Below are 56,616 nucleotides of genomic sequence, written 5' to 3'. Positions count from 1 at the left end.
CTGCCACGTCGGCCTGTGATGCGCGCGGCCTGCTGCACGGCACCCGCAATATCTACGTGGCCGATGCGTCGCTGCATCCGACCAACGGAGGATTCAACCCCGCGCTCACCGCGATGGCCTGCGCGCTCCGCGTCGCGGCGCTCATGGGATGAACGGCAAGGCGAGCCCCCGTGCGAGCATCGGATGACCGGCACGCCAGCGGAGGGCGATGGCGGGCTGAGGCGGCGCAGAGCCTCCGGGGGTAGGGCGACGATTAAGGACGTCGCGCTGCACGCCGGCGTATCGACAGCCGCCGTCTCGAAGGTCCTTCGTCACGCGCACGGGGTCAGCGAGTCGATGCGCCTTCGCGTCGAAGAATCCATGGCGGCTCTGGCGTACCGTCCGTTAACGTCCGCCCGTGGCATGCGCGGTAAAACCTTCACGATCGGGATGCTCGTCCCGGATTTCGCGAACCCCTTCGTCTCGCAGCTTATCGACGGCATCACTCGGAGGACCGAGGCAGCGGGCTACGACCTACTGGTGGGCCCACTGGGCAGCTCCAGGTCCTCGGAGGCCCACACGATCGACATGCTCCGCGACCGGCAGATGGACGGCCTCCTGCTCGACAGCCCGCTCGGGAGCGAGGAGTACCTCTCCGTAGTCGGGCGCTTGGTTCCCACCGTCGTGGTGGGGCGTCATGGACCGGCAGCGCACTACGACACGGTCGCGAGCGATGACATCGCCGGCTCGCGGCTGATCATCGAGCACCTCGTCGGACTGGGGCACTCCCGGATCGCGTACCTCTGCCATTCCGAGAGTTTGACCACTGATCCTCGGCTCCCGCAGAACGTCCGGACCGAGGGCTACCGGAAGGCCATGCGTGCGCTCGGGCTCGGCGATGCCCTCGACATCATCCCGACCGCCTGGAACCACGAGGGCGGCCGAGCAGGAGCGAGACAGCTCCTCACCCGCGCGGTCATGCCGACAGCTCTGCACGCCGGCGCGGATGTCGCCGCGTTCGGCGCCCTGAGCGAGCTCTGGCTCGCCAATCGCCGAGTTCCGGCAGACCTCTCGGTGGTCGGCTACGACAACACCGAGACGGCTTCGATGGAGCCGATCGGGCTGACCAGCGTCGATCAGTTCGGCGAGCGGATTGGTGCCTTCGCGGCGGAGCTTCTCCTCGAGCGCATCGGCGGCCGGCACCATCCCCGCCATGTCCTGATCGAGCCGGAGCTGATTGCTCGTCGGACCTCGGCCCCACCCACGGTTTGAGAGCGGCCGACGCGGCGTGCGGCCGACCGGAGGGAGCCCCCTCCGGTCGGCCGTCAGCGCGTCACTTGCCAGAGTCGAACGCCTGCTGCATCTTGTCCGCGACGGACTGCGGAGTGTCGTTGCCAAGGAGCATCGACTGCACGGCTTCGTTGAGCACGACCTGCACCTGGTTCGGGCCGAGGTTGGCCAGCTTCGCGTAGTTCCCTGCGGCGACCAGCTCCGCGAAGCCGGCGAGGTCGGCCGGTGCCTCGTACGCGTCGTTGGGGATGATCGGCACCGACGAGAACCCGTCGGCGTAGATCGCCGACTGCTCGGGCTCGGCGAGGAATGCGACAAACGCCGTGGCCGCCGTCGGATTGTCGGTCGCAGCGTTGACGGAGACCGTGTTCCCGGGCAGTGCGGTGACGAAGTTCTGGCCGTCGTCGGTTGCTGGGATGGCCGTGACGGTGAAGGCAGTGTCAGGAGCGACCGTTTGCATGGCGCCCTTCTGTGCTCCGACGTCGACCTGGGCGAGAGCCTGGCCGCCGGCGACGGCCTCCGCGCCCTGTTGGCGGGTGCGTCCGAGCGCCCCCTCTCCGAAGCAGCCGGCGTCGGACATGGTCTGGTAGGCCTCGAACTGGTCGACCCACTTCGAGTCCGAGAATGTCGCCTTCCCGTCTTGGAGGTCCTGGCTGAACTCCGGGTCGGGGCCGTAGATCAGCGAGGCAGTTTGACCGAACGACAGCATCTGCGGGCCGGCGGACACCTCGCCGAGCCCCTGGGCGTAGGCGTAGACACCGGCGGTCTGCGCATCTGCGCAGAGCCGGAGGACCTCGGTGAAGGTCTCGGGCGCCGTCAGGCCGAGTTCGTCGAGCAAATCCTGGTTGTAGATCGCGCCGAGGGGCTGGACGGCGCCAGGGAAGGCGTACACCTTGCCCTCGTAGGCGACGGTCCCCTCCTTCCATGCCTCCGGGATCTCGGAGGTCCACTCCGAGTCGGTCAGGTCGAGAAGGTACCCCTGAGCCGCGTTGGGAAGCACGGAGAGGCCACCCGTCGTCTCGGGGTCGCCCGCCGGGAACGTGAGGATCACATCAGAGGCGGTGCCCGCCTGCAACTGGGTGACGATCAGCTTGTCGATGTCGGCACCGCCCTGGTAGTCGGCCTTAACCGTCACCTCCGGGTACTCGGCCTCGAAATTCGCGATGATCTCATCGAGAGTCGCCTTGTAGGTGCTGTCGAACGTGATCGACAGCTCTCCGCTCACCGTTCCGTCGTCCGCTTGCTGTGGTGTGCTGGCGCATCCGGCGAGCGTCGCTCCGACGAGGAGTGCGAGCGCACCACCGATTCCGGCTGTGATCTTCATTGATCTTCCTTTCGATCTGTGACTGCAGTGTTCTCGAGCCCTCCGACCTGGTCGATCGGAAGGGGTGTGCGTCGGCGCACGGGCGCCGTTCCTCTGCTGCTGCTCTCAGCCCTTGAGGCCACCCGCGAAGCCCTGGATGACATACCGCTGGAAGAGGAGATAGATACCGAGGATCGGGATCATCGAGATGATGAGAGAGGCGAAGATCAGCGGCCAGTTGCTCGAATACTGCCCGACGTACTCGTAGAGGGCGACGGGGATCGTCTTCTGGCTGCCGCCCGCGAGATAAAGAAGCGGGGTGAAGAAGTCGTTCCAGATGCCCACTCCGATGAGGATGACGGCCGTGCCCAGCACCGGGCGGAGCAGTGGGACAACGATGGAGAGGAATACGCGCGAGTTGCTGCAGCCGTCGATCCTCCCGGCCTCCTCGTACTCGAGAGGGACGGAGGTGCGCAGGAATGTCGTGATCAGGAAGATCGTGAACGGCATCTGAGTCCCGCCGTAGAAGATGACGAGTGACCAGATGCTGCCGAGGAGATGCAGGTCGCGCATCTGCGCGTACAGCGGAAGGAGCGCGAGCTGGAACGGGAGGAGCAGCCCGGTCAGGAAGACATAGAAGGTCGCTGTTGACAAGCGCGACATCGACCGGGCGAGAGGATAGGCCGCCATGGTGGCGATGACGAGTACCGCCACGGTCGAGAGCGCGGTCACGACGACGCTCGTGACGATGGCTCCGGGCAATGCGGAGCCGGTCCAGGCCGCGACGAAGTTCCCAAGCGTCGGGCGGCTGCTCGGGATGATCGCTGGCGTGAGGTCGCCGGGCGGCCGGATCGCGAGGTTGATCAGGATGTAGACCGGGATCAAGAAGATAAGCGTACTGACGTAGGAAGCGCTCGTGGCTGCTACGCCGGCGCGACGTGCATCGCTCATGAGTTCTGCTCCTGCCTGCGGAGGACCGCGAACTGGATGAAGGAGAGGACGCCGACGGCGACCGCGAGGACCACCGCTAGAGCCAAGGCTCCGCCATAGTCGCTGAACTGCGAGAACGACTGGTAGATCAGGGTCGAGATCGTCTGCGTCTGGCCCCCGGGACCTCCGCCCGTGATCGCGAAAATCTGATCGAACAGCTTGAGTCCGCCGATGAGTCCGAGCATGAGATTGACGGTGATCGCGGGAGCCAGCAGAGGCCGGGTGACGAACCAGAAGGTTTTCCAGAAGCCGGCACCGTCGAGCGACGCCGCCTCGTTCAGCTCCGCCGGGACGGCCTGCAGCCCGGCGAGGAAGATGACCATCGACGAGCCGGTGAACTGCCAGATCACGGCCACGATGATGATCCAGAGCGCGGTGGTCGGGTTGCCGAGGAAATCGACCTGCGGCTGCCCGAGGGCCGCGAGAACCGAGTTGATCCCGCCGCTGCCCGGAGGGCCGAAGATGTACTTGAAGAGGTATCCGACGACCAGAGCCGAGACGACCATTGGCGCGAAGATGATGGTGCGCAGGACGTTCCGCCCGAAGACACGTCCATTCAGCAGGAGCGCGAGGCCGAGGCCGAGCCCGTTCTGAACGATGACAATGACCACAGCGATGAACAGCGTGCGGATTGCGGCCGGCCCCGCCTGTCCCTTGAAGACGTCCGTGTAGTTCTCGATCCCGATGTACTTCTTGGGACGCGGTCCTGGTACCCAGTCGGTGAACGAGAAGACGACGCCCTGCCCCGAGGGGACGAGGACGACGTAGATATACACGAGCGCCGCGGGGATCACGAACCACCACAGACTGCGTCCGGTCGAGCGGACACCCCGCGGCCGGCCTGTTCTCTGCGCTGGACCCGTGCTGATGAGCTCCGCCATTGTGCTCCTTTGCATCATGGGCTGACGCGGACCCGAGGTCGCTCCGCTATCGATGTAGAACGTTATACCGCTCAGTGAGGTGAGACAAGAGTCGGGCCTGTTTGCCATACCCAGCCCTGGATCGGACATAGGGCAGACCGAGCACACTCCGCCGAGGCGCAGCCCGAGTCAGCTGGCGGAGACAACTCCCTTGGTGATCAGGAAGCATGCGAAGGCGCTCGTCTCACCGGTGAGCACGACAGCAAACGCGCTCCTTGCGCGCTCGTAGAACGGAGTCCGTGCGAGAGGTGCAACGACGACATCTCGTCCCTCCGCCCTCGAGAGCGTGCGGGAGATACTGCGATGAGAAGGGAAGACCAGGTCGACGTCGTCATCCGGAACCATCGCCAGGACGGCGGGTTCGATCGCCGTGTCCACCGGAAAGAGGCTCGTGATCGCCGTCACCGCCGAAGCCATGTCGGCACCGGCGAGCGGGAGCACTCGAGAGTGAAGGGCATACGCGGGATAATTCGCATCTACCACAGCCAGCGTGTCGCCGTGGCCCATCGCAGCCAGCGCCCAGAGCAGGTCGGGTGTGAGGATCGGATCGACGGTCTTGAGCATCAGCGCTTGCCTTTCGAGGGATCAGGGGGGAGATGGTGGCGCGGCGGCCGTGCACCAGGCCACGACACAGACACGGTCGCTGCGGCAACCGCCGCACGGGCTGCGTCCTCAAGGCCGGCGCCGTGAGCGAGATGAGCGACGAGGGTGCCGGCGAAGGCATCTCCGGCCCCCGTCGTGTCGATGACCGATGCGGCGGCCTGGGAACGGATTAGCAGCGGCCCCGCCGCCGTCAGCACCACGGCGCCAGCGCCTCCCCCCGTGACGACGACCGAACGCGCTCCGGTCTCTTCCTGGGTCGCCCGCGCGAGAGAGAGCAGCTCGAGTGGTCCGCGCCTTCGGCAGAGCTCTTGCGCCTCGTGCTCATTGACGATCAGAGGATCAGCCGCGTGCAGGGTCGCGGCTCCGAGCGGGATCACGGGTCCATCGTTCAGCACGACCCTGATGCCGTTCTTGGTGCTCCACGCGACCGCCGCATCGATGGCCTCCGCCGAGACCTCCGTCTGCACGACCACGGCCGCAGGCCGTGATGACTCGTCGCTCAGGAGATCGTCGAGGGCAGCGACGACCAGCGATCCGCTCAGGAGACCATTAGCGCCGGGAACCACGACGATTGAGTTCTCCCCCTCTGGCGTGACGGAGATCAGTGCCGTTCCCGTCGCGACTCCGGAGAGGCGATGCACCGACCGGGTGTCGACTCCTTCGTGCTCGAGCTGCTCGATTTGTTCAGCGCCGATTGGGTCGTCGCCTACTGCTCCCACGAACACGGTTCTCGCACCTGCTCGTGCGGACGCCGCGGCCTGGTTCGCTCCCTTGCCGCCTGCGCGTCGCTCGAAGTCGTGCGCGAGGACCGTCTCGCCGCCCGCCGGTCGACGAGGCACGCTCGCGACCAGATCGGCGTTGGCCGACCCGATCACGACCACCGCGCCCTGCGCGCGCTCGTAGGTGTCGCTCATTCCGAACGGGAATGGGTCGTCACGGGCCGGTTGCGGTACCGGCTGACAAGCTCCGGGGCAGCGCTCTGCAGTCGCACGGGTGGCAGTCCGGCCTTCATCAGCTCGAGATCGTCGCAGACCATGTCTCCGATCGAGAAGAACGCCTCAGGGATTCCGCCGGCCCTATGGCCCGACAGGACCACGTCCTCTTGACGCAGGAAGGGGCTGTCGACGGGGATCGGCTCCTCGGGCCACACGTCGATGCCCGCATAGAGGCGCCCGGCGGCCACCCGCTCGAGCAACGCGTCGTAGTCGAGGACGTTCGCGCGGCTGACGGCGATTAGTCGCGCGCCGTCGGGAAGTAGATCGAGCATCCGCGCGTTCAGAAAGCCCTGGTTCTCGGCCGTGGCCGTCGCGAAGACGAAGACGAATTTGCTCTCGGAGAGCGTCTCGTCGAGCGTGGAGGGCACGAGCCCCGCGTCCTCGAGGACCGCGGTCGGCAGCCACGGGTCGTAGGCGCGGATCGTGTTTTCGAACGGCGCGAGCAGTCGCAGCACCGCGCGCCCCAGATTGCCGAACCCGACAAAGCCCACCGGGGCCTTGCGGAGGAGGATCGCGTCGGCGTTGCCTTCGGCGACGTAGCGGCCCTCTCCTCTGCGTAGCGCACGGTCTTCGCGGCTGATGCCGCGGGCGAGGTCGAGCGCCAGCCCGAGCGAGTACTCGGCGACGGCCTCGCTGTAGGCGGTTCCGCAAGCGAGGACGCGGATGCCGTTGCGGAACGCTGCCGGGTAGTCGATATTCGGCAGGAAATTGCCTTCGACATTCACGATCACACGTAGCTTCGATGCGATATGGAGCATCTCGGCGGGAAGATCGGGCTGGCCGATGACCGCGAAAGCGCGGGGCAGCGCCTCAGCCAGGGCGCCCTCCCTCGGGTCTTGTTCGAGGTCGAGGACCTCGAACGACGCGTGGAGTCGTTCGAGGGCGGCGGGAGTGAAGATTCGGTCGCGCAGCTGCGGAGCGGGATCGAGGATGACGAGGGGTTTGTCCATGTGTGGTTCCTTCGAAGCAGTGAGTGACAGAGGCTAGGCGTTCGCTGGTGTAGCGAGCGCGTCGAGCAGTGCAGCTTCGAAGCCGGGCACCTGGACGGGGAGCCTGGCGATCACGGCGGACAGTGACATCGCGCCCATGTGCGGCAAAGCGGAGGCGAGAGGCACTTCGGGAAGGTGCTCCGCGAAGACCGCTTCGATTTCCGGCCAGACCGCCCGGTCCGCGGCGAGAGTGTCGAGTGAGGAGTCGAGGGTGTACCTAGTCGCCTCGCCGTACCCGTTTGGCGCCGGGTAGCTCCAGGTGTGCTGTCCTGGTCCTACGTCGAGGACCAGAGCGTCGGGGTGCAGCGGAAGTTCGACCGTGCAGGTGGTGCTCTCCGGCACCGTCGCGTTCAAAGTCATTACGCCCTCGTTGACATGCCACTCGACAGCCGCGCGACCATGGACGGTGTCGTGAGCGGTACGCGCCCACATCAGACGGCCGCCGGGGCGGGGTGCGATGCGGAATCTCTTCCACCCGGGATCGATGCGTTCAAGTCCTCCGATGACACGGTGGAGCCAGTCCGAAATGGTGCCCGGGGCGTAGTGGTTGAGCGAGGTCATCCCGGTCGCGTTGACGGTGCCGTCGGGGCGGACGGAATCCCACCGCTCCCAGATCGTGGTAGCACCCATTGTCACGGGGTAGAGGAACGACGGCTCCTCCTTCTCCAGGAGAAGCCGGTACGCGGTGTCGAGGTGTCCAGTGCTGCTCAGAGCGTGGGTGACCAGCGGTGTACCCGAGAAGCCCGTGGAGATGCGGAAGTCGGCCGCCGTGACGATCTCGGCGAGCCGGTCGCCGGCCCGCTGCTTCTGCACGTCGTCGAGGATGTCGAAGACGATCGCCACAGAGTAGGCGGTCGCAGCGTCGTCGTCGACCAGGCGTCCGGAGCCGGTCACGTACTCGTGAAGGAACGCCGCCTTCACTCGGTCGTGAACTGCTCGGAAGTGCGCTGCGTCCGCGTCGTGGCCGAGGAGGGCGGCGGTGTCTGCAATTTCACGGCTCGTCTTGCAGAGGTAGGCGGAGGCGAGAAGGTAACGGTCGGTTTTGCCGCCGGACGGGTTGGAGGCTGGAGCGTCGGGATCGAGCCAGTCGCCCCACTGGAAACCGGTGGTCCACAGTCCGTTCTCATCCAGCGCCGCCTCGATTTCGCGGAAGAGTGAGGTCATCGAGTCGTAGCTGACGCGGAGGATCTCGAGATCTCCGTACTCGGAGTAGAGGGTCCACGGGAGGCTGATCGCGACGTCGCTCCACAGCGCGGTCGCGGACGGGGTCGTCCACTGCGCGGCGACGTTGGGGACCACCCAGGGGACGGTGCCCAGCACGCGCTGCTCGGCGCGGAGATCTGCGAGCCAGGAGGAGAGCATCTCCTTCACGTCGTACAGGAAGACGGCCGTGGGCGAGAAGGCGTTCAGGTCCCCCGTCCAGCCGAGACGTTCGTCGCGCTGCGGGCAGTCGGTGGGGACGCCGACGAAGTTTCCGCGCATGGACCACACCGTGTTCTCGTGCAGCTTCGAGACCAGTGGATCGGATGTCTCGAACCAGCCGGCGCGCTGCATCTCGGTGTGCACGACGACGGCGCAGAGGGCGTCCGGGGCGAGCTCGCCAGGCCAGCCGTCGATCTCGACGTACCGGAAGCCGTGGAACGTGGTGCGTGGTTCCCACGTTTCCTCGTCGCCGCCGCGGAGGATGTACCGATCGGTTGCTTTCGCTCCGCGGTTCGTCTCGCGCTCGAGTTCTCCGGCCGGGGTGAGGATCTCCGCGAACCGGAGGACGATTTCGTCTCCCGCTTGTCCTGTGGTGGTGAGACGTACCCAGCCCGAGAGAATCTGGCCGAAATCGATGATGGTGCGGCCTGAGGGGCTCGTCGTGATGGCGACCGGTGGGAGCTCCTCGATGCGGCGGATCGGCGGGGAGAGAGGGCCCTGCGCGGTCGTCAGGTCCCAGTCGAACGGTGTCGCCGCAGCCCATCCGTTGTCGTCGAAGCCGGGACGGTTCCAACCGGCCGGCTCGAGGCGGGCGTCGAAGGTCTCTCCGTCGTAGATGCCGTTTGCGCGGACGCCGCCGGTCGACACGCGGACTTCCGAGTCGGTGCCGATTACTACCATCCGGTCGGCGTACTCGAGCTCGAGCTGCAGGAGGACTGCGGGGCGGTCGGCATAGTTGTGGCGCTTGCGTTCCCAGCTCAGCGGGCCGACCGCCCACCCTTCTCCGACGACGGCGCCGAGGACGTTGCCGCCCTCGGCGACAAGGTCGGTGACGTCGTAGCTGCTCACGTGCATACGGTGCGTGTATGACGTCCAACCGGGCGCGAGAACCTCCTCACCAACCCGTTCTCCATTGAGGAAGGCATCGACGATGCCCAGTGCTGTGACGTGCAGCGTCGCATGCAGGGGCCGCTCGTTGATGTCGATCTTGCGGCGGAAGTAGACGGCGGGGTCACCGTCAGCGCTGGGCTGCGCGGCGCTGACGAAGTGGGCGGTCCATTCGACCATCGGACGATCCGTTCTTGGGGTGGTGTGGTGGTTAGCGGAGGTCATCGAGACGCCATTCGTCGTGCCACTGGATGACGGGATAGGGCCCGTCGAAGCGGATCGGGAGCCAGACGTAGTCGGCGATCGCCGTGTTTTCACCGCGGCCGGCGGCCATAACGGCACGCATCCGCTCGCCGTCCTCGGGAGCGGTGCTTCGAGGCGCCGATGGCGCTACTGCAGCGCCGCCGCCCGAAGTCATCGCAGCCACGGAGTCATAGACGTTGGGCATGTCTTCGGGCAGCTGCGGAAGCCAGCGATCGGCGAGGGCGATGTACAGATCGTCAATCGTCGGGTGTTTGAAGACGGAGGTGATCTGGGAGCGGAACGACGTGCGCGACGCGTCGGTCGGGTGGGTGTCTCCGAGGACGGTCCACGGCCCATGGAAGTCGGGCGCGCTGGCCGTCTCGGAGAAGTTGGGGAAGTACCCCGTGGTGCCGGACGTGATCAGGTAGTGCAGTCCATTGCGCTCGAAATGCGCGGGCGCCTCCCGAGTGAAGGGTGGGCCGGGGTGAGGGAAGTGGCTGGAGAACTCGCCGGTGACGTCTGTGTAGTCATCGGTGAGCTCGGCGCAGATGAGCTCCGTGTGCACTTTCTCGAAGTAGTAGTAGGCCTTCTGCGTCTCGGGGTCGACGACGAGGTCGAAGTCACCAGCGTCCATTCCAAGCGGCCGGAGTCCGGCCCGGACGATCTCGTAGGGGCCGAGGAAAGCGTCGGCGGTGAGGACCACCGAGGACTGGGTCTTTGCCTCCTCATCCATGACCTTGATCCAGCAGACGTACTTGCCCGTCGTCTCGTTGTAGAGGATGTGGGGCCGATCGGCGCCCTTCGCGGGGTGTAACGGAAACGCAGGGTCGTCGAGGACCGGCGGGACGATCAGCCCGCGGTCCTCCCAGTTGTAAAGATCGGTCGAGGAGTAGGCACGCATGCCCCAGTGCCAGATACCGCTACCGGGGACAGTCCATTCCTTGTTTTCGCCGTACCAGTAGTAGACGCCGTCCGCGTAAAGGATCGAGCCACCGTGCGCCTGGATCCGCTCGCCCTTCGTGTCGAACCAGACCCGACCAGGGCGAAAGGAGTCGTAGGGCTGCGTCATCGTGATGTCGTCCTTTGGATCGGTGGTCATCGTGCGGCGTCGAGGACCGCGAGCAGGTCACGCTCCATCGCCTCGCCGTTCTGCGGCAGCCGCGAGGCGAGCATCCCGAGCGGAAGTTCGCCCATGTGGCTGCCGGCGGCCTCGACCGGAACGCCGGGGAAATAGGTGCGCATCACGTCGAGCACTGCCTGCCAGAGGGCGTCGTGCTTCATCACGTCCTTGATCGGTGTCTCGAGCGAGAGCACCGTCTCCTCGCCGAAGCCCGCGGGCAGCGGATAGCGCCACGAATGGGCGCCCGGACCGACCTCGATGCTGAGCCGGTCCGGGTGCAGCGGCGGAGCAACGGTCGCGGTGGCGCCGTCGGGGACGACGACGTCGAACAGCATTTCCCCGCCCTCGGCTCGCCAGTGCGCTTCGGCTCGGCCAAGGACGGTGTCGTGCACAGCGCGGGCAGAGGTCAGGTCGCCGCCGGGCTGCGGGGCGATTGTCAGGGTCCGCCAGCCCGCGGAGGTGCGGGTAAGGCCGCCGATGACACGGTGCATCCAGTCGGCAACGGCTCCGAGGGCGTAGTGGTTAAGGGAGGTCATGCCGGTGGCGTTGATCGTGCCGTCGGGGAGGACGGAATCCCAGCGCTCCCAGATCGTCGTCGCGCCCATTGTCACCGGGTAGAGGAAGGAGGGGCTCTTGGTCTGCAGCAGCAGCTCGTACGCCTCCTTCAGGTGTCCGGTGCTGCTGAGCGCATCGGTGATTAGCGGGGTGCCGGCGAACCCAGTCGAGATGGTGAAGCCGGACTGCGCGACGATTTCGGCGAGCTTCGCGCCGGCCTTGCGCTTCTGGGACGCGTCGAGCAGGTCGAACATGATCGGCAGCGCATAGCCGGTGGCCGACTCGCTGACCACGCGACCGGTCTCGGTCACGAACTCGCGCCGGAACGCCGCGCGGACGCGGCGGGCGAGCGAGACGAAGTGCTCGGCGTCAGCACCCTCGCCGAGGAGGCGGGCAGTTTCGGCCATCTCGCGAGTGGTCTTGCAGAGGTAGGCGCAGGCGACGAGGTAGCGATCGGTCTTCCCACCGGCGGGGTTGTCGGCAGGCGCGTCCGGGTCGAGCCAGTCGCCGAACTGGAAGCCGCTCCCCCACAGGTCGTTTTCGTCGAGCGCAGCCTCGGTCTCGCGAATGAACGCGGTCATCGAGGGGTAGGCGGCGCGGAGGATCGCGAGGTCCCCGTATTCCTGGTACAGCTCAAAGGGCAGGCTTACCGCGACGTCGCTCCACAACGCGGTCGCGGATGACCCAGTCGGCAGCACGTCCGGCACGGTCCACGGGACGGTGCCGGTGTCGTTCTGCTCAACTGCGAGGTCCTGCAGCCAGGAGCCGAGTACCCCGCGGACGTCGTAGAGGAACGTTGCGGTCGGTGCGAAGGCGTTCAGGTCGCCCGTCCAGCCCAGGCGCTCGTCGCGTTGCGGGCAGTCGGTCGGGACGCCGACGAAGTTGTCGCGCATCGACCAAACGGTGTTGTCGTGCAGCTTCGTCACCAGTGGGTTCGAGGTCTCGAACCAGCCGGTGCGCTGCATGTCGGTGTGCAGGACGACCGCGCGCAGCGCCTCCGGGAGGAGCTCCCCCGGCCAGCCGTCGACCTCGGCGTAGCGGAAGCCGTGAAAGGTGAAGCGCGGCTCCCAGGTCTCCGGGCCGCCGCCGCGGAGGGTGTACCTGTCGGTCGCCGCGGCGCTACGGAGGGTCTCGACCTCGAGCTCGCCCTCTGGGGTCAGCAGCTCGGCGTGTCGGAGGGTGACGGTCGTGCCGGCTTCACCGGAGACCTCAATGCGGACTCTGCCCGAGATGTTCTGGCCGAAGTCGACGATCGTGCGGCCCGAGGGGCTCGTCGTGATCGCGATCGGAGCGAGCTCCTCGATCCGGCGGATCGGCGGGGTGTCGTCGACGACGACGGTCGCGACGTCCCACGGCACCTCGACGGCGGGCTCCCACGACGAGTCGTCAAAGTCCGGCTCGGACCAGCCGAGAGGTTCCGCTCGGGCGTCGTGCGTCTCGCCGGCGTAGATCCCGGAGGAGAGCACGGCGCCGGTACCGACCCGCACAGAGCCGTCGGTGCCGATGACCTCGGTGCGGTCGTCGTAGTGCAGCTCGAGGCGGGCGTAGAGGGCGGGCCGGTCGGCGTAGTTGTGCCGATTGTTCTCCCAGGTCAGCGCGCCGACGGCCCAGCCCTCGCCAACGATGGCGCTGAGAACGTTCTCCCCCGTGACCAGCAGCTCCGTGACGTCGTGCCGGCGCGCCACCACTCGGTGCCGGTAGGACGTCCATCCCGGAGCGAGCACCTCGTCGCCGAGGCGCGTGCCGTTGACGGAGGCCTCGACGACGCCCAGAGCGGTGACGACGAGCTCGGCACGGCGGAGCCCGTTACCGACGGTGAAGGTGCGGCGGAAGCACGTGGCGGGGTCGCCCTCAGCGGAGGGACGGCCGGCGCCGACGAAGAGAGCGGTCTCGGACGGTGTCATGAGCGGTGATCCTTCCGGCCGGTGACGGCCGATTCTGGGGTGAGGAGTGGTGGTGGCCGGGTTCAGTAGACGGACTCGCCGCCGTCGGAGGGCAGGATCGCTCCGTTGATGTTGACGCTGTCATCGCTGAGCAGGAACGTGATCGACGCCGCCAGAGCCTCCGGTACGGAGATGGGCACGTCGGCCCGCTGGCTGTCGATCCGCTGCTGGCCGAAGGCGCTCGTGTTCACCGGGCGCATCCCGGTGAGGGTTCCGCCCGGAGCGACGCTGTTGGAGCGGATGCCGTGCGGCTCGTACATGAAGGCCGTGCTCTTCGTGATGCCGACGACGGCGTTCTTTGACGCGGTGTAGACGAGCCCGGACGAGGAGCCGCGCAGTGCCGCCTCGGAGGCGATGTTGACGATGGAGCCGCGGCCGGCCGCGATCATTAGAGGCAGTACCGCGCGGGTGAGTCGGATGACTCCGAACACGTTGACGGCGAAGACCCGCTCGAGCACTGCATCGCTGACCTCGTGCAGCGGGGCGAAGTCGTCGCTCAGCCCGGCGACGTTGGCGAGCGCGTCCACGCGCCCCTCGGCGGCAGCGACGATCGCGGCGACGCCCTCCTCTGAGGTGATGTCGCCGGCGACGGCGACGACGTCGTGACCGGTGAGCTCATCGGCAAGCCCGGCGAGCCTGTCGGCCGAGATGTCGACGGCGATCACGCGTCCGCCCTCACGTGCTACTCGCGAGGCGACGGCGCGGCCGATGCCGGAGGCGGCGCCGGTCACGATGACAGTCGAGCCGTCGAAGCGTCCCGGCGTAATCCTTTCGACCCAGGCGAGCCCTGTCGCCTCGTCGTCCGAAGGCACGCGTCCGCCGTTGGCCTGTGCGACAAGGGAGTCGGCGAGGCCCGCCGGTGCGTTTGCCGACATGCCGATCAGCCGGCCGAGGGTCACCTTACGGAGCACGGAGAGCGCGTGCTCGTCCATGCCCGCCTGCTCCGCGATGCCGCGGACGATTGCCGCGCCTGCGGGGTGCTCGAGCCATGCGCCGATCGTGCTGTTGGCGGTCAGGGCGGTCTTATCGTCAGTCATGCTGTGCTCTTCCAGTGTCAAGGTCGGACGGTGTCGGACTCGCGGAGGCTCATGAACGGAGCGAGGCGGCGGTCCGACCGAGCCAGGCCAGGCTCGGCTTGGGGTGGCGCTCAAAGGTGTCGCGGTCGACCGCAATCAGGCCGAAGGTCGGCTCCCAGTGGCCCCACTCGAAGTTGTCGAGCAGGCTCCAGTGCAGGTAGCCGCGCACGTCGATCTCATCGGCGACGGCCTCATGGAGATATCGGAGCGCCTCCTCCGTGTAGGCGATGCGCCGCGCGTCGTCGGGCGTAGCGATGCCGTTCTCGGTGACCAGCAGCGGGACACCACCGCTGACTTCCCAGGCGTGCCGCAAAGCGATGCCGAGGGTGTCAGGGCGGTACGGAGTGCCGACCATCGTGTTCTCAGGGCTCGGCGGATTCGGCACGAGACCGTTCGCGTCAATGCCCTGCGTCGAGTAGGCCTGCACGCCGAGGAAATCGTCGCCGCGTGCCGCCTCGAGGAACACGTCCTCACGGACGTGCTGCTCCTCGGCGTGCCTCGACTCTCCTCCGGGCAGCGGATACAGGGCCAAGTTAGCGACGGTCCAACCGACCTTCGCGTCCGTCAGCTCCCGGACGATCGCCCGCGCGGCGTGGTGCGCCTCAATCAACCGTGCCGTCGTCTCGGGCGATGGCGAGGGCAGCGTGAAGCCGCCCTCTGGCTGAATCGTGGGAGTCTCCATCGGCGGGACAGCCTCTGAGTTGATCATCCGGCTCATCAGGATCATGAACGAGAACATGTTGGGCTCGTTGATGGTGCACACCCACTCGACTCCGTCGAGGATCCGGCAGACCTCGCGCACGTACGCGCTGAAGCGGCTGAGCGCGGTCTCCCCCAGCCAGCCGCCCTCCTCGACGAACCAGCGCGGGCTCGTGAAGTGGTGCAGCGTGACGACCGGAGTAAGCCCGAGAGCGAGAGCGGTGTCGATCATTCGCCGGTAGTGAGCGAGCTCGGCACGCGAGAACTGCCCGGGCAGCGGCTCGATCCGAGACCACTCCACACCGAAGCGGTAGGCGGTGAGCCCGGCCTCGGCGAGCAGGCGCATGTCGTCCTCGTAGCGGTGGTATGAGTCCACTCCGTCACCGCTCGCCGCGAAATGCGGTGCCCGCTGCTCGTACACCCACCAGTCGCTGTTCACGTTGCCGCCCTCGGTCTGGTGAGGGGCCGTGGAGGCCCCCCAGAGGAAGTCGGGCCGCAGGCGCGTCATGCTGGCTGTTTTCTCGGCAAGGGTGAGCGGCCGGTCAGCGGACCGAGCGAACGCGGAGGACGACGATGCCACCCGCGAGCGTGAACACCGCGGCGAGGATGTAGAGCAGGGAGTAGTCACGCGCACCATCCGACGACGCACCGAGCGCCAGAATGACCGACGCCAGCAGGGGCGCGAGCGCCTGAGGAATCGTCGTCGCGAACTGAGTGAGATTGACGAAGCGCCCCGCCTCTGTGGCCCGCTCGGGCAGCACATCGAGGAACAGTGCCTGGTCGACGGCCGAGAAGACGCCGATAGCGAGGTTGCCCATGAAGGCGCCGACGATGAGAAGCGGCAGATCCTGAGCGACCACCATGACGAGCGAGCCCGCCGCGAAGACGACTCCCGAGCCGAGCACGAAGGCTTTGCGGCGACGCAGCTTGTCGCTGAGGAACCCACCGGCGAAGACTCCGATGATCGTGCCGACGATGCCGAGCAGACCGACGGTGGCGACCGTGCCGCCGATCTCGTCGACCGGGACGTCGAGTTTCGAGGAGAAGAAGAAGGCCGTGTAGGAGGTGTTCAGCGTGAGGCCGAAGAAGAAGAGGAAGCGGCCGAGCCAGTTCCAGGAGAAGTCGGGGTACTTGCGCGGGTTGAAGACGTACTTCGAGAGCACGATCCCGGCGGTGAGCGTCTGCTCGGTCGGCGCATTGCGGCTGTCGTCCTCCTTCATGAAGGTGACGAAGACCAGGACCAGCAGCAGGGCGACGGCGCCGGGGACGAGGAAGAGGAGGAACGGCTGGCCGGCGAGGGTGCCTCCGATAACGGCGCCGAAGACGGGCGCCACCATCGTTGCGAAACCGGTGATAGCTCCGACCTTGCCGCGCTGGCTCTCGGGAAGCTTGTCGGCCTGCAGGGTGGTGAAGTTGTTGACCGTCTGGCTCCAGCCGATCTGCGCAATGACCCAGCCGATGCCGAGGACGAGGATGCTCGGCGCGGCCGCCATCACCGTAAGACCGACGAGGCCAATGAGTGTTCCGATCAGGATCCACGGTCGCCGGCGGCCGAGACGGGTGCGCGTGCGGTCGCTGAGTTGGCCGCCGAGGGGGCCGACGAGCAATGCCGCGAGCGAACCGACACCAAGCAGGACACCGAGGTACTCCTCACCGCCGGGAGCGAGTGCCTGAACCTGGATCGCGAGCGAGATCGCGATCGGCGTGACGAAGGCAAGGTAGGCGCCAAAGAGACCGAGCGCAAGGAGGGTGATCCAGCCTGCGCTGACCTTCGGCGGCTCGGGGGTGGTGCCGAGGTCGGCGGCGGCCTTTTGCTGAACGGCATCCTCTGAGGCGAGCGTTCCCGGAATGGGGAAGGCTCCTCCGCTAGGAATGGGGGGCTGAGCGTCCTGGTCTCTCATGATGACTCCTTCGTCGAAGTTGTGAAGTGCGGTTGGGTCAGGGAAGGAAGGGGCGGAGCATGCCGACCCACTCGCGGTAAGCCGTACCTGTCAGGTGCAGGCCGTCGAGTGTCGCGTCAGCGCGAAGCTCGTCGCCCGCAGCGAGTGCAGGCCAGAGATCGAGGAAATCGCTCCCCGAGGTCTTCGCGATCGTTCGATAGTGGAGATTGAGGGCGCGGATTCGGTCGGCGAACTTGGCGCGGCGCGGGAGGACACTTTGAAGAACCAGGCGTGCATCGGGAGCGTCCTGTCGGAGTTGCTGGATAATCGCACGGGTTCCAGCGGCCGTCTCATCGACGGATCTGCCGAGACCCAGGTCGTTGGTTCCGATGAGAAGGAAGATCGTCTCCGGCTCGCACGCCGTCACCGGAGAGAGTCGTTGTAGGACGCCGGCAGTCGTATCGCCGCCGATGCCGCGGTTGACGACGTGATGCTCCGGGAACCACTCGTGCCACGCGCCGCCCTCGGTGATGCTGTCGCCGAGAAAGACGTGTGCTCCCGGGGCCGGAGTCAGTTCCGTGAACTGGGTTGCCTTCATACGTCGCCCGGGTTCCATGACCCGCTTCTCGATGACTCCGTTGAGGAGATGAAGCGGCGAGGGCAGCCGCCTCATGCGACGGCCCCGGCGTCGAGAGTGATGACCACGGCCGAACACCCTTCGGAGGACACTGTGACAGTGATCTCACCGGCGCCGATCGGACGGATGATAGCGAGCGCGCGGCCGTCGCTTGTCGTGCAGTGGTCGGCCGTGAAGGGCTCGGCAGTCGACGTCGCTCCGGTGCCCAGGCCCTGCAGCACGGCGGGGCCGTCGAGGGTCACGGTCACGGTGCGCGTCACCGCGTTGTGCACGTTTCCGAGGGTGTCCGTGAGTGAGATAAGAAGGTGCGCGAGGTCGGAGCCGTCGGCTCGCAGGGCGGCGCGGTCGAGGTCGACGCGCAGCTGCAGGTCCTGCGCAGCCGTGCGGATGGCGGATCGGCCGCTCTCGACTCCGGCGATTGAGGCTACGGCAGAGAGCTCGCCGGGTGTGTACTCGGTCTCGAAGACGGCGCGGAACGGCAGCTCCGCCCCGACGACGGCGACTCCGAGTGAGACTCCGTCGAGCAGCAGCTCGACCTGCTCCGCGTCGCTGTAGACCTCGACGCGAATCGGCTGGCCCTCGAAACCGGGCCACGACCAGCTACCAAGAGCGTCCGTCCACGCCCATGGGGTCGCGACGGCGAGGTCCTGCCCGTGCCGCTCGGGACGGCTGACGGCAATGTACGGCTCGGAGCGGCGCCCGAAGACGATCTCGCGGAAGTACGACACGGGCAGCCGCTGCCCAGTGATGTCGATGTCACCACAGCCGGCGGTGAGAGCGGGAAACGCTCCGCTGAAGCCGCTGACCGCTTCTGCCTCGGGCTCGACGTAGCGGTTGACACCGATCCCGACTTCGCCGAGGTAGTCCCAGCCGGTCCAGGTGAAGTCACCGATTACGCGGGCATCGGCCTCGACGAGCGCCCAGTTGCCGACGATGGAGGAGGGCCACGTTTCGGTGCCGATGATGATGCGGTCGGGAAAGAGCTCGCGGTCGAGTTCGTAGCGGGCGTCGGCGTAGTTCATGCCGGCGACGTCGAGGACGGCGAACGACTCCTCAGTGCGCTGGGTGGCCTGATCGGAGGCCTGGATGCGCCCCATCATGGCGCCGAAGCCGGCCATCATCGTGTTCACTCCGCCGCTCGGCTGCTCGGCCGCGGCGGAGCGCTGAGCCTTCATCTGCGGGACGATCGTGTCGATCATCGAGACGAAGGGGTTCACGCCGTTGGTGACGTAGCGGGTCGGGTCGAGGGAGCGGACCTTCTCGGCGAGGCGGCGTCCCCAGATCGAGCCGATCGCGGTGCCGGTCTCCGGGATCTCGTTGCCGATGGAGTAGAAGACGACGCTCGGGTGGTGACGGTCCTTTGCGACCATCGCCTCGACGTCCCGCTCCCACCAGGTCGGGAAGTCGAAGGCGTAGTCGTTGTCGGACTTCGCTTGCGTCCACATGTCGAAGGTCTCGTCCATGACGAGCATCCCGAGGCGGTCGCAGGCGTCGAGCAGTGCCGTGCTCATCGGGGCGTGCGAGCTGCGGACGGCGTTGAAGCCCGCTTCCTTGAGGATCGCCACTTTCCGCTCCTCCGCCGGTCGCATCGACACGACGCCGAGCGGCCCGTTGTCGAGATGGATGCACGCGCCGCGCAGTTTCACACTCTCGCCGTTGATGCGGAGGCCGTGTTCGGGGTCGAGCTGAAGGGAGCGGATCCCGAACGTCACATGCTCGGTGTCGACGACCTCGTCCCCGTCGTGAAGCACGACGCGGGCGTGGTGAAGAGCCGGGCTCTCGACGCTCCACAGCGCCGGGTTCTCAAGGTAGATACGGCGGCGGACAGTGCCGCTGGTGCCGGGTAGCAGGGTGATCGGCGAGCCGCTGCTGCCGACCGGGACGCCGTCGTCATCTCGGATCGACACCTCGAGGCGGTAGGTGCGAGTGAGGGGGCCGGCGTTCTCGACGACGGCCTCGACCTCGATGAGCGCCTCCGCCGCGGTGACCTCGGGAGTCGTAATACGCACGCCGTCCTGGACGATGCGGCCAGGTCGCTTCACGATGAGGTGCACGTCGCGGTAGATCCCGGCGCCCGCGTACCAGCGGCTGTCGAGTGCGGTGCGGCATTCGACGCGGATCTCATTGTCGGTGCCGAACTGCAGGAACGGATCGATGCGGACGATGAAGCGGGAGTAGCCGTAGGCGTGGGTACCGGCGAGATTGCCATTCACGAACACCGCGGCGTCGCGGTACACACCGTCGAACTCGAGCAGGACGAGGGACCCGGCGTCCTGCTCCGGTGCGGTGTATGTCTTCCGGTACTCAAATGCGCCACCGGGGAAGAAGCCGTTCGTCTCACCGCGAGCAACATCAGCCCTACGCGTCTGACCGATTAGGGCGTCATGCGGAAGGTGCACCTCAGCCCACTCGGCACCATCCGACCCGCCGAGCTCAGCGAAGGCCGTCACCTTGGTACGGAACGACCAATTTTGAGTGAAGAGCGTTCGACTTGCTCGAGACGTAGCTGCATGGGGAGCGGACTCGGAGTCGCCCCTCAGGACGTCTGCATCGGTCAGGCTCGTCATCGAGATCTCCACTTCATTGCGGGTACAGCGCAGGTATCGCGCGTTACTGAGCTAAACACAGCGGGTGTCACGTGTCAACAACTGTTCTACGATCATGAGAAACGGCCGGAGCTCGGTACCGGGAGGAAATCGCATGGTCGCGAAAAGCGAGGACGTCGCACGTCTTGCCGGGGTGTCTCGTGGCACAGTGAGCCAGATCCTCAACGGGCGGGGTGAACGCTTCTCCGCATCGACTATCGAGCGGGTCAGGTCGGCGGCAGTCGAGCTCGACTACCAGCCGTCGGCGGCCGGTCGGGCTCTTGCGATGGGCTCGAGCGACTTCGTGATTGCGCTCATCCCGAACACCACCTTCGGCGGCAACCTCCAAGACATCTTCGGCGCTGCGACGGAGCAGCTCGCAGATCAAGGGCTCACGCTTGTGCTTCGGCTCGCCACCACCACAACAGAGGCCCTGGGTCGACTGCTGACTGGGATGGCGCCGCGCGCAGTTCTCTCGCTCATGCCGTTCTCACGCGAGGAGCGAGAGCTCCTACAACGCCGCGGAGTGCGCGCTTTCGAGCCGCACCCTGGATCTGAGGACCAGTTCGACCGGGAGATTGGTCGACTCCAGGCACGGCATCTGATTGAGCGCGGCAGCACCAGCCTGGCGGTAGCGCGACTCCAGGACGAGCGCCAGGACCCCTTCGGCCAGGGCCGTGAGGAGGGGGTTCGGGAAGAGTGCCGAAGGGCCGGCCTCCCTGAGCCCGACGTCGTACGCCTCGGCATCAACCTCGATGAGGCCCTTACTGCGCTCGACGGCTTGGCTACTCCCGGAGTCGGCATCGCCTGCTACAACGATGACCTTGCAACCTGTTTGCTGTCGGCAGCGAAGATTCGCTCGTTCGACGTCCCCGCCCAGATCGCAATCATCGGAATGGACCACACGCCGCTCTCCCAGGTCACGGTGCCTCGGCTCACCACGATCTCGTACGACGTCACCGCGCCGGCGAAGAACATGATCGCTAGCTTCCTCTCGGTCCTCGGCGAGACCTCCGCGCTAGAAGACCCAGTCAACGCCCTCGAGCTTGAGTTGGTGGTCGGCGGGACGACCTGACCGGGCGGCTCCGGTACGCGACGCTCAGTGCCCGACCACGAGCTTGAATCCCGCGGTCGCGACTCCAGCTGCCGCCAGTGCTACTCCCGTGCCTACCGTGCGCCACGAACTCTGAGTGCCGCGGAGGCGACCGATTGTGAATCCGAGGAGCAGGAACCGCACTATGACCGAGAGCGCGGCGAGGGAGAAGGCTGCGCTACTGCCGAGAAGCCCGGCGACTGCTGCGATCAGAAGGACCACGGGTATCGCGCCCGAGCTGAGCACGGGTAGGCCGTCGCGCAGCGAGTGCCGGAGTGCTACCCGATCGGGTCGATGGTTCGTCCGGATGCGTGTCGCGTAGGACTCCGCGACGACGTGAGCGACAAACGTCGAAACCACTGTGCCGATCAGCAGGGATAGGTTCTCGGCGGTGCCTGCTTCAGTGGGACCGATGACCGCAAGGGTGCCCAGGACGACGATATTGCCGTAGATGTAGGCCTGGGCACGGGCGGCAGCGGTGTCGACATCGATGGAGCGGCCTCGCACGGTCTGCATCTCTTCATCGCCGCGCGCGGGGTTCTGATCCATAGACTCTCTCCTTCGGGCGGTGGTACAGGGAATCAGCGGCACCGCTCCGTCACAGTCGACGCTGACGATCAGTCGAAGAGGGCCGACACGCTGGCGTCGACGGGCTCAACGACCACCCGACTGGCCGAGAGCGAGCGGAGGACGTCCGTCGCCTGGGTAACGGCGTCGCTCGAGATCTCGAACACGACGGCGGACTCGCCGAGCTGAAGCGTCTCACCGAGATCCTGCAGCTGCGAATTCTTGAAGCCGACGTCGCGGAGACGGGTAGCCAGGATCCCGACTCCGCTTCCCGCCAGGACGCCGAGCGGCCCGCCGATGAGGCCGATGGCGCCGCCGACGAGGGCCCCGCGCCCCGCACCCCAGTCCTTGGTCTCGGTGAACGTGGGCGTACCGTCGGCCTTGACGTGAAGGACGGCGGTGTTGGCGATCTTCTCGGGGGCCGCGCCGACGACAGCCGCGGCAGCTCGCGCTGCGCCGTCCGATGTGGTGAAGGTCGCGGCGAGGATGGTTCGGGTGGGGGCTGTGGCGCTCATCGAGTGCTCCTTAGTCAGGCCGTGCGCTTGTCGCCGGCGATGTAAGCCCACTCTCCCGGCCAGCTCTTGCGCAGACGTCGTGCCGCGGGAGCGGTCTGAGTCGTTCATCTGCAGTAGGGGCAGCGATCAGGCAGACGGTAATGGTTAGTGCGAAGCTAACAGAAGGGAGCGGGCGTACCGCTCCACTGACGAAAGGTGAGCACCATGACCGAGCCGTTGTACACCGCCGAGGCACTTTCGACCGGAGGCGGCCGGAACGGCCATGTCCGCACCTCTGATGGGATCCTCGATCTCGATCTGGAGTTCCCTGTTGCGTTGGGCGGTTTGGGGCGAGGCGCCAATCCCGAGTTGTTGTTCGCTGCCGGTTACGCCGCCTGCTTCCATTCGGCGCTGCACCTGGTCGCGCGCCAGCACAAAGTGCACCTGGTCGACTCCACCGTCGGCAGCCGCGTCGACCTGCTACCGAATGCTGCGGGCGGTTTCGAGTTGGCCGTGCATCTCGAGGTCGTCCTCCCGGATATCGACCCCTCGATGGCACATCTCCTCGCTGACGCCGCACACCGTGCATGCCCCTACTCGAACGCCGTCATGGGCAATATTCGAGTAGAGGTCTCCGTCTCCGACGACTGAGCGATTACTTCTCCTGACGCCCCATCAGCGTGCGGGCGCGCTGTACGGCATCGTCGTAGTACAGCTGGAGATCGCTGGAATCGTCCCGTGCCCAGGAACGCCACGCCACATCGAGGCAGGCGAAGGCGATTGCAGCATAGACCTGAGCGTCTGCAGGGCTCGCTGACGAGCCGGACAGCGCAGCAGCGAACTCCGCCTGTCGAGCCCCCCGTCGTCCGGCGAGGCGTGCTCCGAGAGCGGGATTCGCGGTGATCATTAGGACGCGAGCCCGTAGGCGTTTGGTCTGCTCGCCGACCGGCGGCAACGTTTCCCCCAGGATGCGGAACACGGCGTCTGTCTGATCGTCGACCGGAACCTCTGCGGCGGCTACGACGGCGGCGATATCACGCTCGTCCGGAGCGGCCGTCATCAGCACGACGTCTTCCTTCGCATCGAAATAGCGGAAAAACGTTGCCCTCGAGGTGCCGATCGCTCGGACGAGCTCCTCGACGGTGACGGCGTTGTAACCGCGTTCGGCGAGGACCTCGAACGCGGCATCCGCGAGCTCGCGCCGCATCATCGAGCGCGCTCGGCTCCGAGTGTCGGGTTGCATCACCGCAGCGTATCGGCCGATACTGATCGCGATGATGAGACGGCGTCTCAAACATAAGAGCTGGTTTCAGTAGGCACCGGATTCACAGCGATCAAGGGAGAAGCATGACGCGCCAAACCACCCCGGCCGAGGGGTCGACCGGTCGGATAATCTTCGTGCTCGCGTTGGCGGGCGTGACTGGCGCGTTCATGCAGACGATTCTGGTTCCGATCCAGGCGCAACTTCCGTCCCTCCTCGGCGCTACACGCGACCAGACCGCCTGGGCGATCACCGCAACGCTGCTGGTCGCTGCCGTCTGCACACCGATCGCAGGGCGGTTAGGTGACATGTTCGGGAAGCGCCGTATCGCGCTGACGCTCATCGGGTTCCTCGTCGCTGGGAGCATCGTGTCGGCCCTTTCGACATCGGTGGTGCCGCTCATTGTCGGCCGGGGGCTGCAGGGCGCCGGCATGGGTGTCATTCCGTTGGGCATCGGCATCCTCCGCGATCTGGTACCTCGTGAGCGGTTGACCTCCGCTACGGCGCTCGTCAGCTCGACGCTCGGCATCGGAGGAGCGCTCGGGCTCCCGGTCAGCGCGATCGTGACGCAACACCTTGATTGGCACTTCCTCTTCTGGGGAGCCGCGGTACTCGGGGCCGTCACATTCGCACTCGTGCTGGTCGTCATACCGGCTAGCACCACGCCTACTGGCGGTCGCTTCGACTGGATCGGTGCCATCGGTTTGAGTGGCGGCCTGGTCTGCCTCCTCCTCGCGATATCGCAGGGCAACACCTGGGGATGGGGCTCGCCTGCGATCGTCTCGCTTTTCGCCGGCTCGGTCGCCGTCCTCGGGCTCTGGGGTTGGTTTGAGTGGCGCACGAGCGCACCGCTCGTCGACCTTCGTTCGAGCGCTCGCGCACCGGTGCTGCTGACCAACATCGCGTCCATCGCGATGGGCTTCGCGCTCTTCTCGAATTCGATTGTCTTCCCACAGCTTCTTCAGCTGCCGACGGCCGCGGGTGGCATGGGACTGGATCTGGTCGCGTCGAGTCTGATGCTCATTCCTGCCGGTATCGCGATGCTGATCACCTCGCCCCTCGCCGGACGGCTCGGCAAACGGATCGGCGCGAAGGCCCTGCTCGTTCTCGGAGCGCTTGTCGTCTCCTCGGCCTATTTCCTGGCATCGATCCTCGATCTGCAGGCGTGGCACGTTCTGATCATCAACCCGATGATCGGCGTCGGCGTGGGGCTCGGCTACGCAGCCATGCCGACGCTGATCATGAGCGCGGTGCCTATTACGCAGACGGGCGCGGCGATCGGCCTCAATACGCTCATGCGTTCTCTCGGCACGAGCGTTGCCTCGGCGCTGATCGCGGGGGTTCTCAGCAGCCAGGTGGTGCGCGTCGGATCCGCACGGTATCCCGATACCGCAGGGTTCGACACCGCTCTACTGCTCGGCCTGACGGCAGGCGTCATCTGCGCCGCAATTGCCGTCTTCATCCCGAAATCTCGAGCACCTCTGGGCGAAACATCGCCGGGAAGTGCGGCGGCTTCCGCGTCCGACCTCGCCGTGGCCCCCGCCCGTTGATTTCGGTGTCAGCCCTTCGTCGTCAGCGCGGATCCGGCCCCACTCTCTGCAAGTTGGAACCCGAGGGCCAACTGGGCGCGGAACGCAGCGAAGTCCTGCTCGGGGTCCCACCAGCGGAAGGCCTCCCGGACGACCGCCAAGGCGATCCCGGAGGCGAGGTGAGCGCGGAAATCGTCGACATGATGCTCAGTGAGCCAGTTCAGGAGAGAGCGCTCGAACTCCGCATTCGCGACGTTGTGCAACGACTCCAGCTCGGGGTCTGCGGCGAGGATGCGGCGCCGGAGAGTCACCACGGAGCGTTGCGAGTCGAGGTACGTGGTCAATGCTTCGGTCAGGGTCACCCAGAGTTCCGCAGCCTCAGGCTGCTGAGTGAGAAGCGCGACCAGCCTCGTCGCCTCCTCAGGGTCGGGATCGAACAGAACGGCGCTCTTCGTTGCGAAGTAATTGAAGTAAGTGCGGCGCGAAACACCAGCCGCCGCGGCGATGTCGTCGACGGAAACTTCGGCATAGCCCTTTGCGGCGAAGAGGCTCACGGCCGCGTCACGCAGGTGGCGCCAGCGGCGAAGCCGGCTCGGCGAGGAGGCGACGCTCTCGCTACCGATGTCCATGAGCACGTCCTGACAGTACCCGGAGGCTCTAGTGTGAGAAGAGTTGCACTCAGTGCAATACTCATTCGAACAACGGAGTTGAATCGTGGATGAAGGACCCTTCGACTACATCGTCGTCGGCGCAGGATCAGCTGGCTGCGTGCTGGCCAGTCGGCTCTCGGAGGACCCGGGCACGCGCGTGCTCGTGCTGGAAGCGGGTGGGAAGGACTCCTTCCCGATGATCGCGATTCCCAAAGGGATCGCCTTCACGCTGAAGAACCCGAAGTACGCCTGGTACTACCCGACCGAGCCGTTCGGCCCGAAGGGTCAACGCGAGGTCTGGATCCGCGGGAAGGTGCTCGGCGGATCGAGCTCGGTGAACGGCATGGTCTACAACCGCGGTGCACGCGCCGACTACGACCATCTCGAGGACCTCGGCAACGCCGGCTGGGGCTGGGACGAGATGCTGCGCGTCTACCGCCAGATGGAGGACCACTCCCTCGGAGGCTCTGAGCTCCGGGGTGAGGGCGGACCGCTTCAGGTCGGCGTCCGCACCGACACCGAGCCGGTGGACGAAGCGCTGATGGATGCCGCCACCAGGCTCGGTGTCACGCGGATGCAGGACGTGAACGCCTCTGACGAAGAGCGAATCGGCTACGCACCAGCAACGATCCGCAACGGCTTGCGGGTCAGCGCGGCGAAGGCGTTCCTCCACCCTGCGCTCAAGCGCCCCAACGTCACGCTGCGAACCGGCACCCGGGCAACGAAGCTGCTCTTCGAGGGCGACACCGTGGTCGGAGTCGCCGCACTCGTCGATGGCACGCCAACCGAGTTCCGCACCCACGGCGAGGTGATCCTCTCAGCCGGATCCATCGCCTCTCCGCAACTGCTCGAGCTCTCGGGGATCGGCTCTCCGGAGGTGCTCGCTGCCGCGGGCGTCGACGTCCGGGTGGTCAGTCCGCGCGTGGGCGAAGGAGTCCGGGAGCATCGCTGCATTCCGCTTCAGGTTCGCCTGAACAAGGACGTCGGCTACAACCGCCTTCTGTCCTCCCCGCTGCGGCAGGGCCTCAGCGGCGCGCGCTGGATGGCGACACGGCGGGGCCCGATCGGAACGCCCGCATACGACATGCTCGCGTTCCTCAAGACCCGCGAGGACCTCAACCGACCCGACGGGCAGGTGCTCCTCACGCCCTACACGATGGGCATCGGCTCTGGCAGCATCGGGGTCGAGAACCGTCCGGGTCTCTCGCTCCTCGGCTTCACGTCGCGTCCGACCAGTGAGGGCTCGGTCCACATCACTTCTGCCGACATCGCCGCACCACCGCGGATCGTCCCGAACTACCTGGCGACCGAGCACGACCGCGCGAGCACCGTCGGCTTGTTCAAGCGGATGCGTGACATCATCCGCCAGTCACCGATCGCAGAACTTGCCGCAGCCGAGATCCAGCCGGGAGCGGCGATCGATGATGACGACGCGATCCTCTCTTCGGCTTTCCTCTACGGCGGAACGGGCTACCACGCCTGCGGTGCTGTCGCGATGGGGCCGGAAGAGTCCGCTCCGGTCGATTCGCGTCTGCGCGTTCGTGGGGTCGAGAACCTGCGCGTCGTCGACGTGTCGGTGATGCCGGCGATGATCTCGGGCAACCTCAACGCCCCGGCGATGGCGATGGCGTGGCGCGCGGCCGAGCTGATCGCCGAGGAGCGGTGACGTGAGCGCGGGCGACGACCGCTGGGTCGACGGGACCGCACGGATGGACGCCGTCTACGGGCTCGGGTTCTCCGACCGCCTCCCGACTGCCGGAAAGAGCCCTTGGCTCGTCGACACCGTTGAGCACCTCTTCACCGACATCTAGTCACGGCCGGGTCTCTCCATTCGCGACCGCCGGCTGCTGACCATCGGCGCGACCGCCTCCCTCGGACGCTCGGACCTCATCCAAATCCAGGCCCTCGGCGCGCTCCTCAACGAGGAACTCGACGCAGAACAGCTTCGCGAGGTGATCCTGCATCTTGCCTACTACGTCGGCTGGGGCAACGCCTCAGCTGTCAGCGACGGCGTCGAAGAGGCATTAGCCGAGTTCGCGGAGCACAACCACGTGGGCGAGGACCCGCACCACGACCACATGATGAAGGAGACTCCATGACCACGACCACAACGACATCCCCCGCAGCGACCGGCTCCGGACCCCTGGCCGGAGAGGGTCGGCTGCTGATCGACGGCGCCCTCGTCGACGCCTCCGACGGCGGTACTTTTGACAACATTGACCCGAGTTCGGGACTCGTCGTCGGAGTCGCAGCAAGCGCTACCGCGGACGACATGGAGCGTGCGATCGCGGCCGCGCGCCGCGCCTTTGAGGAAAGCGACTGGGCGACCGACCCCGAGTTTCGCAGTCGCTGCCTCCTGCAGTTGCACGAGGCGATCGTCGACGAGCAGGAGCACCTGCGCCGCGTGATCGTCACTGAGTCGGGCAGCCCGATCTCACTGACTTACGCGGTGCAGCTGAAGCAGCCGATGGACGAGACCCGCTACTGGGCCGAGATGGCTCGCGACTTCGCCTACGAGCAGGAGCTGGAACCCCACGAGAACCGAGGCCGCGTTTCACGCCGTGTGCTGCGCTACGAGGCCACCGGCGTAGTGGCCGCAATCACACCGTGGAACTACCCGTTCTACCTTGACGTCGCTGAGTCCGTTCCCGCTCTCGCAGCAGGCAACGCCGTCATTCTCAAGCCCGCGCAGATCACCCCCTGGAGCGGCCTCGAGCTCGGACGCCTGGTGGCCGAACGAACCGATATCCCGGCCGGTATCTTCCAAGTCGTGACGACGTCGGACCACGACGTCACCGAGATGCTGACCACGGACCCGCGGATCGACATGGTCACGTTGACCGGGTCGACTGCGACGGGACGTCGTGTCCTCGCGGCCGGCGCTGAGACGGTCAAGAAGATCTTCCTCGAGCTGGGCGGGAAGTCGGCGCACGTCGTCCTCGAGGACGCCGACTTCGCCACTGTCATTCCCGGCGCAGCGGTCGTCTGCTCCCACGCGGGTCAGGGCTGCACCCTCTCAACGCGCCTGCTGGTCCCCCGCTCCCGGTACGAGGAGGCGCAGGCGATCCTAAAGGCGACTTTCGAGCGGGTCCCGGTCGGTGATGTCTGGGAGATGGGCACGCTGCAGGGGCCGCAGGTGAGCGCGAAGCAGCGTGACAGCATCCTCAGCGCGATCGAAGCCGGCGTCGCCGAAGGCGCCAAAATCCTGATCGGAGGTAAGGCGCTCGAGGGGCGCGATGGCTTCTTCGTCGAACCGACAGTGCTGGTCGACGTAGACCCGGATTCGTCGGTCGCGCAGGAGGAGATCTTCGGACCCGTCCTCTGCGTGATCCCCTACGACGACGTCGATGAGGCCGTAGCGATCGCCAACTCGACAATCTACGGTCTGGCGGGCGAGGTCAGCGGCGGGTCGGAGGAGTCGGCCTTGGCGGTCGCGCGTCGCCTCCGCGCCGGCAATATCTCGGTCAACGGCGGCATGTACTTCAGTGTCTCGACCCCACTCGGAGGCTACAAGCAGAGCGGTCTCGGCCGCCGGAACGGCGAAGAGGGCTTCCGCGAGTACATGGAGCTTAAGGCGATCGGAGTCCCCGCGCGCTGAGCGGATTCTCGGAACCCCTGAACTGTCTAGACAGTCGACACGAGCGGAATGCTTCGACGGTTCAGGGGTTCTTCAGCATCAGGGTGAAGGTGGCGCGCCGAACGATGTCGCGAGGAGCCGCTGAATGTCCATTAAGTTCTGGCCCGTCAGCCGACGGATCGCATCCTCGACGGCCGCGCCGAGATCGAAGGAAGGATCTGACACCCAGAGCTGCGAAAGCCCGTCCCATACCGCGATGACTTGGCGGGCCGTCACCCTCGGATCTGCTGCCGGGTGGGCGAGGCCGACGCGCTGACTGTGCTCGACAAGTCGAGTGAACACGTCCACCATGCGAGCGTTCCGCTCGGCGAAGTAGCCGTTCGCCGGATGATCGGGAGACGCCGCCAGGCCCTTCATCGCGGTCAGGAGCCGGAACCGCGGATCTCTCGCGTCGGGTGATGCGAGGTGGCGAAACGCGCGCGCGTCGAGCACGGTCTCATCAAGATCGACGTGCCCTTCCGCCGCTTCCTGCTCCTCGATCGAACCGAGGGCAGCAACGAGCAAGTGGTCCTTCGAAGGGAAGTGGTAGAGCACCGTGGTCTCACTGACGCCAGAGCGCTGCGACACCAGGGCCGTCGTCACGCCCTCGTGTCCGAGCTCATCGACGAGTACGACCACGGCGGCGATGATCGTCGCGCGCCGTTTCTGCGTTGAAGCATACGGTCCACGTCTCGCTGGTGCTGTCGTCGTCACGCGTTCAGCCTATGCGCAGTGGAATCAGAGCGAATAAGTAATTTGAGCCTGGCACTCGAGCACTTTGCCGCTTGTATTCGGGCTGAAAAATGTGATTCACTCTGGTTTCAGATCAGGTGTCGTGAGACGTCTTCCCTCTGATCCCCGATGCCTCCTCTGAAGGAACACGATGACGACGACGTCACGCCCAACCAGTGCACGCGCGGCCCGTAAGGTCGAACGGCGCAATGACCCCGACCGCCTCTCCGCCGCCGCCGGGCTCGCCTGGACGACGACCGGCTTGTCCGGAGCGGTCAACTACCTCTTCCTCGCGATGTGGGTGTTCTATGGCACCGACGTCCTCGGGCTCGACCCCGCAGTCCTGGGGACGCTCGCCCTCGTCAGCAAGCTGCTCGAGGCGGCAGTCGTCGTCGTCGCGGGCTGGATGGTCGACCGCACGCCCGAAACCCGATGGGGCAAGGCGCGACCCTACGAGCTCGCGATCGTCGGGGTCTGGATTGCGACCTGGGCCCTGTTCTCCACTCCGGATCTCTCCGACGCCGGGAAGACGATGTGGCTCTTCGTCTGGCTCGTGATGGCGAACGTCGTCTTCACCTCACTCCTCGGCGCGAACGACTACCTTTACCTCGCTCGCGCCTTCAACTCGCGCGTCCTCGTCGCGAAGGTCGCCACCCGGACCGGCTTCTTCACCACGGTCGGCGTCGTCGCCTTCAACGTGGCCCTGCCGCTCTTCATCGCCCAAGCGGGGACGAGCGCGTCAGCGTGGTCGCAGCTCGCTCTCTACCTAGCGATCCCCCTCGCCCTGATCGGGTTGGGGCGCTTCCTCTTCTTCAAGGAGAAGTACCAGACAGAAGCCGCTGACGCCCCGAAAATCACCTTCCGCGACATCCGCGAGGTCCTCACCACGAACCGCTACATCTGGATCGTCGCTGGCATCAGTTTCGTCGGCGCCCTCGCCGGCGGCACCGGCATCGCGATCTACTACTTCAAGTACGTCGTCGGCGACATCTCGCTGATGAGCCTCACCGGCTTGGTGCCGGTCCTCATCCTGCCGGCCATGCTGTTCTTCCCCCGCCTCATGAAGCGATTCAAGGTCAGCACGATCATCACCGCGGGTGCGATCAGCGGCGTCCTCGCCGGCGTCCTCATGATCGTCGCGAACGGTAGCCTCCCCCTGATCCTGGCCTCGACCGCTCTCAGCGGCCTCGGCATCCTCCCGATCACCTTCCTCACCCAGCTCCTCGTGATCGACAACGCCGCCTACAACCAGTGGAGCGGCCGACGCCGCCTCGAGAGCACCATGGGCGCGATCACCGCGTTCTCTGTGCGGCTCGGCGGCGGCCTCGGCGGCGCGGCGACCGGCTGGGTGCTCGGGATCGTCGGCTACGACGGCACCGCCGCTACACAATCCCCCGCGGCTCTGACCGGCATCGTCCTGCTCGCCGGCGCGTTCCCCGCGCTCCTCTGGATCGGTGTTGCACTTGCCATGCGCCCCTACCGGAAGTTCGAGCAGATGCTTCCGACGATCACCCAGGGACTCGCGGTCATCACCGCCGCAGATACGAAGGTCACCACAGTGAAGGCCGAGTCCGTGCCCGGCTCTACGCGCACCCCGCCCGAGAACTGACCGCCTCTCGCTACCCGCAAGGACACTCGATGACCCCTTTCACCCCGCCCACCACCGACTCGCTCGTCGGCGCACCCCTCGACCCCGATCCCGTCGACGCCGCCTTCACGCAGCCCTACGTTGACATCGATGAGTGGCGCGAGGAGCCTGTCCGGCACCGCTATCTGCACGGCGGTTTCTCCGACGGCGACACCCGCTTCTCCCTTTACCTCCCGGAGACCGAGCACTTCGAGGGCAGGTTCTTCCAGCACGTCACTCCGGTGCCGCAGAGCGAGAACCTCGCCCAGGAGCGGTTCGATGACGAGAACCCGATCTCGTTCACCCTGGCGAGCGGCGGGTACTACGTCGAGACCAACGGAGGCGGACCCTCTGCCTCCGGTGGTCCGATGTCGGGGGTCGACCCGACGATCGGCGCGTACCGCGCCAACGCCGCGGTTGCCCGGGTCTCGCGCCGTCTCGCCGCGACCGTCTTCGGCGAGCGGCGGATCTTCGGTTATCTGTACGGCGGCAGCGGCGGCGGGTACCGCACCATCGGCGCCTCAGAGAACACCACCGACGTCTGGGACGGTTTCGTGCCCTACGTCATCGGCAGCCCTATGGCGATTCCGAACGTCTTCGCGGTGCGCATGCACGCTCAGCGGGTACTCCGCGACGCGCTCCCTCGAATCGTCGACGCCCTCGATGCCGGTGGCGACCCAGCTGCGCTCAATCTCACCTCCGAAGAGCGTGCCGCGCTCGAGGAGGTCACCCGCATGGGGTTCCCCCTGCGCTCCTGGTTCGGCTGGGAGACCATGGGAATGCACGCTTTCAGCGTCCTGTACCCCGGCATCATGGCAGCCGATCCCAGCTATGCAGCCGATTTTTGGACCGAGGAGGGTTACCTCGGCAGCGACCCGGACGCCTCAGTGCATCGCGACCGCGTGCAGCTCGACACGACCGTCGTAGAGCTGCTCACGGCAGGCGGCGAGGCGGAGGTCACGGGAGGCGTCGACGAGTCGTATAAGGCGACAGTGACCCAGAACGCGATGGTCATCGGCGTCCGCGTCGCGGACATCCCCGATGGCTGGACGCTGGGCGCAGAGCTCGTGATCCGCTCCGGCGCGTCGGTCGACAGTGTGTTGCGTGTCGCCGGGGTCGACGGCGACGAGGTTCTCCTCGAGCCTGGACAGGGGGACGTCGTCATCGCCCCCGGTGACGAGGTGACCCTCGACAATTCGAATTTCCTGGCCGCGCAGACCTACCACCGTCATCAGGTCCCCTCCGTCGACTATCGCGTCTGGAACCAGTTCCGGGATGCGGAGGGCGAGCCGGCCCTCCCTCAGCGTCCGATGCTGCTCGGGCCGCTCTTCGCGCAAGGCGCCTCGGGCACCGTTCCGACCGGGCGCATCAGCGGCCGGATGATCGTGGTCGCCTCCCTCCTTGACCGGGAGGCGTTCCCCTGGCAGGCCGACTGGTACCGCGCGCGCGTCGGGGAGTTCCTCGGCGCCGATGTCGACGACCGCTTCCGTCTTTGGTACACCGACAACGCGCTGCACGGCGACGAGAGCGGAGTTCAGGAGCACGAGACCCGTACGGTCAGCTATGTCGGTGCGCTGCAGACCGCTTTGCGTCAGCTGAGCGCGTGGGTGGAGGAGGAGATCATGCCGTCGCCCTCGACCGCGTACGAGGTCGTTGACGGCCAGGTCCTCGTCGCCGACGACGACCCGTCACGAGGAGGCGTCCAGCCGATAGTGACGCTCACCGTCAACGGCACCGACCGCGTCGAAGTCCGCGTCGGCGAGGAAGTCGACGTTCGCCTCACCGCTCACGCGACCACCACTGACGGTATGGTCGTCGCCATCGCGACGGATCTGACCGGGTCGGGGCGCCTCTCGGTGCCTGAGGCGGTCATTCCGGCGGCAGAGATCACTCAGTCTCGTCGATGCACCTTCCCCGCCGCCGGCACCTACCTGCTCGCGGTCCGCGCCACGGCACAGACCGGCAGCCATGCGGAGGATCGTTTCGCTCGTGTGGACAACGTCGCCCGCGCCCGCGTGGTCGTGCACGCCGACTAGACGCAACGGACGCGCAACGCCCGCGGCTGCACACGGAAGCGAACCTTCCGGGCTTCACCGACTACGTCCCCGTCGACCTCGACCGGCAGCGGCTCACCGCTCTCGACGTCGATCTCCCGGCCCTGCAAGTGAGGCATGTGCCGGCTGCCACGAACGTCCTTGCTGACCAGGCGCCACAGTGCACGCAGCCAGTCCCAAGCACTTCGCTGCAGCAGGACGACGCTGTCGAGTCGTCCGTCGTCACATGCAGCTTCCGGCAGCAGCTCGAGACCCATGGTCAGCGACCCGTGGTTGCCGACGATGATGCCGCGGGACTGCTCGGCCCTGCGTGCGACTCCATCAACGGACGTAGTCGCCTCAACCATCCGGCTCTGACTGGCGAGAAGCCCCGAGAGGAGATAAGCGGCGGAGCCAAGGCGCCGCTTGAGCGCCTTGGACGCACCCGCCATCGTGGCCGCATCGAATCCGGCACCGGCCATCACCAGGAACGCATGGTCCTCGACCACTCGCCCGTCGCCGTTCCGATCCACTTCGACCCAGCCGACGTCCATCGCCCGATCCCGACCGTGCACGGCGACATGCACGGCAGCATCGATGTCCCGCCGCGGGATATCGAGATTGCGGGCCAATAAATTGCCGGTCCCGATCGGCAGCAGAGCCAGAGCTGTCCCCGTTCCTGCAAGCTCCTGGCCTACAGTGCGGGTCGTGCCGTCGCCGCCCGCGACGAGTACGAGATCAACGCCACCGCGGAGAGCTTCCCGCGCTTGCTCCGCGCCTGTTGACTCCGCCGACGTCGGCAGCCACAGCGGAGCAAGCCATCCCCGCGTCGTGAAGGCCTCGTCCACCGAGGCGCGGAAGCGGTCGAGACTCGCTCCCGGCAGCTTCGCCGCGTTCACAACGAGCGCCGCGTGACCGACATGCGGCTCCCCGGCGACCGCAAGAAGCTGCTGCGCTGATCCGGAGATAAGAGTGCTGTTCGACATGCCTCCAGCCTTGCCGCGCAACGGTGCGTCGACGTCGTGCGTACGGCGTGATCGGCCTACTGCAAACGGAGCAGACTCGCGGAGAGTGTTGCCCCATGGTTCGAGAGAATCGCGCGCAAGAAAGGGGTCGTCGCCTTGCGGCGACGACCCCTTTCACCTCGCCGATCAGGCGTTCTCGAGCACGCGCACCGGCGCGACCGTCGACTCTTCGTCGAGCGCGTGACCCTCGGTGTCGATCCTCGGAACGATGCGGTCGAGCCACTTCGGCATCCACCAGGCGGAGGAGCCGAGCAGGCTCAGCAAGGCCGGCATCAGCACGAGGCGGACGATGAACGCATCCGCCATCACGCCGACCATCAGCCCGAAGGCGATTGAGGCGCCGATGGCGAACTCGCCGGTAGCGAACCCGCCGAAGACCACCGTCATGATCGCCGCGGCAGCGACAAGGACCGGTCCGGATCGCGCGAAGCCCTCCCGGATCGCGTCCTTCGGGGACATGCCCTTATCGTGCATTTCCTTGATTCTTGAGACCAGGAACACCTGATAGTCCATCGCCAGGCCGAAGAGCACGCCGACCAGGAGCAGCGGCAGCAAGCTGAGCATCGGGTCACCCTGGGGCGCGGCGATCAGCGCATCGAGCCACCCCCACTGGAACACGGCAGTGCTCGCACCAAAGGAGGCGCCGACTGACAACAGGTAACCGAGGGTGGCGATGAGGGGGATGAGGAGCGAGCGGAACATCACGATTAGCAAGACCAGCGAGATGGCCACGATGACGATGATGTACTTCACCAGCGCGCTCATGAGTGCCGCGTCCTGGTCGATCCCGATCGCGGTTTCCCCTGTCACCTCGAGGTGAACGCCGGAGAGGGCATCGGCGTCCTCGCGCAGGGTGTGCACGATGTCCTTGGTTTCCTGATCAATCGGGCTGCCCTCGGGAATGACGATGATCCGCGCCATCGTGCCATCCGTCGAGATCTCGGCGGGCACGACCTGCTTCACGCCGTCGAGCTGAGCAATCCGGGACTGGACGCTTCCGGTGTGCGAGGTGACGTCTTGGCCCTCGGCGAGCACGATCAAGGGGCTCTGGATCCCGCCGAACTCATCGACGATGAGGTTGTAGGCGGTGCGCTCCGTCGAGTCCGGGTTAGCGCCTCCGGGGATGTTGAAGGCGGTCTTCATGCTGAACATCGGGAGCGCGACGATCACCAGAAGGGTGATACCGGCGAGAGCGGAGATGATCGGTCGGTTGACGACGAAGCTGCCCCAACCGCGCATGACGCCGCGCTTCTGCTTCCCGCCTTCGACTGCGTAGTGGCCCGCGAGAACCTCTGCACGCTGCTTCTTGGACAGAGCATGAAGTCCGAGAGTCTTGAGGAGCGCGGGCAGGAGAGTCAGTGACATCAGCACCGCGACCAGGACAGCTGCAGCGGCGGCGATGCCCATTTCGGTGACAAAGCTCAAATTCGCCACAAGGAGCGCCACGAGAGCGACGATCACGGTTAGCCCAGCGAAGACGACTGCGGTGCCCGCAGTGCCGGTTGCCCGCGCCACGGCGTCCTCGACGCTTTTGCCCGATCTCACCTCGATCCTGAACCTCGAAAGGATGAACAGGGTGTAGTCGATACCGACCGCAAGTCCCAGCATCGAAGCGAGGATGATGGCGTTCTCGCCGAGCGGGAAGAGCGATCCGTACGCGAGCACTCCGACGAGGCCGACACCCACCCCGAAGACTGCGATGAGCAGATTGACGCCAGCCGCGAGGAGTGATCCGAAGGTGAGAATCAGGACGAGGAACGCGATGACGACTCCTACGCCTTCGCCGATGCCGGGTGCCGGCGCTCCGATGGGGACGAGATTGCCGCCGAGCTCGACTCCCAGATCGGCCGGTGCGTTCCCTTGCAGTTCGAGAGCAGCGGCGTAGTCCGCCTTTTGGTCGGCCATCGAGAGTTCGCCGTATCCGAGCGTCGCGACGGCGAGGCTCGAGTCCTGGGAGACGTTCGGCCGGGCGGCATCGAACGGGTCGCTGACCGATTCGACTCCGGGCAACGCAGTTGCGTCGGCGAGCACCGCGGCGATCTGCGCCGACACCGCGGGATCGGTGACCGAGCCACCGACAGGCTCAAAGACCAGCTGAAGCGTCGTCGCGGAGGTGTCGGAGGCGCTCGGGAATTCCTCGTTCATGCGGTCGAGCGCCTCGGACGCTGCGGAGTTCGGCACGGACGTCTCGGCGGCCTTCACGCCTCCGATGTTCGTGCCGACGATCAGGGTTGCGATCAGACCGGCGAACACGATCAGCCAAGCACCGATCACCACCAATCGGTGGCGGGCGCTGTACCGCCCTAGACGGGCGAGAAATGTGGACACGGTGGCTCCTCAAAGCGAAGGGGAAGACTGAATACGTCGAGAGTCGTCCATCCGCTGCCCGGGGCGAATCGTCCGGCAAGACGGCTCGGCCTACTGCTTCGGCAGTACGTTCCGCGGACGAGCGACGAGAAGAATGAGGACATGCCCTCCGTCGCACCACCCTCGACTGTTGCCGAAATAGACAGCGACGCAGGGGTGTGGTCGCGGCGCATCCGCTTCCTCGATCTCGCGAGTCTCGTCGTCTCTCTCCTCGCCGCGGCCACCGAGTCCTACCTGCTGATTCAGGACGGCGGAGCTGCCGGTGACTACGTCGCCCTTGCGCTGACTCTCGTTGGGATTGGCATCGTCCGCATCCCCCTCCGAGTGGGGCCGCGCGCCCCCCAGACTCGGTTGTGGCTCGGGACCGCGATCCTCGCCCTCGGCCCACTTTCGGCGACCGCGTTCGGTGGCGACCCTCTCGTCACCTGGACCATCGTGGTCTTCACGGCCTTGACGATCACTCTCCGCGGGCTCCCTGGCGCCCTCATCGGAGGTGTCCTCGGCGCAGCCGTCTACCTCGCTGTGATCGGGTCTGACGGGCTCGGCGCCGTCGACCCCACCGCCTTCGTCGCCCTGACCTGCTCCTTCACCGCGGCGGCAACCGGCAGCGCGTTGCGCAGCCACATCCGCTATCGGACGGAACTCGCAGAGCGGACCCGGCAGACCCTCGCGAGCAGGGACGCCGAGACGCACCAGCGCGTCGCCGAAGAGCGCCTCAGAATCGCCCGCGACCTGCACGACATCGTCGGCCACGAGATCGCGGTCCTCAACATTCATCTGAGCGTCGCGCAGGTCAACCTGCCCGAAGGAGCGGAGGCATCGAGGACGTCACTGAATTCAGCGAGGACGAGTGTCCAGTCAGTCCTCGGCGAGACGCAGCGAATTCTGCATGTCCTGCGCACGGAGGACAACGAGGAGGGGCTCGGCGGACCAGCTGCCGAATTCGTTCGCATCCCCACGCTGATCGCGGGGTTCCAGCACGTGGGAGCAGACGTCACGTCCGACTTGTGCGAACCTCCCGCCCAGCTCGACCCAGAGGTGAGCACCGCGGCTTATCGCGTGGTCGAGGAGGCCCTCACCAACTCGCAGAAGCATGGGACTGGGCCGGTCGAGGTGACGACCTCGGCCCGCGGGCGCACTCTTGAGATCACCGTCTCGAATGCGAAGCGGCCCGATGCCGTCCAGCCGGAGCGACGCGGGTACGGTCTGGTGGGAATGCGGGAACGTGTCGCCTCCGCGGGTGGGCGACTGGTCATCCGCGACGAAGAAGACAGATTCGCTGTAGAGGCGACTTTGCGGATCGACGGGAGCGCACACGCATGATCCGGGTCATGATCGTCGACGACCAAGCAATGATCCGCGAGGGTCTACGCGCGATCCTCGCTCCCCCAGCTGACATCGATGTGGTCTCCCTCGCCGGTGACGGGCTCGAGGCACTCGCGCTACTCAATGATTTCGATGTCGACGTCGTACTCATGGACATCCGCATGCCAGGGATCGACGGCGTCGAGACCACGAGGCGCATCCGGGAGCGAATCCCCGCCGATCGGCTGCGAATCGTCGTGCTCACCACTTTCGACACGGATGAGAACGTGCTCGCCGCGCTCAGGGCTGGAGCGAACGGGTTCCTGAGCAAGGGGGTCGGCCCGGACGCACTCGCAGACGGTATCCGCGAGGTGGCAGCCGGAGGCGGCGCGCTCTCGTCCGCCGCGAGCGCGGTACTGATCGGCCAAGTGTCAAGAACCCCGACCCCCATGGTCGATCCCGCGATCCTTGACCGCTTCGCGGCACTGACGCCCCGAGAGCGGGACGTTGTGATCGCGATCGCCACGGGAGCCGACAACACACAGATCGCGGCACAGATGTTCGTTTCGCCCTTCACGGTGAAGACCCACGCCAACCGGGCAATGGCCAAGCTCGGAGCTCGCGACCGCGCCCAACTCGTCGCCCTGACCTACCGCGCCGGCCTAGCCGGCTGAGGCCGAGAGCGCCCGACTCAGCAGCGAACTACTGCATCCGGAGCAGCCGGTCGGTTCTCAGGGATGACGACCCAGCGCTCGTCCGGCGGAATCGTAGATCTCATCGCAGCGCACCCCGCGCCGCCCTCAAGGAGGTCCTCATGTCCGCCGTCACGCCCATCGTTCAGCGCTCGCGCAGCCTCACCACCCGGGCACTCCGCGGAACGCTGCATGCAGGCTACGTCGCCTCCGTGATCGTGAGCAGCGTTCTCGCCAGTGTCGGCTTCCTCCTCGAAATCGGCCTGGACCGGGTCTCGGCGGCTCGCTCATGACCGCAAACGATCCGCTGATGCTCGCGCTCGACCCCTCGCCGGTCCTGACGTCGATCGCGCTCGGCGACAGCATCGACCTCTACCTCGCGATGATCCGCCGCAACTCGGAGCACCCTTCGGACTGACCCTCGCCACAGCGAGGCGGACCGTACCTGATGTGTTCGGTTCAACGACTACTGCAGAAGGACGAGGCCCGTCGATCCGCACGGACGACGGCCACAGAACCAGGGTCCGCGAGTCTCGAAGGACCGGAGCACACCCGCTCCCGTCCCGCCGCAGAGCGTGGACCGAACAGACAGGAATTCGCCATGTCCCGCTCCGCTCCCCTCCCCCTCACCGTCCTCGCCGCTGCCGGCGCTCTTCTCCTTAGTGGATGCGCGACGACCACTGAGCCCGAGTCTCAGGGACCCGCCGCAGCCGACCCGCACTGGTCGTACGAGGGCGCCTCCGGCCCGATCGGCTGGGGCGCTCTGGACCCCGGCTTCACCTCCTGCGCGACCGGCACTCGGCAGTCCCCCATCGATCTGCCCACCTCGATCACGGCAACCGGAGCACCGATTGAGGTCGCAGCTCAGGCTTCGGAGGGCGAGCTCGAGGACACCGGTCACACCGTTCAGCTTGCCGACGAGGGCGACGGGTCATCCGTCTCGTACGACGGCGCAAGCTACGAGCTCGCGCAGATGCACGTGCACACTCCCTCCGAGCACACCGTCGATGGCGTCACCGCCGAGGCCGAGTTCCACTTCGTCCACCAGAACGAGGCCGGTGACCGGCTCGTCATCGGCGTCCTGGCAGAACAGGGTGCAGCATCGGCCGCATACGACCCCTTCACCACCGGAGCGGCCGAGGCTGCTGAGGCGGGGGCAGAGGCTGACCTCGACCTCGACGTGGCAGCCCTGCTCCCCGCATCCTTGGATCACTTCGCCTACGAGGGCAGTCTCACCACGCCCCCCTGCACGGAGAACGTGCAGTGGATCGTGTTGACCGCTCCGGTCCAGCTCTCCGCGGAGCAGCTCGCCGACCTCGACTCAGCTCACCCCGGCAACACTCGCCCGACCCAGCTCCTGGGAAACCGCGTCATCACCCGAGGAACCGGGACTCTCAAGAGCGACTGACTCCCGCCGCTCAACCTCCGTTGGACTGCGGGATCCCCTCAGCGAGGGCGGTGAAGCGGTAGACGAAGCCACCCTCGGCGCCGCTGATCGTCGCGTAGGCGTCCGTGGTGCCCGGCGCTATGGCGACGTTGGTCGCGGAACTGAGGCCCGATGCCTCCTCCGTCGGCACCGCCACCGTGGTCACAAGGGCGCCCTCGACGTCGTAGATCAGGATCACCGGACGGTTATGCACTCCAACGTAGAGGTTGCCGTCCGCGTCCACCGCGATCGAATCGACTTGGCCAACGCCCGCCGAGGCGTAAATCGCGGGGTGAGCGGTCGCAACCTCCGAACCGTCAGGGGAGAGCGTAAGCCTGTCGATGCGGTTGCCAGTGTTCAGACCTACCCAGAGTGCGTCGTACTCGGGCGAGAAGCCGATCCCGTTCGGTGAGGGCAGCCCGGAGGCGAGCACGGTCGCCTCCGCGGTCGACGGATCGATGCGGACGATGCGACCGCTCGCTTCCCAGTAGGGTGCAGTCGCTCCCGCCGCGTCGGTGACGTAGAGCGCACCGTCACGACCGAACGCGATGTCGTCGGGCTGCATCGGCACCCCGTCGACGGGGCCCGCGAAGACTTCGCGGACATCGGTGCCATCAGTCGTCATACTGCGCACCGCACCGCCGACGAAGTCGGTCACGTAGAGCCGCCCGTCCGCCGGCCCGAACTGCGCCGAGGTCAGCACGCTCGCGTCGTCGGTGTAGACGGTCTCAGCGCTTTCGTCCTCGACGTCCACGCGGAGAACCTTGCCCTCCCCCGACGGAGCCACCACGTCAACGACATAGAGGCCCCCGTCGGGGCCGAACGTCGGACCCTCTAAAAGGGTCATTCCAGTCGCCTCATGGACATCCGACACCTGAACGACACGTTCAGCAGTCTGCTCCGCTGCCGTCGGCGCGGCAGTGTCGTCCGGAGTCGCGGCCGTAGTGCATCCCGCGAGTAGCAGCACGGACGGCACCGCCAGGGAAACGAGCATGCGCCTCATCGCGCGGCTCCGACCGACGCGCCGACCAACACGTCTCCCATGCCGGCCACTCGCCACTCACGCAGAAGACGGTGGAACGCGATCGGTCCCGGACTGTACGCGGCTCCTGCGATGGAGCGGCTGCCCTCACCGTTGTAGTAGCCGGGCGTGCACTCGGCCTGGAACGCCCGAGTGTCGCTAGCGGTCTCGTGCACGGTGCGCACCCACGCCTCCTCCGCCTCGGCGCTGGGCTCGAGGTAGCGGGCGCCGACCTCGCGGCCGCGAGCAATGACGGCGGCGATGTGCTCGGCCTGCTCGAGCAGGATGTGCGCGAAGTTCACCGAGTTCGCGTTCTGAATGCCGCTGAGATGGAACAGGTTCGGGAAGCCGTGCGACGAGAAGCCGTGCAGCGTGCGGGGGCCGCGGGCCCATGCCTCCAAAAGCGTGCGCCCGCCGCGCCCGGTGACGGGCAGCGTGCCCGACATGACGCCGGAGATGCCGACCTCGAAGCCGGTGGCGAAGATGAGGCAGTCGACCTCGTACTCGGTGTCCCCGACGACGACGGACGTCTCGGTCACCCGCGTGATCCCGCCTGCGTCGGCGGTGTCGACGAGAGTCACGTTCGGCCGGTTGAAAGTCGGGAGGTAGGTGTCGCTGAAACCGGGCCGCTTGCACATGTAGCGATACCACGGCTTCAGGGCTTCGGCTGTCGCCGGGTTTTCCACGATCTCGTCGACACGGGCTCGGAGACGATTCATCGTCGCGAGGTCATCGAGCTCATCGCGCCGCTCGCGTTCCTCGAGCGTGAGGCTCTGGTCCACCGCTCCTGTGAGAATCTGCCGCTGCAGGGCGGTCGTCGCCGTCCAGCCGTCTTGCACGAGACTCTCCCCCACCGGCTCGCCGGCGAGCACGGCGAGGAAGTTCTCCATCCGCTTGCGCTGCCAACCCGGTTGAAGCGACTCCACCCACGTCGGGTCGGTAGGCCGGTTGTCACGGACGTCAACGGTGGAGGGTGTGCGCTGGAACACGACGAGTTCGCGGGCGTCGGCGCCGACGTGCGGAACGACCTGCAGACCGGTCGCTCCAGTGCCCACGACCGCGACGCGCTTGTCGGCGAGACCCGTCAGACCCCCGTCCGCTGAACCTCCGGTATAGCCGTAGTCCCAGCGGCTGGTGTGGAAGGTGTGCCCGCGGAACGTCTCAATCCCCGGGATGCCGGGGAGCTTGGCCTGCGTCATCGTGCCCGAGGAGGTGACGACGAAGCGCGCGCGGAAGCGATCGCCGCGGTCGGTGACGACGATCCACTCGTCGGACTCCTCGTCCCAATCGAGCGACGTGGCCCGGGTCTGGAACAGTGCATCTCGGTAGAGCCCGTAGTGCTGCGCGATCGCGACGGAGTGTTGGCGGATCTCCTCGCCTGGCGCGTAGCGTTCGGTCGGCATCGTGCCGACCTCTTCGAGCAGAGGCATGTAGACGTACGATTCGATATCGCAGCGGACTCCCGGGTAGCGGTTCCAATACCAAGTGCCGCCGACATCGCCCGCTTCGTCCATCAGCCTGATCGACTCCACTCCGGCTTCACGTAGACGTGCGGCGGTGAGGAGTCCGCCGAAGCCGGCGCCGATCACGAGGACCTCGACGCGGTCCTCGACAGGTTCCCGCTCGACGCGCTCGGTATACGGGTCCTTCGCGTAATAGCCGAACTCGCCGGCCGCGCGCTTGTACTGGGTGACGCCATCGGGTCGGAGGCGGCGGTCGCGCTCGTGGCGGTACTTCTCGCGGGCGGCCTCGAGGTCGAGGGTGTCGTTCGTGGCGGTCATCGTCTCTCGCTTTCGTCGCGCCGTGCGGCGCGGCACCCGCGATCTTCCCGGGCCTCCACCGAGCTGAGGGGTATCCCCTGCCTTTTCGTGGACGCGCCGACACGACTCCGGATCGATCACTTGCTCTGTCAAAAAGGTTAGCCGGGCACTAAGTAATTGTGCTGGGTATCCGCTGACACCTACGGTGAGCGAATGGGAACCGATGACGCCCGGGCGCGCACGATGACGAGCATCGAGGCGCTGTCCATAGCGATCACTGTGCGCTCGATCCCGCGGGTCCTCGAGCCTCTGATGACGACGGACCTGACGATCCAGCAGTTGAAGGCACTTACGGTTGTCGTCACGACCGACGAGGGAGCGACCGGAGCCGGCCTCGCCCATGCGTTTGCTGTGTCGATGCCGTCGATGTCGAAGCTTGTCGACCGCCTCGCTGCAGCCGGCCTGATCGTTCGGGAGGAGGATCGGGTTGATCACCGCGTCCGTCGGATTCACGCGACAGACCTCGGCCGGGCGGTCGTCCGCGAGCTCATGGCTGCGAGGCCGGAGCTGGGCGAGGACGTCCTCTCGCGCCTGAGTCAGGACGAGCTTGAGGCTCTCGAGACCGGCCTGCGTGCGATTAGCCGGGAGCTGCGCGAGTCGCGCTCCTGACTTCTACTGGACGGACCAGCCGCCGTCGGAGGCGAGCACGATGCCGTTGACGTTCGCTGAGTCGTCGCTCAGGAGCCACGTGATCGAGGCTGCCATCGTGTCCGCTGACACCACCGGCGGGATGAGGGTGAAGAACGGCGCGAGCCGCTCACGCGCGAAGTCGGACGCCATGGTCCCCTCGATCGCTGTGGCAGTCGGGCCGGGAGCGACGGCGTTGGTGCGGATGCCGGAGGGCCCGTACAGGAACGCTGCGCTCTTCGTGATGCCCACGACCGCGTGCTTGGAGGCCGTGTAGGCGGTGCCGGCCGCGTTGCCCCGCAGTGACGCCTCCGACGCGATGTTGACCACGGAGCCGCGGCCCCGCGCCAGCATCACCGGGAGCACTGCGCGGCTGAGCGCGAACGTGCCGTCGACGTTCACTGAGAACACTCGGCGCCAGAGGGCGTCCTCGGTTTCGTGCAGAGGCGTCATCCCGTCCATGATCCCCGCGATGTTCGCGAGACCGTCGATGCGCTCCCCTGCGGCCGCGATGATTGCCGCGACGCCGTCGGCCGAGGTGATGTCTGCGATCACGGCGACGACTGTGCCTTTGGGGGAGGAGGCGGCGAGCTCGTCGATGCCCTTCGGCGCCACGTCGACAGCGATCACGCAGCCGCCCTCGCGGACGAGGCGGCGCGCAGTGGCGCGGCCGATTCCCGAGCCGGCGCCGGTGACGATCACCGTGCGACCGGTGAACCGGCCCTCGGCGGCAAGCTCCTCCTGCGTCTCCTCGGACGGGACGACACCGCCGTTCGCCTGCTTCACGAGCGTGTCGACCAGCTCCTGCGGGAATCGGCCACCGCCGAGCTCGACGAGTGTCCGCAGGCTGAGGCCCGCGGCGGGCTCGAGATCATCGGCCGACTGGCCGCCCTGAGCGAGGACCTCCCGAAGGATCGGGCCGCCGATGGCGTCGTCGAACCATTCCTGCACAGTGTTCTTCGAGGTGAGCATCTCGTTCTCCTTCGTCTCGGGTACGTCATCGCCCTGAGTGGTGCGGCGCTTCTTCAGGATTGCCGCTTCCTTCTGGAGCGGCGTCGTCTGCGTGCGGCGGTCCGACTACTGCGTGCGCAGTAGAGGTGATCGGTCGGCCGACCCGGAGCTCGGCAGCACGCCGTCGGGAAGCGCCGGCTCCTCATCCGGTATCCCCCGAGGCTTCGGGATGAACGCGGCGAGGGCGGCGCAGAGGACCGCCGCGGCGAGACCGAAGAGAAGGGCGAGAGCGAAGCCCGACTCGGAGGGCACCGAGGCCCCCGAGCCGCCGACAGCGGAGTTCGCCAGCACCGCCGCCACTGCAGCGGAAGCGATGCTCGTGCCCAGGGCTCGCATCAGAGTGTTCAGGCCGTTGGCCGCGCCGCTCTCGCTCGCCGGAACAGCGCGCATGATCAACGTCGGCATGGCCGCGTAACCCAACCCAATCCCAATGCCGATCACGACGTTGATCACCAGCACCAGCCAGACGGTCGGTTCGAGCACCACGGCGGCGAGGTAGGCGAGGGCGATGATGACTGCCCCGGCGACCAGCAGCGGCTTCGGGCCGACCCGCTTCTCCACCCGGCCGGCGACGGGTGACATCGCCAGCATCGCGAGGCCTGAGGGCATGAGGATCAGACTCGCCTCCAGAAGCGGCAAACCGAGTCCGCCGGTGCGCTCGGGGAGCTGGAGCAGTTGAGGGAACACAATGCTGGAGGAGAACAGGGCAAAGCCCATCGCGACGGACGCAAGATTCGTCATCAGGACAGGCCCGCGAGCGCTCACCCGCAGGTCGACGAGCGGATTGCTCTGCCTCAGCTCATACCAGCCCCACACCAGGAGCGCCACGAGTCCGACTCCTGCAGAGATAAGCGTGGGAGCACTAGCCCACCCCCACTCATTGCCGCGGGACACGGCCAGAAGGAGGCCGACAAGGCCGATCGCGAGTCCAACGGCACCACCGAAGTCGAACCTGCCGTGCGCGTTCGAGCGCCCGGCCGGGACAACGACGAGGAAGAGCACCAGGGCCACGGCCCCGATCGCGGCGGCCACCCAAAAGAGGGCGTGCCAGTCGAGGTTCTCGGTGACGAGAGCACTGACAGGCAGGCCGAGCGCTCCTCCGACGCCGAGAGTCGCGCTGACCAGGGCAATCGCCGAGCCCAGGCGCTCCTTCGGGAGAACGTCGCGGAGGATCGAAATGCCCAGCGGAATCACTCCCATGCCCGTGCCCTGAAGGCCCCGACCGATGATCAGGGGCACGACGGTCGGCGAGAGCGCGCTGATCACCGATCCAAGGATCAGGAGGGAGAGCAGCACGACCGCGACGCGGCGCTTGCCGTACATGTCGCCGAGTTTGCCCGAAACGGGCGTGCAGATCGCCGAGACCAAGAGGGTGACGGTGATGACCCAGGCTGTATCGTCCCGACTCGCGTCGAGCAGCTCGGGGAGCTTCGCCTGAATCGGGATCAGGATCGTCTGCATGAAAGACGCGCCCATGCCCGCGAAGGCCAGAACGGCGATCACGAGATTTGGACGCACCTTCCTACCTGTTGCGCTGGGTGCAGCGGTGGTCGTGGACATCGATTCTCCCGGCTCGGATGGACTGAGACAGCTGATACTGCGTATCCACTCTGATACCGCGTCTCACATCCTATGCTCGAAACATGGTTGCGGGAGTACGGGATCGGGCACGAGAACTCCTCCGCGCCCAGTTCGCGGCGGCGGTTCTGGACGTGTTTCTCGAACGGGGCTACTCCTCCGTCACTGTCGAGGAAGCGGCCCGCGAGGCCGGAATCTCACGAGCGACCTTCTTCCGGTACTTCGGCAGCAAAGAGGACGTGGTCATCGCTGCTGTCGAAAGCAATCGGCTCGATCACGCTGCGGCCCTTCGCGCCCTTCCCGCGGACGCCCGACTGTCGAGTTGGCAACTTGTGCGTCTCGCGATCGAGCCGGTCGTCCTCGTCGCCGCCGAGGCCCCCGGTAGCTACCGGTCTCGCTTGCGCTTGATCATGAGCGAGCCGACGCTCACCTCCCGGCTGCGGGAGCGCCGAGCGGAAAGCGCCGTTGCGCTCGCGGACGCTCTCGCCGAGCGCATCCCTGATGCCTTCACTGCGAGGGTCCTCGCGAATGCCGCACTCGCGGCCGTTGACGTCGCTTGGGAACACTGGGCCACCGCAGATGACGCCGACCTCGGCACGCTCGTCGATGCGGCCTTCGAACGCCTCAGCTCCGCAGCCCACTCACTCGGCTGAGTAGACCGGAATGGTCTGCTTCTCTGTAGTCGATGCTCATGCCGTCGGTGCGCCCCGCGTGGGAGTAGTCGAACTCGTTGCGCCACTGGCGTCATCGTCCTCCTTGAACAGACGCTCCGCTTCGGCGCCACCGATGGCTTCGCCGCGCGCGACCATGCCGGCCTGGTCCGAGAGCGGGATCTGCTTGAGGAAGATCGCGAGCACGAGGGCCAGCAGGATGAACGGGATGAGGTACCAGAACACTGGCGCGAGAGAGTCTGCGTAGGCGTCGACCACTCCGTCCCGTACGGAGTCGGGCAGGGTGGCGAGCGTCTGCGGATCGAGCGTCGCCGCGGAGGCACCGGCGGACGCGTCGCCGGCTCCGGCGAAGACTGCCGTCAGCTTTTCAGTTAGCGAGTTCGTGAAGATCGTGCCGAAGATGGCGACTCCGAGCGCGGCGCCGACCTCGCGGAAGTAGTTGTTGGAGCTGGTCGCCGTGCCGATCTGCTCGGCGGGAACGGCGTTCTGCACCACCAGCACGATCACCTGCATGATCAAGCCGAGCCCCGCACCGAAGATCAGCAGGTAGACGCAGATCAGCCAGATCGGCGTCTCGGCGGTCAGCGAGGTCATCGCCGTCATCGCGAGCGCGGTCAGGATCGCGCCGACGATCGGGAAGATTTTGTACTTGCCGGTGCGGGTAATCAGGAGGCCGGAGGCGATTGACGTGCCCATCAGGCCGACCATCATCGGCAGCATCAGCAGCCCGGAGGCGGCGGCGGAGGTTCCCGACGCCATCTGCAGGAACGTGGGCAGGAATCCGATCACCGAGAACATGCCGAGGCCCAGCGTGAGGCCGATTGCAGTCGCGTTCACGAAGATCGGGTTGCGGAAGAGGCTGAGCGGGATGATCGGGTCCTCGGCCCGCGCCTCCGCCCAGACGAAGCCGGCGGCTGTGACGAGGAAGCCCGCTCCCAGGAGCCACGTCGAGGCGGCGCCCCAGCCGTGGTCGGCGTCGCCGCCGAAGTCGGTGAAGAAGATGAGGAGCGTCGTCGCGGCCGAGAGCAGGACGACTCCGGGGATGTCGATGCGCTTCTGCGCCTTCTTGCTGGGGAGGGTGAGGGTGAACCAGGCGATCGCGAACGCGGCGATGCCGATCGGGATGTTGATGTAGAAGGCCCACTGCCAGGTCAGGTGGTCGACGAACAGGCCGCCGAGCAGCGGCCCTGCGATGGCCGAGAGGCCGAAGACCGCGCCGATCGGGCCGAGGTACTTGCCGCGCTCGTTGGCCGGCACGATGTCGGCGATGATCGCCTGCGAGAGGATCATCAGCCCGCCGCCGCCGAGGCCCTGCAGGGCGCGGAACACCACGAAGCTCCAGAAGTCGCCCGCGAACGCGCAGCCGATCGAGGCGACCGTGAACAGGGCAATCGCGATCAGGAACAGGTTGCGGCGGCCGAGCACGTCGCCGAACTTGCCGTAGATCGGCATGACGATCGTGGTCGCGAGCAGGTAGGCCGTGGTGATCCAGGCCTGGTGCTCGACTCCGCCGAGCTGGCCGACGATGGTGGGCATCGCGGTCGAGACGATGGTCTGGTCGAGGCTGGAGAGCAGCATGCCGGCGATGAGCGCCGAGAAGATGATCCAGATCCTGCGCTGCGTGAGCAGGAGGGGCTTGGCGGTGGCGGTGGTCATCGGTCCTCTTCGGGGTTGGGACGGGCATCTGAGGCAGTGAGGTTGAAGAGCGCTCGGGCGAGCTCCACACGAGAGCGGAGGATCTCGTCGAAGGACCAGGCCGCGTCGCAGGCGAGGGACTCTTCGACGGCGTGCCGGGCGAGGGTGCCGACGAGCTGCACGGCGAGGCGGATCCGAACGTCGCTCGACTCGAGCCCCTCTCGCTTAGCGCAAAGGCGCTCGAGGATCCGATCGCGCTCACTGCCCACCTGTAGGAGCGCGGCGAGCAGTTTCGGCTCTCGTTCAAACAGAGCGAAGAGCTGCTGAGCCCCTTCGGGTGTGAGGCCGATTCCCTCGTAGTGCTCGACTGCAAGGTCGACCAGGCCGAGGAGCAGGTCGGCGGAGATTTCGCCCGGTGCGCCGCCGCCGGCGAGGAACCGGGCGGCTGCCTCGCCCTCGAGCCCTTCCTCCGGCCGGCCGAGCACGGCCTGCTCCTTCGTCGGGAAGTAGTTGAAGAACGTCCGGCGTGAAACGCCGATATCAGCGCAGAGCTCATCCACCGTGAAGCCGTTCAGGCCTCGCTCGAGAGCCAACTGGCGGGCACGGCTGCCGAGCAGCTCTCGACGCTCACGCATTCGCGCCACGCCATTTTCTGCACTTCCAATCACAAAGTGCAGCCTTGCACACTCTGCAGACTGTCGCACGAAGGCAGAGCAGGCTGCGCTGATGATGGCTGGTAGCCTCCCGTTCGCCTGTAAGGGGTAAGGCGCGCTACTCGTCGCGAGCCGACGATGATTTCCAGCATCACTGCAAGGGTGACACCAGCGCCGGTTCTCGCTCTCCCGGCTGCTTGTCGGGCGGGAAGAGATGTTTTGGGGGGCGCTTGTAGGGCAACGGGTCTCCCACGTTGTTCTCGTCTTTCGCGTCCGCAAACGGCCCGTCAACGGCGAGAAGTGCAGTCATGTGCGGGGCGGCGTGATTGATCCACCAGGTACTCGTCCCGAGTCCTGGGTCCAGGCGTGCAGCCTCCCAACCTCGCCAGAGGGCTTCGAGTCGTTGCACGGCCTCGTCGGTGTTCCACCATTCGGCCTTCCACCGGCCGGTGCCCTGTCCCTTGGCGGAGACGCGGCGCCGGTAGGTGAAGCGCCAGTACTTCCGCAGCCACTCATCCACCGAGCCGTAGACCGTCTCGTCTGCCGTAGTGGGGTCCTCGTCGCCGGTTGGCGGCTCGAACGCGCGCTCCACGGCCGCTACCGTGCGCTCCCGGAGGATCTCGACACGTTCAGGTGTCAGCGCGGCGCTGAGGGCGTCCTTCGCGAGCTTGCTGACGAGCTGCGCGACGACGGCTGTCGCCGCGTCGGCTACGAGAGCGTCGACGTCGAGAGCGCCCAGCGCGTCCTCCACAGCGGACCCCATGCCGCCCGCAACCCCAAGGGGGCTCCCCGTTACCGGAGAACCCCCTTCTGCTGGCGCCGCAGCGTCGAACTCGTCGGAATCGATCGGGTCGACGTCATCCATCGGTGCGCTCCTGCGCGTCCTCGCGTTGCATCAGTGCCCGCATAGACGACGCCAGGTCAATCGGAGGTGTCGCCGGTGCGGATTTCACAGTTGCGACCGCCGGCTGCGCGATCACCGGTGACGTCGGCATCGCCGCCGCCGGCGCCACGCGCGCTCCTGCAGGAGCGCCGGCCGGGTCGTGCGCGGCGATGGACGCCTTGATCGCCGCGACCTGATCCTTCGCGCCCTCGTACCACGGCACGGTTCGTAGCAGCGCGGCACGCGATCCGGTGGAGAGCATCACCGCGCGGCCGCGGGGCATCGCGCCCAGCTCGTCCACAGTCAGAATCCGCTCCCGCTTCAACGCGGTCGACGTCGACCGGACGCCCTTGTTGTAGCTGGCGGAGGTCGTCTCACGGTCGTAGTCTCCGACGAGTTCGGAGACGTTCTGGAGGAAGTCGTTCTCCTTGACGCTCCCGAGGTAGAGGAACGCGTTCGACGCGCTCCACAGTTTCAGCATGCCCTCCTTGCCGAACACGGCGACGCCTTGGGACCAGGACTGGAACACCGACATGATGGGGATGCCGCGGGAGCCGAAGTGTGAGTACAGGTCGGGGAGGTCCCGCCACCGGCAGACGTTCGCGGCCTCATCGAGGATCCCGACGAGCGGCGTGCGCAGTCGGCCTCCGGGCGAGGTGTCCGCGAGGTCGGTCGCCGCCTCGAGAGTGGCCGCGGTGAGCGCGGTGACGAGGGGGCCGGCGGTGCCGGCGCCCTCCTTGGACAGCGAGTAGAGCGTGCCGGAGCCTCGGACGAACTCTGCCGCGTCGAACTGCGGCCGCGGGTCCGCGGCGCCGCGAGGGTTCACCCAGTCCGCGACCTGCGTGTTCTTCAAGCACGCGGCCATCTCCTGACCGGTCGAGTACACCGAGCCGCGCAGCTTGTCGGTCGACTGGATGATGCCGAGCACGGCGTCCCCGATCATCGGGTAGCCCCCCTCTCGCAGCAGCCGCACCGGCTCCTCATCGGTCGAGTCCGTCAGCCAGGAGAACACCTGCGCGATCGGTCGCCCGCCGACTGCGGCCGCGAGCAGCATCCCGGCGAGGAGGTTCTGTCCGGCGCCATCGAAGAAGGCGTCCGTCTTCGCGTCCGTCGCCCGGGACCCGGAGGCGAAGTACTGCGCGAGCTTCGCGGCGCGCACGTCGTCGGTGACGTAGGAGAGGGGGTTCCACCACCAGGTCGCGTCCTCGCGAGCCACACGCTGCGGGTCGAACACCCACACCGGCCCCTCCTTCTGGCGCACGTCGCGAGTCGCGTCGAGCACGTCGCGCTTATTCGACGTCGTGACGACTGCACCCGGGGCGGCGATGATCGCCGGGATGACCAGCGACGTCGACTTGCCCACCCGCGGGCCGGCGACGACGGTGATCATGTCCTCGAACGAGGCGTAGAGCATCTTCCCCGTCGACACCAGGCGTCCCACGGGCACCCCGGGCGAGCCCTCGACGCCGAGCCGCTTGGACTTCTTCATCGCCTCCTTGCTCAGCATCGGCGCGAGGTCCCGCTCCGTCGCCATGTACCGAGCCGCCCGGTCGACGTTCGCACGGTTCTTCCGCCCGAGAGCGCGCATCCACATCAGCCACAGGGCGATCGACACGATGACGCCGACCGCGGAAAGCGCGACCGCTGTCGCAGACGCCGACCAGGTGACGGTGCCGCGGGCGAGACCCGAAAGGATCTCGAACGGGTCCTTCGGCAGGGTCTCGTTCACACCGTCGAGCTGCGACCCGACGGCGACGGACACCCAGACGATGCCGATAGCGGCGATCGCTGCGAGGGCTCCGCCGAGCATCAACCCGTCGTTGCCTGCTTTGCCGGGCTCGCGGCGCCGGTTGTTCGCTGTGACGCTCACGTGCGTTCCTCCGTGTAGATCGGGCCAGACCATCGCGGGGTGCGGTCGTCGGCGGGTGCTTGGTGCGAGGTCCCCCAGTGGAGGACCGCGAGGCCTCGCTCTACGAACGAGACGGGAAGGTCGGTGACGTGGAACCGATGGTCCCCCGGCACCGCTCGAGAGCAGCGCCAGAGGTAGCCCTCGAAGACGACGGCCGAGGCGCAGCTCATGGGAGCGCCGGCAGCATCACCGCGGCGACAACCGCTGCGCCGGCGGCGGTGAGCATCCAGCCGACAATCGAGAGCGCGTGCGGCCGGGTCAACGCGCGCCGCGTCCACACATCGGTGCCCTGGACGACGACGTGACACACGCTGCCGAGGCCGAAGATCACGACTCCGACGAAGCCCAGCCAGAGGTTCACGGCAGGATCTCCACCACGACCGGATCCGTCGCCAGCGGCTCGTTCGCCCGTCCCGCGCGGGAGGTGGTGTGCCAGAGCTTGTTGGTGTCGTTGACGTCCAGCTCGGCGGCGGTGAGCTGTACCCGGATCGGGATGCCCGGACGGCCGCCCACCTTGATCAGGAACCGGCCACGGCCGGGAGGCTCGGACTCGTGCCCGGAGACGGGATCCCAGGCGGGCGGGTCCTGCCAGCTCGTGAGCATCGACTGTTCCGCATTCGAGAGCGGCACAGCCGAGGTCAGCAGCGGCATCTCCGCGCCGGGGAGGCCTCCGCAGATGACCATGCCGGAGCGTTCCACGAAGCCTTTGGCCTTCATCTGGTCCTCTTGCGAGGCGAGCGCGAGGAGGTCGGACATGGTGTGGCTGATCATCGCGAGGCCGACGCCGCGGGCGCGGTTGAGACGGGTGAGCGCGTCGACGCGATCGACCATGCCCTTGCCCGCGCGCAGCGCCCGCCACAGCTCATCGAGGATCACGAAGTAGTGCCGTCGCGGCTCCAACCCCGCCTCCGCGAGAGCCGAGGCGACGTTCACCGTTCCGAAGCCGGCGGACCAGCAGGCGAGGAGGATGCTGGCCTGCAGATCGCCCTCAGAGTCATCGATCGAGGACACGTCGTAGACCACCGGCCGGTCCCGCCGCATCGGGGTGGTGGTCTGGCGGGAGAAGATTTCGCCCAGTCGGCCTCCGGTGGTGAGGCCGATCAATGAGGCTTCGAGGTTCTCGGTGATCGCCTTGTAGCGGGTGAGGTCGCCGCGGTCGAGGGCGACCTGTCGAATCTCGTCCGGCGCCGCCTGAATCACCGCGAGGAGGTCTGCGAGGACGGGGATGCCCTCGTGGGTCTCGTCTAGGTACTTCAGCGCCCGGTCGATGATTGTCTCCTCTCGGTCGCTCGGCGGCTCGGAGCGGAGGATCGTCAGCAGCGCCGCGATCATCGTGTGCCGGCGGCCGTGCGCGTCCGCGAGCACCTGCGAGGCAAGGCGCTGCGACTTCACGGCGTGCTTGCGCTCCTCTGTCGAGTCCTCCCCGCGAGCGTCGAGCTTCGCCGCCCGCTCGAGCGCCCGGTCGGCATCGTCGCGGAGGCGCTGAGCCGCCGTGGTCGCCTCTCCCGGGTCGAGGATGTTCAAGTACCCCCGGCCGCGGCCGAGGGTGATGACCTGCCCGTCCATCGCGCGGATCAGGTCCACGTAGTCGGGCTTTAAGTCGCCCAGGACCAGCGGCAGCGTCCCGTATCCGGCGAGCCCTGTCGCCATGCGGCGGGTGAGCGAGGACTTCCCCAGGCCTGGCTTGCCGAGGACGAACATCGACGGGTTGGAGATGAGCTGCGCCCGCTGGAACCAGCTGATCGGGTCGCACAGGACCGACGCCCCCGTGGCGAGGTTCTTCCCGAGGGGCACGCCGATCATGGGCGTGCCGGTGCCGACCGAGAACGGGTACAGCCCGCACACCTGCACGGTGGTCGCGCGGAACTCGTCGGCGGGCTGAATCGAGACGGCCTGCCCGCCCCCGCGGCCGAGCCATCCGGTCGACGTCGGCCGCAGCGGGCGCTTGGGCGCCGGCTCTTTCTCCGTCTTCTGCCTGCCGCCCTGGTGCGGGATCGCCCGCTTCTTCCGCGATCGCTTGGAGGGCTTCTCGCGGGCCAATGGTGACGCGGCTGCACGTGCGGCCGCGGCCTCCTCCTGCACCCTCCGCGCACGGCGAGAACCGGCGCGACTGTCTGTCGACGTCGCCGCGGCCTGCGCCGTCGACGGGGCACCAACCGCGCCAGTGGACACGGCCGTGTCCAGCGCGTCGACGTCCACAGCCTCCGTCTCTTGGTCGATGTCGGCAGCGCCCGTGGGCAGCTCGTCCCCGTCGACCGTCGAGACGTCGACGGTGGCAGGCTCGTCGCGGTGGCGGGAGAAGAGCTTGGTGGTGATGCTCACTGGGAACCTCCGGCAGTGATCGGGGCGGGGGAGAGGGTGCTTAACCGGGGACGGCACCGGACACTCGTCCAGTGCCGTCCCGGATGCGGTGGCGATCGTCACAGGGCTTCCCGCACCTCGTTCGGGATGCGCAGGTGCCGCGGTAGGACCAGCCCGAGCGGGAGCGCTGCGGCGAACGCGGAGTCTTGCGACCCGAACGCCGGCCTCATCCGCAGACGTGCGGCCGAAGTCAGCGAGTCGACGGCCGCGCGAGCCTCTGGCTCCTGAGTGCGCTGCATCGTCGTGGCCGTGACGATGAGCCCGAAGTTCATCAGGCCGGCCCCGGCCGCTTCCTCCGCCGCTGTGGCCTGCGCCGAGCGGGTGGAGAGGGTCGACCGCGCGGTGGGCTTGGTCGACGCCGAGCTATTGAACTGCGCGGCGTTGAGGTCTGCCTCGACCAGCGCCGCCGCGCGGGCGGGATCGATGGGGCGGTAGAGCAGGGTGACGCGCTTGCGGGCGATGTCCCGGTGCGGGGCGAGGAGACGAGCGAGGATGCCGGCCTGGACCACGCCGCGCGGCGGAGCAGTCATCGTCCACGACGTCGACACGGCGCCGTCGTGCCGGTAGGAGTCCCAGTGGGCCTCAGCCGCGGCCGGGCCGACGTCGGTCCAGGACAGGTCGGCCGTTTCGCCTTCCGCGCGTGCCTGATCGATGAGGACGGCCGCGTCGGGGTCGTAGGCGGTGCGGATGACCTCGCAGATCTCCTGCGCACCGAGCGGACGGGCCGCGCCGGCCCCGGTAGCGGCGAGAGAAGACGTCAGGCCGGGGATGCGAGCGGAGAGGTCCGCGGCGACTTCCTGCGCGTTGCGGCGCTTCCCGTTGATGCGCGCGTTCGCGGTGAACGTGAGCGCGATGTACGCGCGGATCGTTGCCGACCCGACCGGGTAGGTCTCCACGACCTCCGAGAGCATCGCTCGAGCAAACAGTGGGGCGTCAGGGTCCATCGAGCCCTCGACCTCACCGCGCAGCCGCGTGCCCGTGTCAGGGGCTGTCTCGACCGTGACGGAGGCGGCCTCGATGCCGGGCTCGTCCCCGAGGTTGGCGAGCCAGATGCCGTACTCGGCCACCTGGTTGTTGATCTGCTCCTGATCCACCAGCGCGGCACCGTCCGGCTCGGTCGCGAGCACGATCGTGAAGTGGCGCGTCGCGGGCGTGCTGATCAGCGCGAACCGCCGCCCGTGGGAGTCCTCGTGCTCCGTGAGCTGCGACGCTGCGGCGAGGCCGGGGAGCTGGAACGTGCCCCACTTCGCGCGACCGATGGGTCCGGAGCGGTAAATGTTCGCTCCCTTGCTCTTGGTGCGCCACCAGTTCACGCGGACCACCGTCCTTCCCAGGGCTGATTGCCCGTGCTTGTCCTTGACCGAGACGGTCAGGAGGATGCCGCCGAAGACCCCGGCGACGATCAGTGCGGGACCGAGGCCGGAGAACATGGACGCGATGATCGAGGACACGATGCCCACGAACATCACGAGGGTGGCGAGCTGCCCGAGCCCGCCAAGGCCGGCGGTCTGGGGCTTTCGCCAGTTGCCGTAGGTGCGGGCCTTCACCGGATCGGTGGCTGTTGCGTTGCTCATGGGTTAGCTCCCGTTCTCGTTGCTGCCGGTCGCCTCTTCGGTGCCGGCCTTGACTGCCTGCGCGGCGTGCTTGACGCCCTCCGCGGCCTTCGTCGCGACGGCGATACCGGCGCCGATCGGACCGGCCGCAGCCGCCGCGCCGCCCGCTGCCGCACCGGCCCCAGCGCCGCTCGACGCTCCGGCCGCTGCGCCACTCGTCGCGGCACTTCCCGCACCCGCTCCGGCGCCGCTGCTCGCCGTCGACGCCGACCCGGACGGGTCAGCAGCCGGCGACGACGCGGGAGTGCCAGGGGTCTTCGGCGGCATCCTCCTGACCGTCTCGGTCAAGGACAAGCACGG

51 protein-coding genes and 1 pseudogene (1 of these 52 only partly in view) are annotated in these 56,616 nt (G+C 67.0%); 20 read left to right on the top strand and 32 right to left on the bottom strand.

Annotation, left to right across the window (positions count from 1 at the left end):
- On the top strand, positions 1–152 hold the final stretch of the coding sequence (locus IOC53_RS02065) for a GMC family oxidoreductase N-terminal domain-containing protein (protein WP_207402728.1). It extends 1,918 nt beyond the left edge of the window; 152 of the gene's 2,070 nt are visible here — the last part of the coding sequence; its start codon lies off the left edge, out of view; the stop codon is at positions 150–152.
- A 31-nt stretch (positions 153–183) separates the two neighbouring features.
- Positions 184–1,251 (top strand): LacI family DNA-binding transcriptional regulator, encoded by a 1,068-nt coding sequence (locus IOC53_RS02060; RefSeq protein WP_207402727.1) that lies wholly within the window; start codon positions 184–186, stop codon positions 1,249–1,251.
- A gap of 61 nt (positions 1,252–1,312) precedes the next feature.
- On the opposite strand, the gene IOC53_RS02055 is transcribed toward IOC53_RS02060, so the two are convergent.
- From IOC53_RS02055 to IOC53_RS01990, 14 genes are all read right to left on the bottom strand, one after another.
- On the bottom strand, positions 1,313–2,593 hold the full coding sequence (locus IOC53_RS02055) for an ABC transporter substrate-binding protein (protein ID WP_207402726.1): 1,281 nt from the start codon (positions 2,591–2,593) through the stop codon (positions 1,313–1,315).
- Positions 2,594–2,698: 105 nt separating this feature from the next.
- Entirely contained in the window at positions 2,699–3,457 is a 759-nt protein-coding gene (locus IOC53_RS02050) for a carbohydrate ABC transporter permease (protein WP_242682795.1), read from the bottom strand.
- 62 nt (positions 3,458–3,519) lie between these two features.
- Positions 3,520–4,443, bottom strand: coding sequence for a carbohydrate ABC transporter permease (locus IOC53_RS02045; RefSeq protein WP_242682794.1), 924 nt, complete (start codon positions 4,441–4,443; stop codon positions 3,520–3,522).
- A gap of 168 nt (positions 4,444–4,611) precedes the next feature.
- The gene (locus IOC53_RS02040) at positions 4,612–5,046 is read right to left on the bottom strand and encodes an RbsD/FucU family protein (protein WP_207402723.1); all 435 of its coding nucleotides are present in this window, start codon (positions 5,044–5,046) and stop codon (positions 4,612–4,614) included.
- Positions 5,046–5,999 carry a ribokinase gene (locus tag IOC53_RS02035; RefSeq protein WP_207402722.1) on the bottom strand — a complete coding sequence of 318 codons (954 nt, stop codon included), beginning with the start codon at positions 5,997–5,999 and terminating at the stop codon, positions 5,046–5,048. The genes IOC53_RS02040 and IOC53_RS02035 overlap by 1 nt, the downstream gene beginning before the upstream one ends.
- Entirely contained in the window at positions 5,996–7,030 is a 1,035-nt protein-coding gene (locus IOC53_RS02030) for a hydroxyacid dehydrogenase (protein WP_207402721.1), read from the bottom strand. Before IOC53_RS02030 ends, IOC53_RS02035 begins: the two co-directional genes overlap by 4 nt.
- A gap of 33 nt (positions 7,031–7,063) precedes the next feature.
- A complete protein-coding gene (locus IOC53_RS02025) occupies positions 7,064–9,559 on the bottom strand; it encodes a glycoside hydrolase family 78 protein (protein ID WP_207402720.1) in 2,496 nt (831 codons plus the stop codon).
- 31 nt (positions 9,560–9,590) lie between these two features.
- On the bottom strand, positions 9,591–10,721 hold the full coding sequence (locus tag IOC53_RS02020; protein ID WP_242682793.1) for a family 43 glycosylhydrolase: 1,131 nt from the start codon (positions 10,719–10,721) through the stop codon (positions 9,591–9,593).
- Complete coding sequence (locus IOC53_RS02015) at positions 10,718–13,201, bottom strand: alpha-L-rhamnosidase (protein WP_207402719.1); 2,484 nt, start codon at positions 13,199–13,201, stop codon at positions 10,718–10,720. Before IOC53_RS02015 ends, IOC53_RS02020 begins: the two co-directional genes overlap by 4 nt.
- Positions 13,202–13,263: 62 nt before the next feature.
- On the bottom strand, positions 13,264–14,277 hold the full coding sequence (locus IOC53_RS02010) for an SDR family NAD(P)-dependent oxidoreductase (protein ID WP_207402718.1): 1,014 nt from the start codon (positions 14,275–14,277) through the stop codon (positions 13,264–13,266).
- A gap of 49 nt (positions 14,278–14,326) precedes the next feature.
- Positions 14,327–15,523, bottom strand: coding sequence for a glycoside hydrolase family 1 protein (locus IOC53_RS02005; protein WP_207402717.1), 1,197 nt, complete (start codon positions 15,521–15,523; stop codon positions 14,327–14,329).
- Between the two features lie 34 nt (positions 15,524–15,557).
- Positions 15,558–16,916, bottom strand: coding sequence for an MFS transporter (locus IOC53_RS02000; protein ID WP_207402716.1), 1,359 nt, complete (start codon positions 16,914–16,916; stop codon positions 15,558–15,560).
- A 37-nt stretch (positions 16,917–16,953) separates the two neighbouring features.
- Positions 16,954–17,493 carry a GDSL-type esterase/lipase family protein gene (locus IOC53_RS01995; RefSeq protein WP_207402715.1) on the bottom strand — a complete coding sequence of 180 codons (540 nt, stop codon included), beginning with the start codon at positions 17,491–17,493 and terminating at the stop codon, positions 16,954–16,956.
- Positions 17,494–17,564: 71 nt separating this feature from the next.
- Positions 17,565–19,982 carry a glycoside hydrolase family 2 TIM barrel-domain containing protein gene (locus IOC53_RS01990; RefSeq protein WP_307786035.1) on the bottom strand — a complete coding sequence of 806 codons (2,418 nt, stop codon included), beginning with the start codon at positions 19,980–19,982 and terminating at the stop codon, positions 17,565–17,567.
- Between the two features lie 250 nt (positions 19,983–20,232).
- Between IOC53_RS01990 and IOC53_RS01985 the strand changes: the two genes are divergently transcribed.
- On the top strand, positions 20,233–21,192 hold the full coding sequence (locus IOC53_RS01985) for a LacI family DNA-binding transcriptional regulator (RefSeq protein ID WP_207402713.1): 960 nt from the start codon (positions 20,233–20,235) through the stop codon (positions 21,190–21,192).
- A 24-nt stretch (positions 21,193–21,216) separates the two neighbouring features.
- On the opposite strand, the gene IOC53_RS01980 is transcribed toward IOC53_RS01985, so the two are convergent.
- Together IOC53_RS01980 and IOC53_RS01975 are read right to left on the bottom strand one after the other, a co-directional pair.
- Positions 21,217–21,759: a hypothetical protein gene (locus tag IOC53_RS01980; protein ID WP_207402712.1), complete on the bottom strand. Its 543-nt coding sequence runs from the start codon at positions 21,757–21,759 to the stop codon at positions 21,217–21,219.
- 68 nt (positions 21,760–21,827) lie between these two features.
- Positions 21,828–22,292 (bottom strand): DUF1269 domain-containing protein, encoded by a 465-nt coding sequence (locus tag IOC53_RS01975; protein WP_207402711.1) that lies wholly within the window; start codon positions 22,290–22,292, stop codon positions 21,828–21,830.
- Between the two features lie 204 nt (positions 22,293–22,496).
- Between IOC53_RS01975 and IOC53_RS01970 the strand changes: the two genes are divergently transcribed.
- A complete protein-coding gene (locus IOC53_RS01970; RefSeq protein WP_207402810.1) occupies positions 22,497–22,922 on the top strand; it encodes an organic hydroperoxide resistance protein in 426 nt (141 codons plus the stop codon).
- Between the two features lie 4 nt (positions 22,923–22,926).
- Here the strand turns inward: IOC53_RS01970 and IOC53_RS01965 are convergent, their stop codons facing one another.
- Entirely contained in the window at positions 22,927–23,514 is a 588-nt protein-coding gene (locus IOC53_RS01965) for a TetR family transcriptional regulator (RefSeq protein WP_207402710.1), read from the bottom strand.
- 104 nt (positions 23,515–23,618) lie between these two features.
- Between IOC53_RS01965 and IOC53_RS01960 the strand changes: the two genes are divergently transcribed.
- Positions 23,619–25,082, top strand: a complete 1,464-nt coding sequence (locus IOC53_RS01960; protein WP_207402709.1) for an MFS transporter — start codon at positions 23,619–23,621, stop codon at positions 25,080–25,082.
- Between the two features lie 8 nt (positions 25,083–25,090).
- Here the strand turns inward: IOC53_RS01960 and IOC53_RS01955 are convergent, their stop codons facing one another.
- Positions 25,091–25,690, bottom strand: coding sequence for a TetR/AcrR family transcriptional regulator (locus IOC53_RS01955; protein ID WP_242682806.1), 600 nt, complete (start codon positions 25,688–25,690; stop codon positions 25,091–25,093).
- A gap of 85 nt (positions 25,691–25,775) precedes the next feature.
- Here IOC53_RS01955 and IOC53_RS19365 point away from each other — a divergent pair, with 85 nt between their 5' ends.
- The 5 genes and pseudogenes from IOC53_RS19365 to IOC53_RS01935 all read left to right on the top strand — a co-directional run bounded on the left by IOC53_RS19365 (position 25,776) and on the right by IOC53_RS01935 (position 29,309).
- Positions 25,776–27,377 (top strand): GMC family oxidoreductase, encoded by a 1,602-nt coding sequence (locus IOC53_RS19365; RefSeq protein WP_207402707.1) that lies wholly within the window; start codon positions 25,776–25,778, stop codon positions 27,375–27,377.
- A gap of 1 nt (position 27,378) precedes the next feature.
- The gene (locus IOC53_RS01945; protein ID WP_207402706.1) at positions 27,379–27,522 is read left to right on the top strand and encodes a hypothetical protein; all 144 of its coding nucleotides are present in this window, start codon (positions 27,379–27,381) and stop codon (positions 27,520–27,522) included.
- 18 nt (positions 27,523–27,540) lie between these two features.
- Positions 27,541–27,654: pseudogene (locus IOC53_RS19610) on the top strand (hypothetical protein); the annotation flags it as partial.
- Between the two features lie 9 nt (positions 27,655–27,663).
- A complete protein-coding gene (locus IOC53_RS18725) occupies positions 27,664–27,810 on the top strand; it encodes a hypothetical protein (RefSeq protein ID WP_242682791.1) in 147 nt (48 codons plus the stop codon).
- The gene (locus tag IOC53_RS01935; RefSeq protein ID WP_207402705.1) at positions 27,807–29,309 is read left to right on the top strand and encodes an aldehyde dehydrogenase family protein; all 1,503 of its coding nucleotides are present in this window, start codon (positions 27,807–27,809) and stop codon (positions 29,307–29,309) included. The genes IOC53_RS18725 and IOC53_RS01935 overlap by 4 nt, the downstream gene beginning before the upstream one ends.
- A gap of 78 nt (positions 29,310–29,387) precedes the next feature.
- On the opposite strand, the gene IOC53_RS19360 is transcribed toward IOC53_RS01935, so the two are convergent.
- The gene (locus IOC53_RS19360; protein ID WP_207402704.1) at positions 29,388–30,041 is read right to left on the bottom strand and encodes a TetR/AcrR family transcriptional regulator; all 654 of its coding nucleotides are present in this window, start codon (positions 30,039–30,041) and stop codon (positions 29,388–29,390) included.
- Positions 30,042–30,210: 169 nt separating this feature from the next.
- On the opposite strand from IOC53_RS19360, the gene IOC53_RS01925 reads away from it, so the two are divergent.
- Together IOC53_RS01925 and IOC53_RS01920 are read left to right on the top strand one after the other, a co-directional pair.
- Complete coding sequence (locus IOC53_RS01925; RefSeq protein ID WP_207402703.1) at positions 30,211–31,668, top strand: MFS transporter; 1,458 nt, start codon at positions 30,211–30,213, stop codon at positions 31,666–31,668.
- 260 nt (positions 31,669–31,928) lie between these two features.
- On the top strand, positions 31,929–33,722 hold the full coding sequence (locus tag IOC53_RS01920; RefSeq protein ID WP_207402702.1) for a hypothetical protein: 1,794 nt from the start codon (positions 31,929–31,931) through the stop codon (positions 33,720–33,722).
- Here IOC53_RS01920 and IOC53_RS01915 read toward each other — a convergent pair.
- Positions 33,719–34,705 (bottom strand): diacylglycerol kinase family protein, encoded by a 987-nt coding sequence (locus tag IOC53_RS01915; RefSeq protein WP_207402701.1) that lies wholly within the window; start codon positions 34,703–34,705, stop codon positions 33,719–33,721. The two genes, IOC53_RS01920 and IOC53_RS01915, sit on opposite strands and share 4 nt — an antisense overlap.
- A gap of 165 nt (positions 34,706–34,870) precedes the next feature.
- On the bottom strand, positions 34,871–37,072 hold the full coding sequence (locus tag IOC53_RS01910; protein ID WP_207402700.1) for an MMPL family transporter: 2,202 nt from the start codon (positions 37,070–37,072) through the stop codon (positions 34,871–34,873).
- A 141-nt stretch (positions 37,073–37,213) separates the two neighbouring features.
- On the opposite strand from IOC53_RS01910, the gene IOC53_RS01905 reads away from it, so the two are divergent.
- The 5 genes from IOC53_RS01905 to IOC53_RS01890 all read left to right on the top strand — a co-directional run bounded on the left by IOC53_RS01905 (position 37,214) and on the right by IOC53_RS01890 (position 40,516).
- A complete protein-coding gene (locus IOC53_RS01905) occupies positions 37,214–38,434 on the top strand; it encodes a sensor histidine kinase (protein ID WP_207402699.1) in 1,221 nt (406 codons plus the stop codon).
- An 8-nt stretch (positions 38,435–38,442) separates the two neighbouring features.
- Positions 38,443–39,090: a response regulator transcription factor gene (locus IOC53_RS01900; protein ID WP_242682790.1), complete on the top strand. Its 648-nt coding sequence runs from the start codon at positions 38,443–38,445 to the stop codon at positions 39,088–39,090.
- A gap of 140 nt (positions 39,091–39,230) precedes the next feature.
- Positions 39,231–39,401 carry a hypothetical protein gene (locus tag IOC53_RS01895; RefSeq protein WP_207402697.1) on the top strand — a complete coding sequence of 57 codons (171 nt, stop codon included), beginning with the start codon at positions 39,231–39,233 and terminating at the stop codon, positions 39,399–39,401.
- Positions 39,398–39,526: a hypothetical protein gene (locus IOC53_RS19130; RefSeq protein ID WP_278249989.1), complete on the top strand. Its 129-nt coding sequence runs from the start codon at positions 39,398–39,400 to the stop codon at positions 39,524–39,526. Before IOC53_RS01895 ends, IOC53_RS19130 begins: the two co-directional genes overlap by 4 nt.
- A gap of 183 nt (positions 39,527–39,709) precedes the next feature.
- Complete coding sequence (locus IOC53_RS01890) at positions 39,710–40,516, top strand: carbonic anhydrase (RefSeq protein ID WP_207402696.1); 807 nt, start codon at positions 39,710–39,712, stop codon at positions 40,514–40,516.
- A gap of 10 nt (positions 40,517–40,526) precedes the next feature.
- Here the strand turns inward: IOC53_RS01890 and IOC53_RS01885 are convergent, their stop codons facing one another.
- Both IOC53_RS01885 and IOC53_RS01880 read right to left on the bottom strand, forming a co-directional pair.
- The gene (locus IOC53_RS01885) at positions 40,527–41,528 is read right to left on the bottom strand and encodes an SMP-30/gluconolactonase/LRE family protein (protein WP_207402695.1); all 1,002 of its coding nucleotides are present in this window, start codon (positions 41,526–41,528) and stop codon (positions 40,527–40,529) included.
- A gap of 5 nt (positions 41,529–41,533) precedes the next feature.
- Positions 41,534–43,456, bottom strand: a complete 1,923-nt coding sequence (locus IOC53_RS01880) for an NAD(P)/FAD-dependent oxidoreductase (protein WP_307786034.1) — start codon at positions 43,454–43,456, stop codon at positions 41,534–41,536.
- Positions 43,457–43,528: 72 nt separating this feature from the next.
- On the opposite strand from IOC53_RS01880, the gene IOC53_RS01875 reads away from it, so the two are divergent.
- Positions 43,529–43,984, top strand: a complete 456-nt coding sequence (locus tag IOC53_RS01875; RefSeq protein WP_207402694.1) for a MarR family winged helix-turn-helix transcriptional regulator — start codon at positions 43,529–43,531, stop codon at positions 43,982–43,984.
- A 3-nt stretch (positions 43,985–43,987) separates the two neighbouring features.
- On the opposite strand, the gene IOC53_RS01870 is transcribed toward IOC53_RS01875, so the two are convergent.
- Both IOC53_RS01870 and IOC53_RS01865 read right to left on the bottom strand, forming a co-directional pair.
- Positions 43,988–44,974 (bottom strand): SDR family NAD(P)-dependent oxidoreductase, encoded by a 987-nt coding sequence (locus IOC53_RS01870; RefSeq protein WP_207402693.1) that lies wholly within the window; start codon positions 44,972–44,974, stop codon positions 43,988–43,990.
- A gap of 105 nt (positions 44,975–45,079) precedes the next feature.
- On the bottom strand, positions 45,080–46,573 hold the full coding sequence (locus IOC53_RS01865; RefSeq protein WP_207402692.1) for an MFS transporter: 1,494 nt from the start codon (positions 46,571–46,573) through the stop codon (positions 45,080–45,082).
- Positions 46,574–46,656: 83 nt separating this feature from the next.
- Here IOC53_RS01865 and IOC53_RS01860 point away from each other — a divergent pair, with 83 nt between their 5' ends.
- Positions 46,657–47,244: a TetR family transcriptional regulator gene (locus IOC53_RS01860; protein WP_207402691.1), complete on the top strand. Its 588-nt coding sequence runs from the start codon at positions 46,657–46,659 to the stop codon at positions 47,242–47,244.
- Between the two features lie 36 nt (positions 47,245–47,280).
- On the opposite strand, the gene IOC53_RS01855 is transcribed toward IOC53_RS01860, so the two are convergent.
- From IOC53_RS01855 to IOC53_RS01825, 7 genes are all read right to left on the bottom strand, one after another.
- Positions 47,281–48,918, bottom strand: coding sequence for an MDR family MFS transporter (locus tag IOC53_RS01855; RefSeq protein WP_207402690.1), 1,638 nt, complete (start codon positions 48,916–48,918; stop codon positions 47,281–47,283).
- Positions 48,915–49,532: a TetR/AcrR family transcriptional regulator gene (locus IOC53_RS01850; RefSeq protein ID WP_242682802.1), complete on the bottom strand. Its 618-nt coding sequence runs from the start codon at positions 49,530–49,532 to the stop codon at positions 48,915–48,917. Before IOC53_RS01850 ends, IOC53_RS01855 begins: the two co-directional genes overlap by 4 nt.
- Before the next feature lie 169 nt (positions 49,533–49,701).
- Positions 49,702–50,415, bottom strand: a complete 714-nt coding sequence (locus IOC53_RS01845; RefSeq protein WP_207402688.1) for a DUF4913 domain-containing protein — start codon at positions 50,413–50,415, stop codon at positions 49,702–49,704.
- Positions 50,408–52,303 (bottom strand): TraM recognition domain-containing protein, encoded by a 1,896-nt coding sequence (locus tag IOC53_RS01840; protein ID WP_307786032.1) that lies wholly within the window; start codon positions 52,301–52,303, stop codon positions 50,408–50,410. Before IOC53_RS01840 ends, IOC53_RS01845 begins: the two co-directional genes overlap by 8 nt.
- Positions 52,304–52,508: 205 nt before the next feature.
- The gene (locus tag IOC53_RS01835; protein ID WP_207402686.1) at positions 52,509–52,703 is read right to left on the bottom strand and encodes a hypothetical protein; all 195 of its coding nucleotides are present in this window, start codon (positions 52,701–52,703) and stop codon (positions 52,509–52,511) included.
- The gene (locus IOC53_RS01830; protein ID WP_374070167.1) at positions 52,700–54,382 is read right to left on the bottom strand and encodes an ATP/GTP-binding protein; all 1,683 of its coding nucleotides are present in this window, start codon (positions 54,380–54,382) and stop codon (positions 52,700–52,702) included. The genes IOC53_RS01835 and IOC53_RS01830 overlap by 4 nt, the downstream gene beginning before the upstream one ends.
- 380 nt (positions 54,383–54,762) lie before the next feature.
- Positions 54,763–56,277, bottom strand: a complete 1,515-nt coding sequence (locus tag IOC53_RS01825; protein WP_207402685.1) for an SCO6880 family protein — start codon at positions 56,275–56,277, stop codon at positions 54,763–54,765.
- Between the two features lie 70 nt (positions 56,278–56,347).
- Between IOC53_RS01825 and IOC53_RS01820 the strand changes: the two genes are divergently transcribed.
- Positions 56,348–56,616 (top strand): hypothetical protein (locus tag IOC53_RS01820; protein WP_207402684.1); only part of this gene is annotated, 269 nt, incomplete at its 3' end.

The sequence above is a fragment of the Rathayibacter sp. SD072 genome (assembly GCF_017355185.1).
Classification (GTDB): Bacteria; Actinomycetota; Actinomycetes; order Actinomycetales; family Microbacteriaceae; genus Rathayibacter.
The sequence above is the reverse complement of the archived record's forward strand: the minus strand, read 5'-3'. Positions and strand labels throughout refer to the sequence as shown.

What these genes read in the sequence shown, in the direction of transcription:
- IOC53_RS02045 (WP_242682794.1), bottom strand. Translation starts at nt 4,443, where the DNA reads ATGGCGGAGCTCATCAGCACGGGTCCAGCGCAGAGAACAGGCCGGCCG.
- IOC53_RS02040 (WP_207402723.1), bottom strand. Translation starts at nt 5,046, where the DNA reads ATGCTCAAGACCGTCGATCCGATCCTCACACCCGACCTGCTCTGGGCG.
- IOC53_RS01855 (WP_207402690.1), bottom strand. Translation starts at nt 48,918, where the DNA reads ATGACCACCGCCACCGCCAAGCCCCTCCTGCTCACGCAGCGCAGGATC.
- IOC53_RS01980 (WP_207402712.1), bottom strand. Translation starts at nt 21,759, where the DNA reads ATGGATCAGAACCCCGCGCGCGGCGATGAAGAGATGCAGACCGTGCGA.
- IOC53_RS01850 (WP_242682802.1), bottom strand. Translation starts at nt 49,532, where the DNA reads ATGCGTGAGCGTCGAGAGCTGCTCGGCAGCCGTGCCCGCCAGTTGGCT.
- IOC53_RS01895 (WP_207402697.1), top strand. Translation starts at nt 39,231, where the DNA reads ATGTCCGCCGTCACGCCCATCGTTCAGCGCTCGCGCAGCCTCACCACC.
- IOC53_RS02035 (WP_207402722.1), bottom strand. Translation starts at nt 5,999, where the DNA reads ATGAGCGACACCTACGAGCGCGCGCAGGGCGCGGTGGTCGTGATCGGG.
- IOC53_RS02005 (WP_207402717.1), bottom strand. Translation starts at nt 15,523, where the DNA reads ATGACGCGCCTGCGGCCCGACTTCCTCTGGGGGGCCTCCACGGCCCCT.
- IOC53_RS01975 (WP_207402711.1), bottom strand. Translation starts at nt 22,292, where the DNA reads ATGAGCGCCACAGCCCCCACCCGAACCATCCTCGCCGCGACCTTCACC.
- IOC53_RS02015 (WP_207402719.1), bottom strand. Translation starts at nt 13,201, where the DNA reads ATGACACCGTCCGAGACCGCTCTCTTCGTCGGCGCCGGCCGTCCCTCC.
- IOC53_RS01985 (WP_207402713.1), top strand. Translation starts at nt 20,233, where the DNA reads ATGGTCGCGAAAAGCGAGGACGTCGCACGTCTTGCCGGGGTGTCTCGT.
- IOC53_RS01915 (WP_207402701.1), bottom strand. Translation starts at nt 34,705, where the DNA reads ATGTCGAACAGCACTCTTATCTCCGGATCAGCGCAGCAGCTTCTTGCG.
- IOC53_RS19130 (WP_278249989.1), top strand. Translation starts at nt 39,398, where the DNA reads ATGACCGCAAACGATCCGCTGATGCTCGCGCTCGACCCCTCGCCGGTC.
- IOC53_RS02025 (WP_207402720.1), bottom strand. Translation starts at nt 9,559, where the DNA reads ATGGTCGAATGGACCGCCCACTTCGTCAGCGCCGCGCAGCCCAGCGCT.
- IOC53_RS01925 (WP_207402703.1), top strand. Translation starts at nt 30,211, where the DNA reads ATGACGACGACGTCACGCCCAACCAGTGCACGCGCGGCCCGTAAGGTC.
- IOC53_RS02000 (WP_207402716.1), bottom strand. Translation starts at nt 16,916, where the DNA reads ATGAGAGACCAGGACGCTCAGCCCCCCATTCCTAGCGGAGGAGCCTTC.
- IOC53_RS01970 (WP_207402810.1), top strand. Translation starts at nt 22,497, where the DNA reads ATGACCGAGCCGTTGTACACCGCCGAGGCACTTTCGACCGGAGGCGGC.
- IOC53_RS01885 (WP_207402695.1), bottom strand. Translation starts at nt 41,528, where the DNA reads ATGCTCGTTTCCCTGGCGGTGCCGTCCGTGCTGCTACTCGCGGGATGC.
- IOC53_RS01890 (WP_207402696.1), top strand. Translation starts at nt 39,710, where the DNA reads ATGTCCCGCTCCGCTCCCCTCCCCCTCACCGTCCTCGCCGCTGCCGGC.
- IOC53_RS01860 (WP_207402691.1), top strand. Translation starts at nt 46,657, where the DNA reads ATGGTTGCGGGAGTACGGGATCGGGCACGAGAACTCCTCCGCGCCCAG.
- IOC53_RS02030 (WP_207402721.1), bottom strand. Translation starts at nt 7,030, where the DNA reads ATGGACAAACCCCTCGTCATCCTCGATCCCGCTCCGCAGCTGCGCGAC.
- IOC53_RS01865 (WP_207402692.1), bottom strand. Translation starts at nt 46,573, where the DNA reads ATGTCCACGACCACCGCTGCACCCAGCGCAACAGGTAGGAAGGTGCGT.
- IOC53_RS01935 (WP_207402705.1), top strand. Translation starts at nt 27,807, where the DNA reads ATGACCACGACCACAACGACATCCCCCGCAGCGACCGGCTCCGGACCC.
- IOC53_RS01905 (WP_207402699.1), top strand. Translation starts at nt 37,214, where the DNA reads ATGCCCTCCGTCGCACCACCCTCGACTGTTGCCGAAATAGACAGCGAC.
- IOC53_RS01900 (WP_242682790.1), top strand. Translation starts at nt 38,443, where the DNA reads ATGATCGTCGACGACCAAGCAATGATCCGCGAGGGTCTACGCGCGATC.
- IOC53_RS01825 (WP_207402685.1), bottom strand. Translation starts at nt 56,277, where the DNA reads ATGAGCAACGCAACAGCCACCGATCCGGTGAAGGCCCGCACCTACGGC.
- IOC53_RS02010 (WP_207402718.1), bottom strand. Translation starts at nt 14,277, where the DNA reads ATGACTGACGATAAGACCGCCCTGACCGCCAACAGCACGATCGGCGCA.
- IOC53_RS01960 (WP_207402709.1), top strand. Translation starts at nt 23,619, where the DNA reads ATGACGCGCCAAACCACCCCGGCCGAGGGGTCGACCGGTCGGATAATC.
- IOC53_RS01845 (WP_207402688.1), bottom strand. Translation starts at nt 50,415, where the DNA reads ATGGATGACGTCGACCCGATCGATTCCGACGAGTTCGACGCTGCGGCG.
- IOC53_RS01870 (WP_207402693.1), bottom strand. Translation starts at nt 44,974, where the DNA reads ATGCTCACCTCGAAGAACACTGTGCAGGAATGGTTCGACGACGCCATC.
- IOC53_RS02055 (WP_207402726.1), bottom strand. Translation starts at nt 2,593, where the DNA reads ATGAAGATCACAGCCGGAATCGGTGGTGCGCTCGCACTCCTCGTCGGA.
- IOC53_RS02060 (WP_207402727.1), top strand. Translation starts at nt 184, where the DNA reads ATGACCGGCACGCCAGCGGAGGGCGATGGCGGGCTGAGGCGGCGCAGA.
- IOC53_RS01965 (WP_207402710.1), bottom strand. Translation starts at nt 23,514, where the DNA reads ATGCAACCCGACACTCGGAGCCGAGCGCGCTCGATGATGCGGCGCGAG.
- IOC53_RS02020 (WP_242682793.1), bottom strand. Translation starts at nt 10,721, where the DNA reads ATGACCACCGATCCAAAGGACGACATCACGATGACGCAGCCCTACGAC.
- IOC53_RS01955 (WP_242682806.1), bottom strand. Translation starts at nt 25,690, where the DNA reads ATGGACATCGGTAGCGAGAGCGTCGCCTCCTCGCCGAGCCGGCTTCGC.
- IOC53_RS01995 (WP_207402715.1), bottom strand. Translation starts at nt 17,493, where the DNA reads ATGAAGGCAACCCAGTTCACGGAACTGACTCCGGCCCCGGGAGCACAC.
- IOC53_RS01875 (WP_207402694.1), top strand. Translation starts at nt 43,529, where the DNA reads ATGGGAACCGATGACGCCCGGGCGCGCACGATGACGAGCATCGAGGCG.